This window comes from Acidimicrobiales bacterium (genome assembly GCA_035533595.1).
Classification (GTDB): domain Bacteria; phylum Actinomycetota; class Acidimicrobiia; order Acidimicrobiales; family Bog-793; genus DATLTN01.
This window is the reverse complement of sequence record DATLTN010000027.1, coordinates 53,914-110,564: the sequence shown is the minus strand read 5'-3', so window position 1 is coordinate 110,564 and position 56,651 is coordinate 53,914. Positions and strand designations below refer to the sequence as shown.

At 73.3% G+C, this 56,651-nt stretch carries 51 protein-coding genes and 1 tRNA gene (1 of these 52 running past the window's edge); 12 read left to right on the top strand and 40 right to left on the bottom strand.

The features are described from left to right. Nucleotides 1-191: 191 nt before the first annotated feature. The 4 genes from VNF07_05580 to VNF07_05565 form a co-directional block, all read right to left on the bottom strand. A tRNA-Met gene (locus VNF07_05580) sits at nucleotides 192-268 on the bottom strand. A gap of 53 nt (nucleotides 269-321) precedes the next feature. Continuing rightward, nucleotides 322-3,327: a UPF0182 family protein gene (locus VNF07_05575; protein ID HVB05701.1), complete on the bottom strand. Its 3,006-nt coding sequence runs from the start codon at nucleotides 3,325-3,327 to the stop codon at nucleotides 322-324. After that, nucleotides 3,328-5,301, bottom strand: coding sequence for a hypothetical protein (locus VNF07_05570; protein HVB05700.1), 1,974 nt, complete (start codon nucleotides 5,299-5,301; stop codon nucleotides 3,328-3,330). It abuts the gene before it with no gap. A gap of 22 nt (nucleotides 5,302-5,323) precedes the next feature. Further along, nucleotides 5,324-6,400 (bottom strand): S16 family serine protease, encoded by a 1,077-nt coding sequence (locus VNF07_05565; protein HVB05699.1) that lies wholly within the window; start codon nucleotides 6,398-6,400, stop codon nucleotides 5,324-5,326. A gap of 240 nt (nucleotides 6,401-6,640) precedes the next feature. Between VNF07_05565 and VNF07_05560 the strand changes: the two genes are divergently transcribed. Beyond that, nucleotides 6,641-7,237, top strand: coding sequence for a HEAT repeat domain-containing protein (locus VNF07_05560; GenBank protein HVB05698.1), 597 nt, complete (start codon nucleotides 6,641-6,643; stop codon nucleotides 7,235-7,237). On the opposite strand, the gene VNF07_05555 is transcribed toward VNF07_05560, so the two are convergent. Beyond that, nucleotides 7,215-8,222, bottom strand: coding sequence for a rod shape-determining protein (locus VNF07_05555; GenBank protein HVB05697.1), 1,008 nt, complete (start codon nucleotides 8,220-8,222; stop codon nucleotides 7,215-7,217). The two genes, VNF07_05560 and VNF07_05555, sit on opposite strands and share 23 nt — an antisense overlap. Nucleotides 8,223-8,362: 140 nt before the next feature. Here VNF07_05555 and VNF07_05550 point away from each other — a divergent pair, with 140 nt between their 5' ends. Further along, on the top strand, nucleotides 8,363-9,571 hold the full coding sequence (locus VNF07_05550; GenBank protein ID HVB05696.1) for a PDZ domain-containing protein: 1,209 nt from the start codon (nucleotides 8,363-8,365) through the stop codon (nucleotides 9,569-9,571). Between the two features lie 9 nt (nucleotides 9,572-9,580). On the opposite strand, the gene VNF07_05545 is transcribed toward VNF07_05550, so the two are convergent. Next, nucleotides 9,581-9,985, bottom strand: coding sequence for a globin (locus VNF07_05545; GenBank protein ID HVB05695.1), 405 nt, complete (start codon nucleotides 9,983-9,985; stop codon nucleotides 9,581-9,583). 77 nt (nucleotides 9,986-10,062) lie between these two features. On the opposite strand from VNF07_05545, the gene VNF07_05540 reads away from it, so the two are divergent. Continuing rightward, complete coding sequence (locus VNF07_05540) at nucleotides 10,063-11,352, top strand: zinc-dependent metalloprotease (GenBank protein HVB05694.1); 1,290 nt, start codon at nucleotides 10,063-10,065, stop codon at nucleotides 11,350-11,352. A gap of 9 nt (nucleotides 11,353-11,361) precedes the next feature. Here the strand turns inward: VNF07_05540 and VNF07_05535 are convergent, their stop codons facing one another. Next, complete coding sequence (locus VNF07_05535; protein HVB05693.1) at nucleotides 11,362-11,652, bottom strand: hypothetical protein; 291 nt, start codon at nucleotides 11,650-11,652, stop codon at nucleotides 11,362-11,364. 234 nt (nucleotides 11,653-11,886) lie between these two features. Between VNF07_05535 and VNF07_05530 the strand changes: the two genes are divergently transcribed. Beyond that, nucleotides 11,887-12,132, top strand: coding sequence for a WhiB family transcriptional regulator (locus tag VNF07_05530; protein ID HVB05692.1), 246 nt, complete (start codon nucleotides 11,887-11,889; stop codon nucleotides 12,130-12,132). A gap of 21 nt (nucleotides 12,133-12,153) precedes the next feature. Further along, the gene (locus VNF07_05525) at nucleotides 12,154-12,987 is read left to right on the top strand and encodes a hypothetical protein (protein ID HVB05691.1); all 834 of its coding nucleotides are present in this window, start codon (nucleotides 12,154-12,156) and stop codon (nucleotides 12,985-12,987) included. On the opposite strand, the gene VNF07_05520 is transcribed toward VNF07_05525, so the two are convergent. The 3 genes from VNF07_05520 to VNF07_05510 form a co-directional block, all read right to left on the bottom strand. Then, a complete protein-coding gene (locus tag VNF07_05520; GenBank protein ID HVB05690.1) occupies nucleotides 12,984-13,259 on the bottom strand; it encodes a WhiB family transcriptional regulator in 276 nt (91 codons plus the stop codon). The genes VNF07_05525 and VNF07_05520 overlap by 4 nt on opposite strands. A 142-nt stretch (nucleotides 13,260-13,401) precedes the next feature. Further along, the gene (locus VNF07_05515) at nucleotides 13,402-15,450 is read right to left on the bottom strand and encodes a VWA domain-containing protein (protein ID HVB05689.1); all 2,049 of its coding nucleotides are present in this window, start codon (nucleotides 15,448-15,450) and stop codon (nucleotides 13,402-13,404) included. A gap of 1 nt (nucleotide 15,451) precedes the next feature. After that, entirely contained in the window at nucleotides 15,452-16,876 is a 1,425-nt protein-coding gene (locus VNF07_05510; GenBank protein ID HVB05688.1) for a magnesium chelatase, read from the bottom strand. A 163-nt stretch (nucleotides 16,877-17,039) separates the two neighbouring features. Between VNF07_05510 and VNF07_05505 the strand changes: the two genes are divergently transcribed. From VNF07_05505 to VNF07_05480, 6 genes are read left to right on the top strand one after another with little or no spacing between them, the layout of a single operon-like run. After that, entirely contained in the window at nucleotides 17,040-17,921 is an 882-nt protein-coding gene (locus VNF07_05505) for a hypothetical protein (GenBank protein HVB05687.1), read from the top strand. 10 nt (nucleotides 17,922-17,931) lie between these two features. Then, nucleotides 17,932-19,731, top strand: coding sequence for a fumarate reductase/succinate dehydrogenase flavoprotein subunit (locus VNF07_05500; GenBank protein HVB05686.1), 1,800 nt, complete (start codon nucleotides 17,932-17,934; stop codon nucleotides 19,729-19,731). Next, nucleotides 19,731-20,594: a succinate dehydrogenase/fumarate reductase iron-sulfur subunit gene (locus tag VNF07_05495; GenBank protein ID HVB05685.1), complete on the top strand. Its 864-nt coding sequence runs from the start codon at nucleotides 19,731-19,733 to the stop codon at nucleotides 20,592-20,594. Before VNF07_05500 ends, VNF07_05495 begins: the two co-directional genes overlap by 1 nt. Further along, nucleotides 20,591-20,959: a hypothetical protein gene (locus VNF07_05490; GenBank protein HVB05684.1), complete on the top strand. Its 369-nt coding sequence runs from the start codon at nucleotides 20,591-20,593 to the stop codon at nucleotides 20,957-20,959. Before VNF07_05495 ends, VNF07_05490 begins: the two co-directional genes overlap by 4 nt. A 35-nt stretch (nucleotides 20,960-20,994) precedes the next feature. Further along, nucleotides 20,995-21,249 (top strand): DUF2277 domain-containing protein, encoded by a 255-nt coding sequence (locus tag VNF07_05485; GenBank protein HVB05683.1) that lies wholly within the window; start codon nucleotides 20,995-20,997, stop codon nucleotides 21,247-21,249. Between the two features lie 46 nt (nucleotides 21,250-21,295). Continuing rightward, nucleotides 21,296-22,291, top strand: coding sequence for a hypothetical protein (locus tag VNF07_05480; GenBank protein HVB05682.1), 996 nt, complete (start codon nucleotides 21,296-21,298; stop codon nucleotides 22,289-22,291). Between the two features lie 6 nt (nucleotides 22,292-22,297). On the opposite strand, the gene VNF07_05475 is transcribed toward VNF07_05480, so the two are convergent. The 12 genes from VNF07_05475 to sucC form a co-directional block, all read right to left on the bottom strand. Beyond that, on the bottom strand, nucleotides 22,298-23,002 hold the full coding sequence (locus VNF07_05475; protein HVB05681.1) for an isochorismatase family protein: 705 nt from the start codon (nucleotides 23,000-23,002) through the stop codon (nucleotides 22,298-22,300). A gap of 34 nt (nucleotides 23,003-23,036) precedes the next feature. Next, nucleotides 23,037-23,822 (bottom strand): enoyl-CoA hydratase/isomerase family protein, encoded by a 786-nt coding sequence (locus tag VNF07_05470; GenBank protein ID HVB05680.1) that lies wholly within the window; start codon nucleotides 23,820-23,822, stop codon nucleotides 23,037-23,039. Further along, entirely contained in the window at nucleotides 23,819-25,012 is a 1,194-nt protein-coding gene (locus VNF07_05465; protein HVB05679.1) for a CoA transferase, read from the bottom strand. Before VNF07_05465 ends, VNF07_05470 begins: the two co-directional genes overlap by 4 nt. 55 nt (nucleotides 25,013-25,067) lie before the next feature. Next, complete coding sequence (locus VNF07_05460) at nucleotides 25,068-26,060, bottom strand: malate dehydrogenase (protein HVB05678.1); 993 nt, start codon at nucleotides 26,058-26,060, stop codon at nucleotides 25,068-25,070. Nucleotides 26,061-26,129: 69 nt separating this feature from the next. Continuing rightward, nucleotides 26,130-27,002: a methylenetetrahydrofolate reductase gene (locus VNF07_05455; protein HVB05677.1), complete on the bottom strand. Its 873-nt coding sequence runs from the start codon at nucleotides 27,000-27,002 to the stop codon at nucleotides 26,130-26,132. Between the two features lie 56 nt (nucleotides 27,003-27,058). After that, nucleotides 27,059-27,751, bottom strand: a complete 693-nt coding sequence (locus VNF07_05450) for a hypothetical protein (GenBank protein HVB05676.1) — start codon at nucleotides 27,749-27,751, stop codon at nucleotides 27,059-27,061. Nucleotides 27,752-27,916: 165 nt separating this feature from the next. Next, nucleotides 27,917-28,774, bottom strand: a complete 858-nt coding sequence (locus VNF07_05445; GenBank protein ID HVB05675.1) for a tetrahydrofolate dehydrogenase/cyclohydrolase catalytic domain-containing protein — start codon at nucleotides 28,772-28,774, stop codon at nucleotides 27,917-27,919. After that, nucleotides 28,771-30,306, bottom strand: a complete 1,536-nt coding sequence (locus tag VNF07_05440) for a glycosyltransferase family 39 protein (protein HVB05674.1) — start codon at nucleotides 30,304-30,306, stop codon at nucleotides 28,771-28,773. The genes VNF07_05445 and VNF07_05440 overlap by 4 nt, the downstream gene beginning before the upstream one ends. 73 nt (nucleotides 30,307-30,379) lie before the next feature. Further along, nucleotides 30,380-31,900: a bifunctional phosphoribosylaminoimidazolecarboxamide formyltransferase/IMP cyclohydrolase gene (gene purH / locus VNF07_05435; protein ID HVB05673.1), complete on the bottom strand. Its 1,521-nt coding sequence runs from the start codon at nucleotides 31,898-31,900 to the stop codon at nucleotides 30,380-30,382. Further along, nucleotides 31,897-32,472, bottom strand: coding sequence for a phosphoribosylglycinamide formyltransferase (purN, locus tag VNF07_05430; protein HVB05672.1), 576 nt, complete (start codon nucleotides 32,470-32,472; stop codon nucleotides 31,897-31,899). Before purN ends, purH begins: the two co-directional genes overlap by 4 nt. 40 nt (nucleotides 32,473-32,512) lie before the next feature. Next, complete coding sequence (gene sucD / locus VNF07_05425) at nucleotides 32,513-33,400, bottom strand: succinate--CoA ligase subunit alpha (protein ID HVB05671.1); 888 nt, start codon at nucleotides 33,398-33,400, stop codon at nucleotides 32,513-32,515. Next, nucleotides 33,400-34,545, bottom strand: a complete 1,146-nt coding sequence (sucC, locus tag VNF07_05420) for an ADP-forming succinate--CoA ligase subunit beta (GenBank protein ID HVB05670.1) — start codon at nucleotides 34,543-34,545, stop codon at nucleotides 33,400-33,402. Before sucC ends, sucD begins: the two co-directional genes overlap by 1 nt. A 112-nt stretch (nucleotides 34,546-34,657) precedes the next feature. Between sucC and VNF07_05415 the strand changes: the two genes are divergently transcribed. Continuing rightward, nucleotides 34,658-36,352 carry a hypothetical protein gene (locus VNF07_05415; protein HVB05669.1) on the top strand — a complete coding sequence of 565 codons (1,695 nt, stop codon included), beginning with the start codon at nucleotides 34,658-34,660 and terminating at the stop codon, nucleotides 36,350-36,352. 31 nt (nucleotides 36,353-36,383) lie between these two features. On the opposite strand, the gene VNF07_05410 is transcribed toward VNF07_05415, so the two are convergent. The 18 genes from VNF07_05410 to rpsI form a co-directional block, all read right to left on the bottom strand. Beyond that, on the bottom strand, nucleotides 36,384-38,843 hold the full coding sequence (locus VNF07_05410) for a UvrD-helicase domain-containing protein (GenBank protein ID HVB05668.1): 2,460 nt from the start codon (nucleotides 38,841-38,843) through the stop codon (nucleotides 36,384-36,386). Continuing rightward, nucleotides 38,840-40,378 (bottom strand): glutamine-hydrolyzing GMP synthase, encoded by a 1,539-nt coding sequence (gene guaA / locus VNF07_05405; GenBank protein ID HVB05667.1) that lies wholly within the window; start codon nucleotides 40,376-40,378, stop codon nucleotides 38,840-38,842. The genes VNF07_05410 and guaA overlap by 4 nt, the downstream gene beginning before the upstream one ends. A 115-nt stretch (nucleotides 40,379-40,493) precedes the next feature. Beyond that, nucleotides 40,494-42,869 carry a hypothetical protein gene (locus VNF07_05400; protein HVB05666.1) on the bottom strand — a complete coding sequence of 792 codons (2,376 nt, stop codon included), beginning with the start codon at nucleotides 42,867-42,869 and terminating at the stop codon, nucleotides 40,494-40,496. Between the two features lie 2 nt (nucleotides 42,870-42,871). After that, nucleotides 42,872-44,017 carry a GuaB3 family IMP dehydrogenase-related protein gene (locus tag VNF07_05395; GenBank protein HVB05665.1) on the bottom strand — a complete coding sequence of 382 codons (1,146 nt, stop codon included), beginning with the start codon at nucleotides 44,015-44,017 and terminating at the stop codon, nucleotides 42,872-42,874. A gap of 77 nt (nucleotides 44,018-44,094) precedes the next feature. Then, the gene (locus VNF07_05390; protein ID HVB05664.1) at nucleotides 44,095-44,868 is read right to left on the bottom strand and encodes a CoA pyrophosphatase; all 774 of its coding nucleotides are present in this window, start codon (nucleotides 44,866-44,868) and stop codon (nucleotides 44,095-44,097) included. 61 nt (nucleotides 44,869-44,929) lie between these two features. Further along, nucleotides 44,930-46,558: a chaperonin GroEL gene (gene groL, locus VNF07_05385; protein ID HVB05663.1), complete on the bottom strand. Its 1,629-nt coding sequence runs from the start codon at nucleotides 46,556-46,558 to the stop codon at nucleotides 44,930-44,932. Then, entirely contained in the window at nucleotides 46,558-46,851 is a 294-nt protein-coding gene (gene groES, locus VNF07_05380) for a co-chaperone GroES (protein HVB05662.1), read from the bottom strand. Before groES ends, groL begins: the two co-directional genes overlap by 1 nt. Before the next feature lie 90 nt (nucleotides 46,852-46,941). Then, complete coding sequence (tsaD, locus tag VNF07_05375; GenBank protein HVB05661.1) at nucleotides 46,942-48,000, bottom strand: tRNA (adenosine(37)-N6)-threonylcarbamoyltransferase complex transferase subunit TsaD; 1,059 nt, start codon at nucleotides 47,998-48,000, stop codon at nucleotides 46,942-46,944. After that, a complete protein-coding gene (rimI, locus tag VNF07_05370) occupies nucleotides 47,997-48,566 on the bottom strand; it encodes a ribosomal protein S18-alanine N-acetyltransferase (GenBank protein ID HVB05660.1) in 570 nt (189 codons plus the stop codon). Before rimI ends, tsaD begins: the two co-directional genes overlap by 4 nt. Continuing rightward, entirely contained in the window at nucleotides 48,563-49,264 is a 702-nt protein-coding gene (tsaB, locus tag VNF07_05365; GenBank protein HVB05659.1) for a tRNA (adenosine(37)-N6)-threonylcarbamoyltransferase complex dimerization subunit type 1 TsaB, read from the bottom strand. The genes rimI and tsaB overlap by 4 nt, the downstream gene beginning before the upstream one ends. 31 nt (nucleotides 49,265-49,295) lie before the next feature. Next, the gene (gene tsaE / locus VNF07_05360) at nucleotides 49,296-49,853 is read right to left on the bottom strand and encodes a tRNA (adenosine(37)-N6)-threonylcarbamoyltransferase complex ATPase subunit type 1 TsaE (GenBank protein HVB05658.1); all 558 of its coding nucleotides are present in this window, start codon (nucleotides 49,851-49,853) and stop codon (nucleotides 49,296-49,298) included. Then, nucleotides 49,850-50,449, bottom strand: coding sequence for a uracil-DNA glycosylase (locus VNF07_05355; protein HVB05657.1), 600 nt, complete (start codon nucleotides 50,447-50,449; stop codon nucleotides 49,850-49,852). The genes tsaE and VNF07_05355 overlap by 4 nt, the downstream gene beginning before the upstream one ends. After that, entirely contained in the window at nucleotides 50,439-51,662 is a 1,224-nt protein-coding gene (gene alr, locus VNF07_05350) for an alanine racemase (GenBank protein HVB05656.1), read from the bottom strand. Before alr ends, VNF07_05355 begins: the two co-directional genes overlap by 11 nt. Then, complete coding sequence (locus VNF07_05345; GenBank protein ID HVB05655.1) at nucleotides 51,662-53,002, bottom strand: NAD(P)H-hydrate dehydratase; 1,341 nt, start codon at nucleotides 53,000-53,002, stop codon at nucleotides 51,662-51,664. The genes alr and VNF07_05345 overlap by 1 nt, the downstream gene beginning before the upstream one ends. Before the next feature lie 5 nt (nucleotides 53,003-53,007). Then, a complete protein-coding gene (locus tag VNF07_05340; GenBank protein ID HVB05654.1) occupies nucleotides 53,008-53,373 on the bottom strand; it encodes a holo-ACP synthase in 366 nt (121 codons plus the stop codon). A gap of 19 nt (nucleotides 53,374-53,392) precedes the next feature. Then, complete coding sequence (gene glmS / locus VNF07_05335; GenBank protein ID HVB05653.1) at nucleotides 53,393-55,234, bottom strand: glutamine--fructose-6-phosphate transaminase (isomerizing); 1,842 nt, start codon at nucleotides 55,232-55,234, stop codon at nucleotides 53,393-53,395. A gap of 45 nt (nucleotides 55,235-55,279) precedes the next feature. Further along, nucleotides 55,280-56,629 (bottom strand): phosphoglucosamine mutase, encoded by a 1,350-nt coding sequence (glmM, locus tag VNF07_05330; GenBank protein ID HVB05652.1) that lies wholly within the window; start codon nucleotides 56,627-56,629, stop codon nucleotides 55,280-55,282. A gap of 8 nt (nucleotides 56,630-56,637) precedes the next feature. Next, nucleotides 56,638-56,651, bottom strand: the 3' portion of a protein-coding gene (rpsI, locus tag VNF07_05325; protein HVB05651.1) for a 30S ribosomal protein S9. 379 nt of this gene lie beyond the right edge of the window; only the last 14 of its 393 coding nucleotides appear in the window; its start codon lies off the right edge, out of view; it ends in the stop codon at nucleotides 56,638-56,640.

Sequence of the window (56,651 nt, the reverse complement as noted above, 5' to 3'; positions counted from 1 at the left end):
TTCCTCACCAGCGAGCCCGCTCCGCACCCCCATCCAGGCGCTGTCCAGCGCGCCCGTCCCTTCGCCGAAAGTGCCGGTCTCGCACAGTCGCTGTCGAAGCCTGCCGGACGATCCGGTAGAAGAACCGGTAGAAATCCGGAGATGAAGAAGGGACCTCGGCGAACCGAGACCCCTTCTGACCTGCTTTTTTCTGGTGGCGGGGAGGGGATTTGAACCCCTGACCTTCGGGTTATGAGCCCGACGAGCTACCAGACTGCTCCACCCCGCGGTGGGTCCTGACACCTTAGCGGTGCTTCTGCGAGGCCGGCCACTCGCCTACGCCTACGCGTGTGCGGCGTGGCTGGCGCCGCCGCTCGCGCCGAGCGTGGCGCCGCTCGCGCCCGAGGCCTTCTTCGTCGACGGCGTCGAGCTCTTGGTGGCGGCGTTGCTCTGCGCGAGGAGGGAGTTCGCCTGCTGCAGGAACTGTCCGGCTTTCGTGACATCGGACTGGTACGTGCCGAGGTCACCTGAGGTGAGCGCGGACTGCGCCTGCTGATAGGCCTGCAGCCCCGAGGCGATGTCGTTGCGCACGTCGCTCGGGATTGCGGTCACGGCAGTCGAGCCAGAGCCGGAGCTGTTACCGGCGGTGATCCCCGGGGGCGCCGAGCCGAAGACCCCGGCGAGCGCCCCGGCGAGGGTCGGGGCGAGGCTCACCTGCTTGCCGTAGACGACCACCACGTCCTGGAGCTTGGGGTACAGCGTCTGGGTCGAGGAGACGTACAGCGGACGGATGTAGAGCAACGAGTCGGCGAGCGGGAGCACCTGCACCGCGCCGAGGATGACCTGCGAGCCGCTCTGGTCGAGGAGGGTGATCTTCTGGGACACGTCCGGGTCGGAGTGGATGTCGGCGTTCGCGAGTCCTGGGCCGTCGATCCCCCCGCCCGAGCTGCCGGAGTTCCCAGTGCTCGAGCTCGACCCCGTCGGGGTGACGAGCGACTCGAGCTTGCCGTAGCCGTTGTAGGCCGAGTTCACCACCATCAGCGCGGCGAGGTTCTGGAGCTGGTCCCCCTGGGAGTAGGGGACGAGCGGTTCGATGGCGTCGAAGGAGAGGCTGGACTGCCCCGGCAGCTGGAGGAGCTCGTAGATCGGCTGGTAGCGGAGCACGTTGCCGTTCGCCCCGATCGGGAGGGTCAGCGAGGCGCCGCCGCCGGCGGCGGTGGAGGTCTGGGAGAGGTCCCAGGCGTTGCCGAGGCCGTAGAAGGCGCTCGGGTTGGTGATGTGGTAGCGGCCGTACATCGCCGACTGCACGGCCAGCAGGTCCTGTGGGTAGCGGAGGTGCTGGAGGAGCACCGGGTCCGTCTTCGTCAGCGAGGAGAGGGGGTGGAACATCCCGGGGAAGGCGGCCTCGTAGGACTGCATCACCGGGTCGCCCGAGGCGTTGATCGTGTAGAAGGACATCTTGCCGGTGTAGGCGTTGACCACGACTTTCACGGCGTCGCGCACGTAGTTGTAGCTGCCCTGCAACGCCGACCCGCCGGGCAGCTCGTCGGTGCGCGCGGTCTCTGAGTAGGGGTAGTAGGGCGAGGTCGTGTAGGCGTCGAGGACCCACTCGATCTCGCCGTTGTCGATCACCGCGTAGGGGTTGGCGTCCACCTTCAGGAAGGGCAGCGCCTTCTGCACCTCGGTGAGCACGTCGGGGATGTAGATGAGGTGCGACTTCCCGGTGATCTCGCTCGAGATCAGCATGTTGAAGTCGTGCAGCTTCACCGCGAAGGCGAGGCGCGCCCCGAGCCCACCGATCGGGATGCCGCCCTCCCCGCCGTAGTGGCCCTCCTTGCTCTTCCCGTCGGCCAGCTGGTAGTCGACCTCCTGCTGCTTGGTGTCGGCGATCACGTACTGGTCGTCGCCGGGCGCGAAGTAGACCGACGGCTGGTTGATCGCGAGGTCCGGGATCTTCGCGGTCACCGGGACCGAGCCGACGAGGAAGTTCGGGCTCCCGTTGGAGTTCGGTGAGGTCGTGTTCGCGGGCGCCACCACTCCCGCGTAGCCGTGGGTGAACTGCAGGTGGGTGTTCACCCACGTCGGCGAGGGCACACCGCCGGTGTTCAGCGCGCGCACGCCGACGACGACCGGCGTGAGCTGGCCGTTCACGTAGTAACGGTCGATGGTGAGATTCGTGAGCTGGTAGAAGCTGAGCTGCTTCTGCAGCTTGGCGAAGGTCGCGTAGCTGTAGACGGGGTCCCAAATCTGGGTCGCGTCGAGGGTCTGTGCGTAGCGCGAGAGGACCCCGGGCGTCAGGTCCTGGTTTGCCGGGAAGGCCTCGCGGGTCACGCCGCCGATGTCGAAGGCCGCGGTCGTGGCGGAGATGTTGCGCGAGATGTAGGGCGTCTCGAGGGTGCTCTGTGCCGGCGTGACATGCAGCGCCTGGTAGAGCTTGGGGTAGATGACGCCGACGACGATCGCGAGGAAGGCCCACAGGCCGACGGAGACGACCGGGAGCACCCAGGTCCGCTGGTAGACGTTGAAGGCGAGCATCACGAACGCCACGAGGCAGACCACAGCGAGGAGGACCATCGCCGGCAGCCGAACGTGGACATCGGTGTACCCCGCCCCCTGCACGTAGCCGTTCGCCGAGACGTCGAGGCCGAAGCGGTCGACGTAGAAGTAGGCCCACGCCCGCTCGAGCGCCAGCAGGCTGAGCAGCAAGGAGAGGTGCGCGATCGCGCGGGGTTCGATGGTGAGGGTGCGCTGCACCCGGATCGCGCCGTTCAGGAAGTAGGCGACCGCCGTCGCGATGGCGGCCACGACGAGCAGGCCGAAGAGCCAGTCGACGAGGAAGGAGAGGAACGGCAGGCGGAAGACGAAGAAGGAGATGTCCCGGTGGAACAGCGGGTCCTTCATGTTGAAGGGCACCGCGTGGGTGAACAGGAGCCAGTTCTGCCACTGCGACGAGGCGCTCGAGCCGAGGGCGAGGCCGAGCAGCGCAGCCACCCCGGTGCGCAGCCAGAAGGCGTGCGGGGCGGTGACCTGCTGGAAGCGGCGCACGAACTCGGTGTCCGGCGCGAGGAAGAGGGTTCGTGAGACGACGAGGTCGACGAGGAAGAGGCAGCCCCAGACGACGGCGAAGGCGATCGCGATGAACGAGAGCGCGAGCGCGAGCTTGGAGACGGTGACGGCCGTCCACACCTCGCCGACGCCGCTCCAGTGGAACCAGAGGAAGTTCGCGTAGAAGCCGCCGACCCCCTGCGCGAGGACGAGCAGCACGACGAGGGCGATGACGGTGACGAGCAGCGCCACTGTCCGCCGGCGGGAGTGCGGGCGGGGCGGAAGGTCCGTCGGGATGCGCATCTACGCGGGGCTGAGGACGAGAAGGCAGCGGCACCCTGGGTGGATCGGCGGATGCGCGTGGCCGGTCGGGAACGGCTCGCCGGGGGGCTGCGCCCCGGCGATCGCGTTGTCGTCGCAGTCGGGGCAGCGCTGGTCACCGTCGTCGACGATCCACGTCACCGCGCTCCCCGAGGCGCGGGCCTGGTCGAGCACGCCCGCCGAGAAGGCCCGCACGGTGAAGTCCGCGGCGGTCTGCTCCGCCCCCGCGCCCTTCCACTCGCGAAAGGCGGCCCCGATTGCCACCGCGGGCTCCTCGCCCTCGCTCGTCAGCCCCTGTTCGACCCGACGGCGGATCGGGTCGAGGACCGCCGCGCCGAGCTCGGTGGCGACGCGCTTCACCGCCGCGACCGGCTGGCGGAGCGGGCCGGGATCCCGCGAGATCGAGCTCGCCGCGAAGCCCCGGCCGGCGGCGAAGGCGGCGACGAGTGCGTCTCTCACGTCCTGCTCGAGACGGCCGGACATCTCCGCCCCGGGGAGCAGCGAGAGCGGATCGCCTCCCTTTTTCATGTTGCGGAAGGCGTCGAGGAGCTGGTTCTGCTCCAGCCGGAGCTGGCGCTTCAGCACCCGCGTGAGCTCTGCGGTACTCGATGCGAGGAGCTTGTTGCGCGCCGCGAGGGACTCGTCCGCGGGCTCCGGCTCCTCCTCGGCCTCGGCGCGTCCGGAAGCATCGTCCTCCGACGGTGCCCGATCCTGTGCTGCGGGGTCCGCGACCGCGCCCTCCCCCGACGCCAGCGGTTCCGCCGGAGCATCCGCCGCCGTAGCCTCCGCCGAGCCGGCGCCCGCCGCCGTCTCGTCTGAGCCCGTCGCCGCCGGCCGCTGACCGCCTGCCGCGCCCTCGGGGGGAGCTGCGGGGGTCGCGGCCGGGGGCGCCTCCTCCGCGGCGGGCGGCTCTCCGGTGATGCTGTCCTCGAGGACGGTGCGCGCCCGCTCGACCTGCTCCGCACGGCTCTGGCGGATCTTCGCGAAGAGCTCGTCGATCGCGTTGGACGACTCTTCCTCGTCGGCCTCGGACCTCGCCCCCTCCGGCGGCTCGGACTGAGCGGCGCCCTCGCTCTCGACGACCACCGGGGGTTCCGCGACTCCGTCGGCGGCCTCCACCTCTTCGTCGGCGACCGGCACCTCGAGGAGCGCCTCGGTGAGCTCGACGGTGAGTGCCGGCACCGCTCCGACAGCGGCAGCCTCGAGCGCAGCCAGCTCGGCGGCCTCGGCGAGGAGCCCCTCCTCGGAGAGCTCCTCGACGAAGGCGCTCGGCGCGGCCGCGACCGCCTCCGCAGCGAGACGGGCACCCTCCTCGGCCCCGGCGAGCTGTCCTTTCAGCTCCTCGACCGAGTGCACCACGTAGGAGGCGACGGCGTCCACGACGTCCGCGAGGGCGTCCTTGCCGGCCCGCAGCTGCTCGAGTTGGATGTGCAGCTCACGCCGCCGCTCGCCGAGGTCGACGAGGATGCGGTGGCGGGCGGCGCGGGCGACCTCCACCATCTGCCGGCACTCCTCGCGGGCGGCGTTCGTGAGCCGCTCGGCCTCCGCGCTCGCCGCCGCCGTGATCGCCGCGGCAGCCGCCGAGGCCCGGCGTTGCTCGTCCTCGAGCAGGTTCGTCGCCGAGGCGCGCAGCGCCTCGGCTTCGGTGTTCGCCCTCGTCAGCACGTCCTCGGCCGCTTCGTGGGCGGCCTGCAGGACCCGTGCCGTCTCCTGTCCCACCGCCGCGGAGAGCGCCGCCGCGTCGAGCGGCTGCGGCGTCGCGGGGCGCTCCGCGAGGGTGAGCCGCTCGCTGAGCTCGGCCTCACGGGCCTGCAAACGGCGCAGCACCTCGGCGACCCCGACGAGGTACCCGTGCACCGCCTCAGGGTCCAGGCCCCTGCGGGCGCTCGGGAAGACGTGGGCGAGCAGCTCGTCGGGGGTAGGTCCGGAAGGCGAGGAAGAGGGCAGCTCAGGCATCTCGGCGCATGAGCCTACGGCGTCACGACCTCGTGGACGGGGCGATCGCGCCACCGAGGTGCTCGAGATCGGCGACGGCCTGATCGAGCGAGGCCACCGCGTAGACCTTCAGCCCGCCGCTCGCGTGCGCGCGGGCCGTGGCGAGCTCGGGCGTGGGGACGAAGAAGACCTTCGCGCCGGCCCGCTCGACGGCCACGGTCTTCTGGGCCACCCCGCCGACATCGCCCACGCTGCCGTCGATGGAGATCGTCCCCGTCGCGGCCACCTTCATCCCGGCGGTGAGGTCCTTCGTGTCCAGCTTCTCGACGATCCCGAGCGCGAAGGCGAGGCCGGCGGAGGGACCGATGATCCCTTCGGAGTTGATGTTCAACGAGAACGGCAGCGCCGTCGTCGCGAAGAGCTGCTCGGGGTAGATGCCGAGGCAGGCGAGCGGCTTGCTGCCCGCCGCGACGTGCCCTGCCCTGCCCGCGCGGAGACAGCTCGACGTCGCCGCGCTGCCGCTCCCGACGAGGTGGTACGCGCCCGTCACGAGGCGCACCGTGCGGGTGCGGGTGACGCCGATGCGGTGCGCGACGATCGTGACGGGGTCACCGGGGTGCAAGGCGGACTCCAGCTTGGAGAGCGAGGCGAGGGTCGTCACCGGGTGTCGGTCGAGTGCGGTGATGACGTCGCCGACCGAGAGGATGCCGGCCGCCGCGGAGGTCTGCTCGAGCTGGTAGACGATGACCCCGGCCGGCACGGCGTGCACCGGGTAGCCGAGCGAGCGCAGCGCCGCGAAGGTCGCCGCCTGCCGGGCGGTGTCCATGTCGATCACGCCCTGCTCATCGTAGGTGGCGACGCTCGCCTGCCCGGTGAGCACGGCCGTCGGGACGAGGTCGGCGTTGTGGTCGAGGCGGTAGAAGAGGTAGTCGACCGCCCGCACCTGCACGAGGTCGACGTCGGTGAGCAGGATCGCCCCCTGGTGGTGGTGGGTGAGCTTGGCCGGGGCACCGATCAGCGGAGCCACGTTCTGCGCCTGGCCGGGGACGATCGCGTACTCGTTGAGGTTGACGAACGTCGCTGCCACGACCGCGACGACGAGCGCCACGCCACCGCTCATCAAATGCCGCCACCAGCGGGGATGGCGGCGCCAGCGGGCCCGCGTGCCGACGCGGCCGGAGGCGGGGACGGCGGGGCCCTCCCCCGGGCCTCCGGAGCCGGATCTGCCCACTACCGTCTCGCGGCGGTGCCCGACGACACGCGACCACCGCGGGTGGGAAGCGACGACCGCCGGACCCGCACGGCGCGAAGCCTCCCACGACCGGCGGCCGGGACGGCCTCACCTCCTCCGACGGACCTCGTGACCGAGCGCCGCCGGGCCGCGGCGGCGGCCTGCGGCTTCACCGGTGACCAAGCCGGCGCCCGCGCCCTTCTCGCCGACGACGCACCGGTCGTGCGCGCCGCCGCGCTCGGAGCGCTCTGCCGTCTCGGCGAGCTCTCCGGCCGCGACGCGACAGCCGCGGCGGCCGACCCCGCCGCCGTCGTCCGCCGCACCTTGGCCGAACTCGCCGATCCGGCGGCTGCCGCGAGCTACGCCGCGCTGCTCGACGATCCCGACGCGGGCGTCGTCGAGGCCGCCTGCTTCGCCTGCGGAGAGCTCGCGCAGATCGGGGCGCTCGGCCGCCTCGCCGAGATCGCGCAGCACCACGAGGATCCGCTCTGCCGGGAGTCGGCGGTCGCCGCGCTCGGCGCGATCGGTGCGCCGGAGGGGCTGGACGCCGTCCTCGGCGCACTCGCCGACCGCCCCGAGATCCGCCGGCGGGCGGTCGTCGCGCTCGCCGCCTACGAGGGCCCCGAGGTGACCGCGGCCCTCCGGGAGCGGTTGCAGGACCGCGACTGGCAGGTGCGCCAGGCGGCCGAGGACGTGCTCCGGCTCAGCGAGCGCGAGCCGAGCTGAGCGAGAGGGCCGGCTCGCGACCCTCCTCCAGGCACTGCGCGGCACCGAGCACCGCGAGCAGCTCGGAGTCGTGCGGCACGTGCACCGGCACCCCGGTCGCCTGCGCGAGGCGACGGTCGAAGCCCTCGATGCGCGAGCCGCCGCCGGCGAGGATGAGGCCGTTCGAGATGAGATCGTTGGCGAGGTCCGGAGGTGCCGAGGTGATGCAGCGCGCGGCGGTGTCGAAGATCGGCTGCGCGACGCGGTCGATCACCGCGCAGAGCGCGGCGCGGGCGACGGTCGCCGTCCGCAGTGCCCCACTGCGGGTGTCGCGCCCCGGCACCTCGATCTCGCCCACTCCCCCGCCCGGGCTCATCGTGGCGTGCGCGCGGCGCAGCTGCGCGGCGGCGGCCCTGTCGATGAGCAGGCCGTGACGGCGGGCGAGATGCTCGCGGACGGCCTCGTCGAAGTTGTCGCCGCCGACTTCCACCGAGGCGCTCGAGACGAGGCCCCCGAGGGCGATCACGGCGACGTCGCAGACCCCCGCGCCGAGGTCGACGACCATCGTGCCGACGGGCTCGGAGATCTCGAGGCCGGCGCCGATCGCACAGGCGACCGGCTGCTCGACGAACGAGACGGTGCGCGCCCCGGCGCGCTTCAGCGCCCGGCCGACCGCTCTGCGCTGCACCCCCGTGGAGCTCAGGTGCGAGCAGACGAGCATCCGCGGACCGCCGAGGCGGGAGACCCCCGGTCGCCGCAGCAGCGCGGCGAGGAAGCTCTCGGCGAGGTCGATGTCGAGCAGCTTGCCGGCGCGCACCGGCCGCCGGAGCTGCACCCGCCCACCGCTGCGGGCGCCGAGGCCGAGGGCCTCGTCGCCGAAGGCGACGAGGCGGCGGGAGTCGGTCTCCACCGCCGCGACCGTCGGCCCCTCGTAGATCAGCTCGCCGGAGCCGTTCGCGAGCCGGGTCGTCGCGGTTCCGAGGTCGAGCGCAAGCGCGAGGCTCACCGTCGCGCGCGCTCGCGTCGGGCGGGAGGTGCCATCGCCTCATCGTAGGGAGGCGGGCGCCCCCTCGCGGGGACTTCCGGCGGCGGCGGCGCTCCCGGCCGACCTCCGGTCGGAGCCGTCCGCAACTAGCCTCAACGGCCGTGGCGGCACTCCCAGGCGAGTACGACGATGGGGGCGAGGAGGAGTTCACCCTCCCGCTCCCACGCGAGGACCGTCTCTGGCGCCATCCCTCCGAGCTCACCGACGGCGACTTCACCCTCCGCCTCGACCCGACGATGGTCCGCAACCGTTGGCTGTCGAGCCAGCCGAGCCGGGCCAGCGCCTGGACCGCCGGCCTCGTCGGGGCGCTGCTCGCGAGCGGCCTCGTCGTGCTCGGGACCCACCTCGCGACCGCGCTCACCGGCGCCCCGGCGCACCCCGCCGCGATCACGCTCACCTCGACGGCCGACGCGCCGAGCGCCACCACCGCCTCCTCCGGGCCGGAACTCGCCGGCCTCGGCCCCTCCCTTGTCGCCGGCGTCGAGCGCGTCGGTGCCGCGGTCGTGACCATCGACGTCGCGAGCGGCGGCAGCGATCTCCGCCTGCTCGGCCTGATCCTCAACAAGAACGGCACGGTGCTCACCGCTGCCGCGCCGCTCGACGGCGCGACGAGCGTCCTCGTCACGCTTCCGGGCAACGAGGTCGTCCCGGCGGTCGCCATCTACCCCGACGCGGCGAGCGGCCTCGCGGTGCTGCAGGTGAACGGGGTCGACAACCTGCCGACCGCGATCCTCGCTCCCCAGCCGGTCGCCACCGCGAACTTCACCGTGGCCGTGACCGCGGCGGGCGGCACCCGCTACGCGGTGGGCATGGTCCGCCAGCTCGACACCGCGCCGCAGTTCCCGACGGGGCCGCTCGTCGACGCGCTGATGACCGACCTGCCGACGGCCTCGACCCCGCCGGGGAGCCCGGTGCTCGACGCCGGCGGGCGGGTGATCGGCCTCGTCGCCGGGGAGAGCGGGGGCTCCACCGCGGTCGTCCCCTCCTGGCTCGCGCTCCCCGTCTCCGAGCAACTGATGCTCAGCGGCGAGGTGCAGCACGGCTGGCTCGGCATCAGCGGCGAGAACGCGAAGGCCTCCTCCGCCGGCGCCCTCGTCACCACGGTCACGAAGCGCGGCGCCGGCGCGGAGGCGGGGATCAAGAGCGGGGACGTGATCACCGCGCTGGACGGCACCCCGGTCCGCTCCTTCGCCGCCCTGCAGGGGCGCCTCTACACGCTGCCCCCGGGCACGACGGTGACCCTCGGCATCTCCCGCGGCGCCACGCACCTCACCCGCCACCTGCACCTCGACGACCGCACCGCCGCCTGAGCCCGGGTCTCAACCGCCGGTGATCGCGAGGCCGCCGCGGTTCACGAGGAAGGTGGCGGTGGCGGCGAAGTAGCCCATCAGCTCGCCCGCGACCTCGGGCGCGAAGCCGACCTCGGCGACCGCGTCCGCCATCGCCGCGACCCACGCGTCACGCGCCGGGGTGTCGATCGAGAACTCGACGTGGCGGAGGCGCAGCCGCGGCTCGCCGCGCAGCAGCGCGTAGTCCGGTGGGCCGCCGAAGTACTGGACGAGGAAGGCCGCGAGGCGGGCGCGGGGCCCAGAGAGGTCCTCGGGGTACAGGGCGCGCAGGAGCGGCTCCTCCTCGACGCGCCGGTAGAAGGCGTCGACGAGGGCGTGGAAGGCGGGGCGGCCGCCGACCGCCTCGTAGAGGGTCGGGCCCTCGCCGGTGGTCATCGCGCCGATGCTAGGGAGGCGCGGCGGCGGGCTGCGGCGCGCGGGCGCGGCGCATCTCGCGCCCTAGCATCGAGTGGATGGACCCTGACCTGCCGCCAGGGCTCGGAGGCTTCCTCCCCGGCCTGCTCGGGGACCTCCTCAAGCTGCTGAAGACGGACTCCCCGCTGCAGTGGGACCTCGCCCTGCAGCTCGCGCAGAGCGTCGCCTCGGACAACGCCCCCGAGGCGAACCCGGAGCCGCTCGACCGTATCCGCCTCGAGGAGCTCGTCCGCCTCGCCGACCTGCACATCGCCGACGTGACAGGCATGGCGAGCAGCGGGGAGCCCCCGACGGTGGTGGTCGCGAACCGCGGTGAGTGGGCGCGGCGGCGCCTCGAGGGCTCCCGGCAGCTGTTCGAGGAGATCGCCGGCTCGCTCGCCCCGCCGCGCAGCGCCGACACGCCGGCTCCCGAGCTCCCCGTCGAGGACGAGAACGAGGCGCGCGCCCTGCAGGGGCTCTTCAGCCAGTGGGCGAGCGCGGTCGCGCCGGCGATGATCGGGATGCAGTTCGGCTCGCTCGTCGGCCACCTCGCGCGCCGCACCCTCGGCCAGTACGACCTGCCCGTCCCCGGCGACACCGTCGCCCGCGAGCTCGTGATCATCCCCGAGAACCTCGCCGCCTTCGCCGCCGACTGGAGCCTGCCGCGCGAGGACGTCGACCTCTTCTTCCTCGTGCGCGACGTCGTGAGCCACGCGGTGCTCTCCCGCCCGCACGTCGCCGGGCGGCTGCGCGAGCTCCTCGTCGCCCACGCGAAGGGCTTCCGCCCCGATCCCGGTGCCCTGCAGGGACGCCTCGGCGATCTGAGCGAGCTCGGCGGCATGGGCGACCTCTCGGACCTCACCCGCATGCTCGGTGACCCGGCGGCCCTCGGCGAGCTCGTCGACACCCCCGAGCAACGGCGGGTGAACGCCGAGCTCGAAGCGCTCTCCGCCGCCATCCTCGGCTACGTCGAGTGGGCGAGCGACGCCGTCGCGAGCCGCCTCGTCGGCACCCGCGCCGCGATCCGCGAGGCGCTGCGCCGCCGCCGTGTCGAGCGCAGCGACGAGGAGCGGGCGGGCGACGAGCTCCTCGGGGTGAGCCTCGACCAGGAGGCGGTCGACCGCGGCGAGGCCTTCGTGCGCGGCGTGATCGAGCGCGGCGGCGAGCGCGAGCTGGCGGCGATGTTCGTCCACGAGCACGACCTCCCGACCCCCGCGGAGGTCGACGCACCGGGGCTGTGGATCGCCCGCGTCAACCTGCCCGTCGAGGAGGCAACGCCCGAGGAGGGGGACGCATCCCCGCCGGGGGGCGACGGGGGCGGGGGCGGCTCGGAGACGCCGTCACCCTGAGCCGCGGGCTCAGCTGACCTGGGCCTCTTCCTCGGGGATGCCGAGGTCCCACTGCAAGATGAGGTTCTCCCGCTCCGCGTCGCGCACGACGCGTTCACGGTTGCGGCGGAACTGCGGATCGTGCGGCGGCAGGAGCACGAGGCGAGCGAGCGCGCGCTCGCGGAAGGCCTCGATCAGCTGGCGGTCGCCGAACTCGGACTCGACCTCCCAGTGAGGCGCGACCGGGCCGAGGTAGACGACGCGCACGTGCCCGCGGGGCGGCTCGGGCGGCTGGTCGGTCGGCGGCGGGATCAACGTCAATGGGGGCTCCTTTGTTGCCCGCAGTGTACCGAGGGCGGCATCGTCCTCCGGGCCGGCCCCGCCGTCGTTTTCTCGGGAAACTCCCAGACTCGTGGGTAAGGGTTCGGCGAGGACGAATCCGGGTAGGCGCCAGTGCGGGCCGTACCCGGGTGTGTAGCGTTCTCCTGGGGAGGATGTGGGACCGGGCGCCGGCTGGTGTTCCCGGGGCTTCAGCACACAGAAATGGCGGGTGCGATGGACACGGAGTGGATGGCGGCGGGCCGGTGCCGGGAGCTGCCGCCGGAGACCTTCTTCCCCAGTGACGGTGTCGGCGTCGACGCCGCGCGCCGCATCTGCGCCGACTGCGCAGTGAAGGCGGCCTGCCTCGACTACGCGATGGAGAACCACATCGACCATGGCGTGTGGGGCGGCACCTCCGAGCGCGAGCGGCGGCGTCTCGCCCGCCAGCGTCGCCACCTCACCCTGCACAACGGCCGCTGAGCAACCGGCGCGACGGGCGCCGTGACGCTCGAGTGCGTCGTCAACGTCTCCGAGGGCCGCGACAGTGACACGATCAGCCTGATCGCCACCGCCGCGGGCCCCTGCCTGATCGACCTGCACAGCGACGGCTTCCACAACCGCAGCGTGTGCACGCTCGCGGACGTCGACCACGAGGCGCTCCTCGCGGCCACCCTCGAGCTGGCCGGCGCCGCTCTCGATCTCATCGACCTGCGGCGCCACCTCGGCGTCCATCCCCGCCTGGGCGCCGTCGACGTGGTGCCCTTCGTCCCCGTCGGCGACCCGCCCTTCGAGCTCGGCGAGGCGCTCGCGCTGCGCGACGCCTTCGCGGCGCGGGCCGCTTCGGAGCTCGGACTCCCCTGCTTCCTCTACGGCCCGGAGCGCTCGCTCCCCGAGGTCCGCCGGGGCGCCTTCACAGCCCTCGCGCCCGACCTCGGCCCACGAACGCCCGACCCGCGCCACGGCGCCTGCTGTGTCGGGGCTCGGCCGCCGCTCGTCGCCTACAACATCGTCCTCGCCGAGGCGGACCTCGCCCTCGCCCGGCGCGTCGCCGCGGCGCTGCGCGGACCACGGCTGCGGACCCTCGCCTTCGCGGTCGGTGAGGAGGTGCAGGTCTCCTGCAACCTCGTCGCGCCCTTCGAGCTCGGCCCCGCCGAGGCGGTCGACGCCTGCGCGGCGCACGCGGTCGTGGCGCGCAGCGAGCTCGTCGGTCTCGTGCCGGCGGGTGTCCTCGCCGCCGTGCCGCGCCACCGTTGGGCCGAACTCGACCTCGACGAGGCGCGGACCATCGAGTCCCGCCTCGCGCACCGCCCTCGCGCGGGCAGCGGCCCCGCTTAGGAGGCGGCGACCTGCCGCTGGGCGAGCACCCGCGCCCGCCGCACCCGCCGGCGCTCGCGCTCGCTCATCCCGCCCCAGATCCCGAACTTCTCGCCGTTCGCGATCGCGAACTCGAGACAGTCCTCGCGCACCACACAGCCGCGGCAGACCTCCTTCGCCTCGCGCGTCGAGGAACCGCGCTCGGGGAAGAACAGATCGGGGTCGACCCCCATGCAGTTCGCCCGCGTCTGCCAGTCCTGCTGCGGCCCATCAATGAGTGCCTGGAAGTCCACCAGCACCTCCCTCCAACGGCCCCCACGTCCCCGCGAGTGGCAACGGTGGAATTACACCGATGTCATATCGTGCACCCGATCGATGCCGCATGCAAGTGGAAATTTGCGCTGAGCTGGGTGCGCCCGCCCGCCCGGGTGCCGCTCAGGCGCCGCGCGGCACCCGCTTGCGGCGGCCGCCGCGCTGCTCGACGAAGTCGACGAGGAGGTAGTCGCCGAGGGCGTCGGGGGTCGTGTAGAAGGCGCGGCCGCGGTTGAGGTGCGTCATCTTGTCGACGAAGCTCCGCAGCCCCCCGGTCTGGTCGAGGACGAAGGTGTTGATCACGATCCGCTCCTTGGTGCAGCGGGCGACCTCTCGGAGCGTGACGTCGAGGGTCTCGCGCACCGGCGGGTAGTTGAAGAAGATCTCGCCGTCCTCCATCACGTGCGCAGTGGGCTCGCCGTCGGTGACGACGATCACCTGCTTGGAGCCGGAGCGGTGCGCGAGCAGCCGCCGCGAGAGCGCGAGCGCGTGCTGCAGGTTCGTGCCGTAGGCGAAGTCCCAGCTCACCTCGGGGAGCTCCTCGGGGCGGATCTCGCGCGCCGTGGCGGAGAAGCCGATCAGGCCGAGGTAGTCCCGGGGGTAACGCGAGGCGATCAGCGCCTGCAGTGCCATCGCCACCTTCTTCGCGGCGAGGAAGTTGTCGCGCATCGGCATCGAGAGCGAGAGGTCGATGCAGAGCACCGTCGAGGAGGTGGTGACCTGCTCGGTGCGCTCGATCTCGAAGTCGTCGGGCGAGAGGCGCACCGGCAGCTCGACGGCGCGCGGCCCGCCAGCGGCCTCCGAGACCGAGCGGAGCATCGCGTTGCGGAGGGTCCTCCCCACCTCGAGCTGGAAGGGGTCGCCGAACTCGTAGGCCTTGGTCTCGACGTCGCGGTCGTGGCCGAGGCCCGGCGTCGGGCGGGCGTGGTCGCCGAAGCGGTCCTTGCGCAGGTTGGCGAAGAGCTCGGCGAGGGCGTTCTGCCCGAGACGTCGCAGCCCATTCGGCGTGAGGACGAGGCGGCCGTCGCGCCGGCCGACGAGGCCCGCGGCCTCGAGGCGCCGGGTCAGCTGGGCGAGGGCCTCGAGGCTCTTGGTCGCGTCCGGGCCGAGGAGGCGCCGGGCCTCGTCGAGGTCGGCCTCACCGAGGGCCCCTGGCTCGGTCGCGCCGGCGAGCAGCTCCTCCAGGCGGCCGAGCTCGGCGAGGTCCGAGAGGGCGTCGTTCGCGCCGAGGAAGGAGAGGGGGTCGCCCGGCGGCGCGCCGAGCGGCTGGTCCCAGGGGAGGTCGCGCAGCGCCTCGCGGAGGTTCTGGCCGAGGCGGTCCAGCTGCCAGGAGAGGTCCATGTCCCCCATCAGCTGCGCCGCGAGCTGGTCGAGCTGGGCCCGCTGGCCGGGCGTCATCGCGGCGATCATCGCCGAGGCGGCAGCCATGCGGCGGCCGAGGTTGGCGAGCAGCTCGTCGAGGCTCTGCGGATCGCCGGGGAAGAGGTCACCGAACTCGGACATGAACTCCGCGAAGCTCGGGTCGAGCTCCTCCCCCGCCTGGCGTTGCTCGACCATCCGGTTGAGCGCGTCGAGGCCGGCGCGCAGGTGCTCGCGGTCCTCGGGGGTGGAGCTCGCCATCTGGCCCGCGGCGGCGTCGAGCTGGCTCTGGGTGAATTGGCGACGGAGCTCGTCGAGGAGCTCCTCGAAGTGCTGGCGGGCCGCCTCGGAGGTGAAGTCGTACTGCATCAGCCCCTGCACCTGGCCGGAGAGGTCGGGGGGCAGCAGGTCGAGCTCGGTCTCGTGCGCCGCGAGCCGCTCCCGCTCGGCCCGCCCCTGTTCGGGAGTGGCCGCCTGCTCGGAGGCCTGGCGGCGCGCCGCCAGCTCGGCGCGCTCCTCGCCGAGCAGCTCGTTGAGGGCCGCGGCGACCTGCTCGGCGAGCTCGTTGCGGGAGGCGGCGAGCTCCTCGCGGCGGCGCTGCAGCCGCTCCATCAGCTCCCGCAGCCCCTCGACGTGCTCGCCGTCGCGGGTGTCGAAGCCCTCGCGCAGCAGCTGACGCAGCGCCGCCGCGAGGTCGCCGTGGTAGAGGAGGTCGTCGGCGAGCGAGGAGAGGATGTCATCGCCGTCGACGACGAACGGCTCCTGGGTGCCGTCGAAGCGCGAGTACCGCCAGGAGCGCCGCGACACGGTCACGTCAGCGCGCCCGGTAGCTGACCCGGCCGCCGACCACGTCCTTGTTCAGGCGGCGGGAGAGGTGCAGGCCGTCGAGGACGAGCTCGACGGCGCTCGCGAGCAGCTCCGGCGCCGCCTCAGCGCCGACGAGATCACCGGCGATCTCGCCGAGGGCCGGGAGGGAGGCGGCGAGCTCGACGTGCACTATCGCCGGGACGTCGGCGCCGACCTCGACGACGCGGCCGTCCTCGAAGGCCTCGACGATCTCGGCGCCGCGCTCGCTCGCGGCGTGCTCGCGGAAGGTCGCGAGGACCGCGGCGCGCAGCAGCTGCTCGACCACCTCGACGTCCTCGTCGGCCTCCACCACCTCGACCTCGATCTTGCCGATCGTCGAGGCGACGAGGGCCTCGAGGTCGCTCGGCCGCGGGACGGCGCGCTCCTCGCCGAGGCGCACCGCCCGGCGGAGCGCGGCGGCGACGAGCGTCTCGTAGTTGGCGATGCTCGTGCGCACCGAGACCCCCGAGCGCTGGTTGATGCGGGACGAGGCGCGCGCCCCCTGGGAGATGCGCGAGACGATCTCGGCCATGAAGGGTGGGACCTCGACGGTCACCCCCTCGACCTCGACGGCCGTCGCCTCCTGGGCGACGATGGCGTTCTCGATCTCGATCTCGGTCGGGTAGTGCGTGCGGATCTGCGCGCCGAAGCGGTCCTTCAGCGGCGTGATGATCCGGCCGCGGCTCGTGTAGTCCTCCGGGTTCGCCGAGGCGACGAGGAAGAGGTCGAGCGGCAGCCGCACGCGGTGGCCGCGGATCTGGATGTCCCGCTCCTCGAGGACGTTCAGCAGCCCCACCTGGATCCGCTCGGCGAGGTCGGGGAGCTCGTTGATCGCGAAGATGCCACGGTTGGTGCGCGGCACGAGGCCGTAGTGGATGGTGAGCTCGTCGGAGAGGTAGCGCCCCTCGGCGACCTTGATCGGGTCGACCTCGCCAATCAGGTCGGCGATCGAGGTGTCAGGGGTGGCGAGCTTCTCGCCGTAGCGGTCGCTGCGGTGCACCCAGGCGACGGGCGCCGCATCGCCGAGCGACTCGACGAGCTCGCGGGCGTAGCGCGAGACGGGGTGGTACGGGTTGTCGTTGATCTCGCTGCCGGCGAGGATCGGCATCCACTCATCGAGGAGCTCTACGAGCGAGCGGATGAGGCGCGACTTCGCCTGCCCCCGCTCACCGAGCAGGATCACGTCGTGCCCGGCGACGAGGGCGTTCTCCAGCTGCGGGAGGATCGTGTCGTCGAAGCCGAGGATCCCCTCGACGATCGGCCGGCCGCTCGCGATGCGGGTGAGGGCGTTGGAGCGCAGCTCCTCGCGGACGTTGCGGCTCACCCAGCCCGAGCGGCGGAGGTCGGCAACCGTCGTCGGGGCGTCGGCGGGCGAGGTCGGGATCGTCGTCATACCGCGGCGAGCCTAACGACGGGTCCCGTCACCTCGCGGTCGCATTCGCCCGTTCGGGCGAGCCGCGCGAGTATTTTCGCCGGTTCGAGCCACGAGCACTCGACGCCGCTGTGACGTGGGCGGCGGGCGGGCGGCTCGCATCGACCGAGGACGGAGGATCGAGTTGACCATCGCTGAGCCGACCCAGGCACCACGGCCCACCCCGGTCGTGATCGGGGGCACGCGGGGGGGACCACCGCTGTCGACGGTGCTGCGCAGGGACAACTGGCGGCTGCAGCCCTCCATCCAGGCCATCGGGCTGACGCTGTTCGGCATCTACGCCGTGTGGGCGGCCTTCAGGAACGGCAACTTCTACGCCGGCAACATCGCCCGGCTCGGGACGAACGCCCGCGACTACCTGTCGCCCTTCTACTCCCCCTGCCTCACCCACGGCTGCGAGACCGCGGGCTACGTCTGGGGGCCGCTCTTCGGCGGCTGGTGGCGGATCTCGCCGGCGATTCTCATCCTCGTCTTCCCGCTCGGCTTCCGGATGACCTGCTACTACTACCGGAAGACCTACTACCGGGCCTTCTGGTTCTCCCCGCCGGCCTGCGCCGTCGCCGACGCCGGCTCCAGCAAGCCCGGCGGCCTGCGCTCGAGGTACACCGGCGAGACCCGCTTCCCCCTCCTCGCCCAGAACCTCCACCGCTACATGTGGTACTTCGCGGTCGCCTTCGCCTCGATCCTCACCTGGGACGCGATCGCCGCTTTCCGCTCCCCGCAGGGCCTCGGCATCGGGGTCGGCACGGCGATCCTCATCCTCAACGCGATCTTCATCTGGGCCTACACCCTCGGCTGTCACTCCTGCCGTCACCTCTGCGGCGGCGGCCTCAAATCCTTCGCCAAGGCCAAGGGGCGCTACTGGTTCTGGAAGAACATCGCCTCCGAGCTGAACGCCCGCCACCAGCTGTGGGCCTGGGTCTCGCTCGTGTGGATCGCCTTCGCCGACTTCTACGTCTGGCTGGTGGCCGCCGGCCACATCACCGACCCGTTCGTCCACTTCTGAGGACCCTGCCATGGCTGAGTACGAGACCCACACCATCGATGTCCTGATCATCGGCGCCGGTGGCGCCGGTCTGCGCGCCGCGGTGGAGGCGAGCGCGGCGGGCTGTCGCACGGCCGTCGTCTGCAAGTCGCTCCTCGGCAAGGCGCACACGGTGATGGCCGAGGGCGGCGTCGCCGCCGCGCTCGGCAACGTCTGGCCGGAGGACAACTGGGAGGTCCACTTCCGCGACACGATGCGCGGCGGCAAGATGCTGAACAACTGGCGGATGGCGCAGATCCACGCGCAGGAGGCACCCGACCGGGTCCTCGAGCTCGAGGAGTGGGGGGCGCTGTTCGACCGCACCCCCGACGGCCGCATCCTGCAGCGCGACTTCGGCGGTCACCGCTACGCGCGCCTCGCGCACGTCGGCGACCGCACCGGCCTCGAGCTCCTGCGCACGGTGCAGCACCGCGCCGTCGCGAAGGGCATCGAGGTCTTCATGGAGTGCAAGATCATCCGCCTCCTGAAGAACGCCGACGGCGCGATCAGCGGTGCCGTCGGGCTGTGGCGCGAGACCGGGAAGTTCGTCGTCTTCAATGCGAAGGCGATCGTGCTCGCGGCGGGCGGCGTCGGCAAGATCTGGAAGTTCACCTCCAACTCGTGGGAGTCGACGGCCGACGGCCACGCGCTCGCCCTCTGGGCGGGGGCGGACCTCATCGACATGGAGTGCGTGCAGTTCCACCCGACCGGGATGATCTGGCCCCCCTCGGCGCGCGGACTGCTCGTCACCGAGGGCGTGCGCGGTGATGGCGGCGTGCTGAAGAACATCGACGACGAGCGCTTCATGTTCCGCTACATCACGGACTACTTCAAGGCCGAGACCTCGGACTCCATCGAGGAGGCCGACCAGTGGTACGACAACAAGCGGGACTTCCGCCGCCCACCGGAGCTCCTCCCCCGCGATGAGGTCGCTCGCGCCATCAACTCCGAGGTGAAGGCGGGGCGGGGCAGCCCGCACGGCGGCATCTACCTCGACATCGCCTCGCGGCGCACCCCCGAGTACATCCAGCGCCGGCTGCCCTCGATGTACCACCAGTTCAAGGAGCTCGCCGACGTGGACATCACCACCGACGCGATGGAGATCGGGCCGACGCTGCACTACATCATGGGCGGCGTGAAGGTCGAGGCCGACACCGCGCAGACGACGGTGCCCGGCCTGTTCGCCGCCGGCGAGGTCGCCGGCGGGATGCACGGCGCCAACCGCCTCGGTGGCAACTCGCTCTCGGACCTGCTCGTCTTCGGCCGGCGCGCCGGCCTGTACGCCGCGGAGCACGCGAAGTCGGTCTCCGGTGACGCCGTCGCCTCCGAGGCCGAGGTGGACGAGATCTGCCGCAACGCGCTCAGCTACTTCGAGCACGAGTCCGAGCAGAACCCCTACTCGCTCCACCACGAGCTGCAGGACACGATGCAGGACCTCGTCGGAATCATCCGCACCGAGTCCGAGCTCGTCGCGGCACGCGAAAAGCTCGGCGAGTACGACGAGAAGCTGCCGGGCATCGGCGTCGACGGCCACCGCCAGTTCAACCCCGGCTGGCACCTCGCCCTCGACCTCGAGTCGATGCTTTCGATCGCCCGCTGCACGACGCTCTCCGCGATCGAGCGAACCGAGAGCCGCGGCGGCCACACCCGCGAGGACTTCCCCCTCCCCGACGAGCACCTCGGCACGGTGAACATGACGACCTCGTTCCGCGACGGCACCGTCACCCTTCGCCGGGAGCCGATCGCCCCCATGCCCGACGAGCTCAAGCACCTCTTCGAGGAGGCCCACTGATGACCACCGAGGCCGCGGCACCGCCCGCGAGTATCACCATGCGCATCTGGCACGGTGACGCGGAGGGCGGCGAGTTCAAGGACCACGTCCTCCCGGCGCTGGAGGGCGAGGTCGTCCTCGACGTCATCCACCGCGTGCAGGCCGAGCAGGCACCGGACCTCGCCGTGCGCTGGAACTGCAAGGCCGGCAAGTGCGGCTCCTGCTCGGCCGAGATCAACGGCCAGCCCCGCCTCATGTGCATGACCCGGATGAGCACGCTGCCGGTCGCCAAGCCGATCACGGTCTCGCCGCTGCGCGGCTTCCCGGTGATGAAGGACCTCGTCACCGACGTCTCCTTCAACTACGCAGTGGCGCGGCGCATCCCCCCCTTCCAGCCCGGCCCGCGCGAGGCCGACGGCACCTACCGGATGGCGCAGATCGACGTCGACCGCGGCCAGGAGTTCCGCAAGTGCATCGAGTGCTTCCTCTGCCAGAACGTCTGCCACGTGATCCGTGACCACGAGGAGAACAAGGCGAACTTCGCCGGGCCGCGTTTCTTCGCCCGCCTCGCCGAGCTCGAGATGCACCCCCTCGACACGATCGACCGCCGGCTGATGGTCTCGGAGGACTTCGGCATCGGCCTCTGCAACATCACCAAGTGCTGCACCGAGGTCTGCCCCGAGCACATCCACATCACCGACAACGCGATCATCCCGCTGAAGGAGCGGGTCGTCGACGCGAAGTACGACCCCGTCGCGTGGCTCGGCCGCAAGCTGCGAAAGCGCCCCGAGCCGATGCCCGCCGCGACGGCGGCGGCGTTCGCCTCCGAGCAGGCCTCCGGCGAGGTGATCGACCGGGCCGCGGCGGCGCCCGGCGGCAGTTGAGCGAGCCGCTCAGCGAGGCCTGGCGGAGCGAGCTCGCGGAGCGGCTCGCCGGCCAGCGCGTCGGCGAGGCCGGCACGCCCGCACTCCGCCTCGGGCTGCGCGTCACCGACGAGGACGGCGGGACGCTGCTCCGCTTCACCGTCGTCCTCGGCGCCGGCGCGCCCGGGGCGCTCGTCGAGGGCGAGGAGGGACGACCCGAGGTGGTGCTGGTCGAGTCCGCCGAGACCGCCCGCCGCCTCGCCGGGGGGGCACCGATCGCCGAGGAGCTCTCCGCGGGGTCGGTGAAGATCGAAGGCGACGTGCAGCGCCTCGTCGCCGCCGACAAGGAGCTCGCCGCCCTCGCCGCCGCCCTCGCCGGGGGCTGAGACACCAGCGGGCCGCCGGGCGTAGCCTCGCGGCCATGTGCCGGAACATCACCACCCTGCGTGGCCTCGAGCCGAGCGCGACCCCACAAGAGATCGAAGCCGCGGCGCGCCAGTACTGCCGCAAGGTGAGCGGGGTCCAGTCGACCTCCAAGGCGAGCGAGGAGGCCTTCGAGGTCGCCGTCGCCGCGGTCACCCGGGCGACGGCGCTGCTGCTCGAAGCGCTGCCGCCCCGTCAGCGGCCCCCGAGCACGGTGCCGCCGCTCCGGCGGCGAGCGGTCGCCGCGAGCTGACCGCTCCGGCCGGCGCGCACTGGCGCGCGGGGTCACAATTGCCACGGTGCGCGCCTTTCTCCCCGTCGTCGCCGCGGCGCTGGTCGCGATCGGGGCGGGTGTCGGCGCGAACGAGCTCCTCGCCCCGCCGAGTGGCGGCCCCGCCGCCGCGCCGATGCGCTGCTCGGGGCCGGGCGGCGCGGCGAAGGTCGAGGATTCCGCAGCGTTCGGCTTCGTCAGCGGACGGGTCCGCGCCAGCGTCGGGAACGCCGGCTGGAAGGCGGGGCTCTCGGCGTCGGCTCCCGCGCGGACACTGCAGGCGCCGCGCGCGACCTTCACCGTGTCGGACGCCGACGGACACTCCGTCCGCCTCACCCTCCTCCCCGACGGCCGATTCGGCGCCACCTACGGCGAGGAGCTCACCACATTGCACGCCCCCGGCACGAGCGGCGTCGTCTGCATCGGCGCGCTCGCGGGGAGCGCGGGCCCCGTCGCCCTCGCCGGCTGGTGGTCCGGCGGGGCGCACTGCTGCGAGGAGGCCACGGTCGTCTTCCGCGGCGCGAAGGGGCGACTCGCGAGCTCGGTGGTGAGCTTCGGGAACCCGGGCTTCCGCCTGGAGTGGGTGGGGGGCGCCCTCTACCTCGTCGGCGGCGACGACCGCTTCTCCTACTTCGAAGCCGATTTCGCCGACAGCATCTGGCCGGTCACGGTGCAGGCGCTGGTCGACGGCAGGCTCGTCGACCGCTCGCGGGGAGCGCCGGCGGTGCTGCGGGCCGACGCCGACAAGCTGTGGAGCTACTACCTGCTCGCGACGGACGAGAAGCACAACCTCGGGCGCCGCACCGCGCTCGACGCCTGGCTCGCCGACGAGTGCCGCCTCGGAAGTGGCCGCACGGCGTGGCAGCGCTACCTCGCCCTCTACCGGGAGGGCGCCTTCACCGACGCGACGTGGCCTTACAGCCCCTTCCGGAGCGTCGCCGCCTTCGGCGGCACCGCGCCCGGGCTGCGCGAAACGCTCGAGGGCTGGGGCTACTGCGGCGCCGCGCAGCTGGCGGGCGGCTAGCTGACCTCAGACGGTCGCCGGGGCGGGGGTGCGCGCCGAGATCCAGTCGAGGACCTCGGCGACGGGGAGGACGTCCGCGAACTTCTGGTGCAGGTCGAAGAGGTTGATGGCGTGCGTCGCCTCGTGGCGGTCAAAGACGCACTCCTCGGCGACGACCACGTTCAGCTGGTACTGGGCGGCGTCGACGACCGAGGCCCGCACGCAGCCGCTCGTCGACTCGCCGACGACGATCAGGGTGTCGATACGGTTGGCGATCAGGTGGCCGAGCAGCGGGGTCTGGGAGAAGGCGCTCGAGGTGACCTTCTTCACCACCCACTCGCCGGGCGCGGGCGCGAGCTCGGGGATGATCGCGTAACGGACCTCGGCCGAGTCGTTCGGCCCCTCGGCGGCGCGCACGTGCTGGCCGGCGAGGCCCTCGACGTCGGTCGCCCCCGCCGAGTAGACGACGAGCACCCCCGCGGCGCGCGCCGCCGCGAGCAGGCGCTGCGTCGGCGCGATCGACTCCCAGGCGACGAGGCCGCAGGCCCCCGGCCACTCCTCGATCGCCTCCAGGATCGGCAGCGGCCGGTCGCCGTAGACGGCGCGGTAGTTGTCGATCAACAGCAGGCAGACCCGCTCGGCGCGCTCGAGGACGTGCCGGTCGCGGCGCGGGCGGAGGGCGATCGCCTGCTTGTCCTGCTCGGTGAGGAACGCTTCCCAGACTCGCGGCACGGCCGCTCCTTTCAGGTGCCGGCGGGAGGAGGGGCTAACGCCCCTTCCAGGCCGCCGGACGCTTCTCGAGGAAGGCGTTGACACCCTCCTTGAAGTCCTCGGAGAGGTAGGCGGCGAGGACGAGGTCCTTGCCGTCGCCGGGGTCGACGGCGTCGCGGATCCGCTTCATCGCCGTCTTGGAGACCCGCAGCGTGATCGGCGCGTAGCCGGCGATGCGCGCGGCGAGCTCGGTGGCGCGCGGCAAGAGCTCCTCCTCGGTGGCGACGAGCTCGTGCAGCCAGCCGATGGCGAGCGACTCCTCGGCGCCGACGAGGCGCGCCGTGAAGAGGATCTCCTTGAGGCGCGACATGCCGAGCAGGTTCATCATGCGCGCGTAGTTGTCGGGGGAGAGGCAGTTGCCGAGGGTGCGGGCGATCGGCACCCCGAAGCGCTGCGAGGGCGCGCCGATGCGCAGGTCGCAGGAGGCGGCGATCGCGGCTCCCCCGCCGGTGCAGGCGCCGCGCAGCGCGGCGATCGTCGGCAGCGGGCAGTCCTCGACGGCGTTCAGCACCGCCGACATCTTGTGCTCGTAGCCGAGGACGTCCTCCTCGGTGTGGAAGTTGAGGAACTGCGAGATGTCGGTCCCCGAGGCGAAGGCCTGGTCGCCGGCGCCGGTGAGGATGATCACCTTCGCGCCCGCCTCCTCGGCGCCCCCCGCGCAGAGCGTCGCGAGGCGCTCGTACATCTCGAAGGTGAGGGCATTGCGGGCCTCGGGGCGGTTGAAGGTCAGGTAGCCGACGCCCTCGCGCACCTCGAAGAGGAGGTCCTCCTCGGCGCTCACGGGAGGGCGACGACCTTCTCGGCGAGCAGCCGGTCGATCTCGGCCGGCGCGAGGCCGAGCTCGCCGAGGACCTCGGCGGTGTGCTCGCCGAGGCGCGGCCCGGAGCGCTCCATCACCGTCTTGGTCTCGGAGAAGTGCAGCGGCGAGACCATCTGGCGGGTCGGCCCGAGGGTCGCGTGCGGGGCGTCCTGGAAGAACTCGCGGAACTCGAGGTGCTCGTCGTTGAAGACCTCGGGGAAGCTCTTGATCGGCCCGCTCGGGACCCCCGCCTCGGTGAGCAGCGGCACCCAGTGGCTGCGCGGCTTGGTCGTCGTCACCTTCTCGAGCTCCTCGATGAGCGCCGGGCGGTTGGCGAAGCGGTGCGGGTTGTCGATGAAGCGCTCGTCCTCGACGAGCTCGGGACGGCCGAGCACCCGGCACAGCGCGGCGAAGGTCGGCGCCGAGGGCGCCCCGATGCAGAACTCGCCGTCCGAGGCGCGGATCGCCTGGTAGGGGGTGGAGGCCTGGTGCGCGGTGCCGAGGCGGCCGTGCACCTTGCCGGTGGCGAAGTACTCCCCTGCCTCCCAGATCGCGAGCGAGACGCCCGACTCGAGCAGACTGACGTCGATGAACTGGCCGCGCCCTGTCGCGTTGCGGACGTGCAGCGCGGTCACTGCGGCGAGCGCGGCGTAGAGGGCGCAGGTGAGGTCGGTAATCGGCACGCCGACCTTCACCGGCGGGCCGTCGGCCTCGCCGGTGATGCTCATGATCCCCGACATCCCCTGCACGATGATGTCGAGTCCGGACATCTGCGAGTAGGGGCCGTCCTGCCCCCAACCGGAGGCGGCGACGTAGATGAGCTCGGGGTGCTCGGCCGAGAGCGTCTCGTAGGTGAGGCCGAGGCCGGCCATCGAGCCGGGCGAGAGGTTCTCCACGATGATGTCGGCGGCGGCCGCGAGCTTGAGGAAGAGCTCCCGGCCCTCGGGGGCCTTTAGGTCCAGGGCGAGCGAGCGCTTGTTGCGGTTGATGCGGATGAACGGCGAGGACTCGCCGTCGAGGAAGGGCCCGGTCGAGCGCACGAGGTCGCCCGAACCGGGGCGCTCGATCTTCACGACGTCTGCGCCGAGGTCGGCGAGCTGCATCGTGGCGTAGGGTGCGGCGAGGAAGTTCCCGACCTCGACGACGCGGATGCCCTCAAGCGGTGCGGTCATCGCCCCTCCTTCTCAAATGAGTGGCGACCACCGCGCGGCGGCCGCCGGCCGGTGCTCAGCCGAGCAGTTCCTCGACGTCGGCGCGCTCGGCCAGCAGCTCCTCGGTCGTGATGCGGATGCGCTCGGTCGCGAAGTCGTCGTGGCTGAGGCCCTCGACGATCTCCACGCCCTTCCCGTCCGAGCGGACCGGGAAACCGAACTGCAGCCCCTCGGGGATGCCGTACTCGCCGTGCGAGACGACGGCGAGCGAGCTCCAGTCGCCCTCGGCAGTGGGGAAGACAACCGAGCGCAGCGAGTCGACGGCGGCGTTCGCCGCCGAGGCCGCCGAGGAGAGGCCGCGCGCCTCGATGATCGCCGCCCCCCGCTTTTGCACCGTCTCGATGAACTCGCCGGTGAGCCACGCCTCGTCGCCGATCACCTCGCGGGCGGGCTTGCCGCCGATCTTCGCGTTGGTGAAGTCGGGGAACTGCGTCGCCGAGTGGTTGCCGAAGATCGCGAGGTTGGTGACCTCCGCGACCGGCACGCCGGCTCGCTTCGCGAGCTGGGTCTTGGCCCGGTTCTCGTCGAGGCGGGTCATCGCGAACCAGCGCTCCTCGGGGACCTCCGGGGCGTTGCTGCGGGCGATCAGGCAGTTGGTGTTGCAGGGGTTGCCGACGACGAGGACGCGCACGTCGTCGGCGGCGTTGGCGGCGATGGCTCGGCCCTGCGGCTTGAAGATGCCGCCATTCACGCCGAGCAGGTCCTTGCGCTCCATCCCGGCCTTGCGCGGGATCGAGCCGACGAGCAGCGCGTAGTTCGTCCCCGAGAAGGCGGTCGCGAGGTCCGTCGTCGGCTCGATGTCGCTGAGCAGCGGGAAGGCGCAGTCGTCGAGCTCCATGATCACGCCCTCGAGCGCCTTCATCGCCGGCTCGATCTCCAACAACCGGAGCACGATGGGCTGGTCGGGGCCGAGCAGCTGCCCGGAGGCGATGCGGAACAGGAGCGAGTAGCCGATCTGACCGGCAGCGCCGGTGACGGTTACCTGGGCGGGGCTCTTGGTGTTCGTCACAGGGGAGCAGGCTACCGGCTCGCCCGCCGGCCAGTCAGATCGACGCGGCCCCGGCGGGCGCCACGCCGCTCAGCGCCCCGTCCCCGGCAGGCCGAGGTTGGCGCATACCTCGAGGGTCGCCGCGGCCTCGTTCATCGTGTAGAAGTGCAGCCCCGGCACCCCCTCACCGAGGAGCTTCCCGCAGAGCTCGGTCGCCACCTCGACGCCGATCTTGCGGACCTCGTCCGGTCGGTCGGCGGCCGCCGCGATCTGCTCGGCGAGGTGTGCCGGGATGGCGCAGCCCGAGAGCTCGGCCATGCGCGAGAGGGTGCGGACGTTGGTGATCGGCATCACACCCGGTAGCACGGGCTTGTCAACGCCGAGCGCCGAGAGCTCCGAGACGAGGCCGAGGTAGTCGCCGAGCTCGAAGAAGAACTGCGTGATCGCGAGGTCGGCGACGGCGAGCTTCGCGGCGAGGTGGCGACGGTCGCTCGCGAGGTCCGGCGAGTCGGGGTGGCCCTCGGGGTGGGCGGCGACGGCGACGCAGAAGTCGCCCGTCTCCTTGGCGAGCTCGACGAGCTCGACGGCGTGTGCGAGCTCGCCCTCGGCGAGCGTGCCGGTCGCGTCGAGCGGGGGGTCGCCGCGCAGCGCGAGCACGTTCTCGACGCCCGCCGCGGCGTAGGTGCCGAGCGCCGCGGCGAGCTCGGCGCGGGTGTGCGCGGCGCAGGTGAGGTGCGCCATCGGGACGAGCCTCCCCGAGCGCTGCAGGTCGAGGACGAGCTCGTGGGTGCGGGCGCGCGTCGAGCCGGCGGCGCCGTAGGTGATCGAGGCGAAGGTGGGCTGCAGCACCGCGAGCCCCTCGAGGGCCGCCGCGAGGCGCGCCGCCGCCGTCTCGGTGCGCGGCGGCCAGAGCTCGAACGAGAGCGAGAAGCCCCGCCCGACGAGCGCGTCGATGCGGGCCATCGCCCAAGTCTGTCACCGGCGGCCCCGCCCCGGGCCGACCGTGGAGCCGCTCGCGGCTAGCCCGCGTCGGCGACCGTGGTGGCGACGGTGGCGGGGGCTGCCGGCGGCAGCGCCGGGGCGGCGATCTTCAGGTGGCTGGCGAGGATCACCCCGGCGGCGAACAGCAACCAGCCGGCGTCGATGATCGTCCGCAGCGCGGGGATCCTCCCCCGCCCCTGGAAGACGCCGGGGGCGACGAGCTGGAAGAGGGCGTAGAGGCCGACGACGAGGGCGATCAGCGCGACGAAGAGGCTCACGAAGCAGACCGCCGCACCGTAGCCCTTGGCGACGCGCACCGCCGGGGCCGCCGCCGCCTCCTCCTCCCCGACGAGGCGCCGGCCACGCCCCTCGTGGACCGCGAGCGCGCCCAGGCTGAGCAGCAGGATCAGCCCGCCCAGGACGACGCCGCGCGCCACGGCGTCGCCGACGGGGTGGCGCGCGCCGAGGGAGAGGGCCGTCGACTTCCCGATCAGCTGCACGAGCGAGGAGACCACCGCCGCCGAGCCGAGGAGCGCCGACCAGACGAGGATGAAGGAGGCACCGAAGAGGTAGGTGGCGTAGGGGCGCCGGCCGCTCGGGTCGGGGTCGGCACGGTTGGCGATGACGATCACCACGAAGGCGCCGACGATGCCGAGCAGCGCCACGAGGAGGAGCGCACCGACGGCGAGGCCGATGAACGAGGTGGGGGTGACGAGGCCGAGCGGACTCATGGTGCTCCAATCGGTTGCACAGGGCGCGCCGAGTGCGACCGCGACCCCCGCGCCGACCGCGGCAGGGCGCGGCCGCCCCCATTGTCGGTGGCCGAGATTGCGGCGCGATTTCAGATGGGTGGCAATGTGCACCAACTTCACGGCGCAGAGGCCGCTCCCGAGGTGCTATCCCGCCCGGCGCCTCGCAGCGCGCAGCGCGTTCCGCAGGAGCATCGCCCGCGTCATCGGCCCGACCCCGCCGATCCGGGGGGTGAGGTAGCCCGCCACCTCGGCGACGGACTCGTCCACGTCGGAGAGGATGCGGCGCCCCTCCCAGGAGACCCCGGCGCCGACGACGGCGGCCCCGGGGCGCACCATCTCGGGCCGCACGAGGCCCGCCGACCCCGCGGCGGCGACGATCACGTCGGCGTCGAGGGTGTAGCGGGCGAGGTCGGGGACGCCGGTGTGCACAACGGTCACCGCCGCGTTGCAGTGCGGGCGGCGCAGCGCGAGCAGCAGCGCGAGCGGCCGGCCGATGGTGAGGCCGCGGCCGATGACGACGACGTGGCGCCCTTCGACGGGGACGTCGTTCGCCGCCAGCAGCTCGACGATGCCCTGCGGCGTGCACGGCAGCGGCCCCGGCGCGCCCATCACGAGGCGGCCGAGGTTCACCGGGTGGAGGCCGTCGACGTCCTTGTCGGGGTCGACGGCGAGCAGCACCTTCTCCTCGTCGAGGTGCTTGGGGAGGGGGAGCTGCACGAGGTAGGCGTCGACGGCGGGATCGGCGTTGAAGGCTGCGATGACCGCGAGCAGGCGCTCCTCACTCACGTCCGCGGGGAGGTGCTCGTGCACCGAGGCGATGCCCACCTCGGCACAGTCCTCGTGCTTCATCTGCACGTAGCGCGCCGAGGGCACGTCGTCACCGACGAGGATCGTGCCGAGGCCGGGCACCACCCCCTGTTCGGCGAGGAGCGCTGTCTCGGTGGCCACCTCGGCACGCACCTGCTTCGCGAGGGCCTCGCCGTCGAGCAGCCGCGCGGTCACGGTGTCGGCGCCGCGCTCGGGGCTGCGGCGACCCGGTGGTGGGGGGCGGGGTGATGGGGAGACGAGTAGAGGAAGAAGGTGACTCCTTGGTAGCGGCGGACGATGTGCGCAGCGTATTCGCGGGCCACCTCGTGCTGCAGCTTCCCGAAGGTGCTGCGCAGCACCCGCGCCGCGGGCGTCCCGTGCGGGTTGCCGTCGTGCTGTTCGATGAGGAAGAGCCTCCCGCAACGCTCCGGTAGCGCGGCCCGCGCGGCGCGGTCGAGGGTCACATAGCGCTCGACGATCACCGGGTCGCTCCCCATCGGGCGCGCCGGGAGCAGCGACACGAAGCGGGGTGCCTCTCCCATCCCGGGAGGGGGATGGGAGAGGTAGTAGTTGAAATCGACGAAGCCGTCGTTCGCGTAGAAGGCGATGCAGTCGCCGGGCGCGGCGAGCGAGACGACGCCGACCACGGTCGCCTGCTCGTCGTCGATGTCGACGCCGTAGGTGGGGGTGAGCTGCCCGACGCGCAGCGCCGCGAGCGCCACCACCGCGAGCAGCCCGAGCGCCGCCGGGCGCAGGCGCGCGAGGGGGAGGGCGAGGGCGACGGCCGCGGCGGGGAGGCAGGGCGAGAGGTAGCGGTCCGTGAAGACGGGTTGGCCAAGGCGCGAGACGACGTAGGAGACGAGCGGCAGCAGCGCCGTACCGAGGACGGCGAAGACCGCCGCGAAGAGCGCCTCGGGGTGGCGGCGCGGCGTCCGCAGGGCGAGCAGGAGGCCGAGGGCCATGAGCGCCGCGGCGCAGAACACGAGCGCGAGCGAGAGGTCCCCCCAGCGAGCGCCGTAGCGCGCGCCGGCGAGGTAGTCGAGCACCGAGCGCACCGTGTTGGCCGTCGGCCGCGGCAGCCAGAAGAGCTGCCCGTCCCCGCGGTGCGCGGCGATGAGCACGAGGGGGAAGCCCCCCGCCGCGACGAGCACCGCGGCGGCGGCGAGGCGGCGGCGCGCCGCGGGGGCAGCGCCGGGGAGGCAGAGGGTCGCCAGCCCGGCGACGACGACGAGGGCGCCGAGGAGGAGCGTCCAGCAGAGTGCGAGCGCGGCGAGCGCCCACAACAGGCAGTCCCGTCGACGCCCGCTGCGGCGGGCGACGACGAAACAGAGCCCCGTGAGCGCGGCGAGGGCACTGCCGAGGGTGTAACCCCGCGCCATCTGCCCCCAGTAGACGAGTGGCAGGCTGAGGCCGATGAGGAGTGCGGCGTAGAGCCCGGCGCGGCGGCCTGCGAGCTCGCGCCCGAGGAGGAAGGTGAGGAGCACCGTCGCCACCGCGGCGAGCGCCGAGGGCAGCCGGAGGACCACCTCCCCGCTCCCGAACAGCGACGTCCAGCCGTGCAGCAGCAGGTAGTAGAGGGCGAGGTTGCCGCCGTCGTGACCCACCGCCCACAGCAGGTGGAGGCCGTGCTGGGTGGCGATCGCGTAGGTCGCCCCCTCGTCGAGCCAGATGCTGCGGGCGCCGAGGTGGTAGAGGCAGAGGCCGAAGGTGGCGGCGGCGATCGCCACCAGCGCCCCGAACGTCGGGGTGGGGTGCCAGCGCGGCGCCCCCTCGCTTACCTCGACTCTTTCCTCGAGGGTCTCAGTGGCGGAAATGCCGCTCCCCCGTCATCACCATCGCGATGCCACGCTCGTTGGCCGCGGCGATGATGTCGTCGTCGCGCAGCGACCCGCCGGGCTGGATCACCACGGTGGCGCCGGCGTCGACGACGGCGTCGAGGCCGTCCCGGAAGGGGAAGAAGGCGTCGCTCGCCGCCACGCCCCCCTCGGCGCGGCCGTCCGCCTTGGTCGCCGCGAGGCCGGCGGCGTCGACGCGGTTCTGCTGGCCGCAGCCCACCCCGACCACCTGGTTGTCCTTCACGAGGACGATGGCGTTGGAGGAGGTGCGCCCGCAGACGAGCCAGGCGAGCTCGAGGTCGGACCACTGCTGCTCGTCGGGCTGGCGCTCGGTGACCACCTTCCAGCTCTCGCGGCGGGCGAGGAAGCGGTCCTGTTCCTGGACGAGGAAGCCGCCCGAGATCTGGCGGAGGCCCAGGTACTCGGCGCTCGGGAGGGGAGCGCCGAGGGGGCGCATGTTCTTGCGCTTGGCGTTGAAGAGCTCGATCGCCTCTTCGCTCATCCCCGGCGCGAGCAGCACGTCGGCGAGGGCGTTCTTCACGATCGCCTCCGCGAGCGGGAGGTCGATCGGCTCGGAGAGGGCGACGATGCCCCCGAAGGCCGAGATCGGGTCCGAGGCGAAGGCGCGCTGGTAGGCCTCGGTGATGTCGCCGTCGATCGCCGCGCCGCAGGGGTTCGCGTGCTTCACGATCACCGCCGCCGCGCCCCGCCCGAGCGCCTTCAGCTCGTGGCAGAGGCGCCACGCCGCCTCACCGTCGAAGAGATTGAGGTAGGAGAGCTCGCGCCCGCCGTGCTGCACGACGCCTTCCCAGAAGCCGGCCGGCGCGCCGAGGGTCCGGTAGCGGGCGCCGTGCTGGTGGGGGTTCTCGCCGTAGCGGAGCTCGCCGACGCGCTCGAGGGCGAGGTGCAGGGTCGGGGGGAGGGCGTCCTCGGCGTCGGAGTTGGCGTCGAACCAGGAGACGATCGCCGCGTCGTAGGCGGCGGTGTGCGCGAAGGCGGCGCGCGCCAGACGGCGGCGCGTCGCAGCCGAGACGGCGCCCGCCGAGGACAGCTCGTCGAGGACGACGTCGTAGTCGGCGGGGTCGACGACCACCGCGACGTGGTCGTGGTTCTTCGCCGCGGCACGCACCATCGTCGGGCCGCCGACGTCGATCATCTCGATCGAGGGCTCGCGCCCGAAGGGGTAGAGGTTGCAGACGACGAGGTCGATCGGCTCGATCTCCTGGCGGGCGAGGTCGGCGAGGTGCTCGGCCTTGGAGCGGTCGGCGAGGATGCCGCCGTGGATCTTCGGGTGCAGGGTCTTCACCCGGCCGCCGAGCATCTCCGGCGCGCCGGTGACCGAGGCAACCTCGGCGTGCGCGATGCCCTCGGCGGCGAGCGCCGCGGAGGTCCCCCCCGACGAGACGAGCTCCACGCCGAGCCCGGCGAGGCCGCGCGCGAGGGGGATCAGTCCCTCCTTGTCGTAGACCGAGATCAGGGCCCTCAAGACAGCTCCTCTCCGTTGTCGAGTCTCGCCAGCACCGCCCGCACCGCCTCGGGATAGAGGCGCCGCTCCACCTGCTTGATCCGTTCGTGCAGCGACTCCTCGGTGTCACCCGCGAGCACGGGCACCGCCTCCTGGGCGAGGATCAGCCCCTCGTCGACCGCCTCGGTCGCGAGGTGCACCGTGCAGCCGGTGACCTTCACCCCCATCGCGAGCGCCTCGCTGACGGCATGCCAGCCCTTGAAGGCCGGGAGCAGCGCGGGGTGGGTGTTCATCACCCGCGCCGGGAAGCGGCGGTGCACCGCCGCCGAGAGCACCGTCCCGTAGCCCGCCATCACCACGAGCTCGACGGCGTGGGCCTCGAGCACCCCGACGACCGCGGCGGTGTAGCCCTCCCGGTCGAAGGACTTGCTGAAGTCGCTGCGCAGCACGACCTCGCACGTGACGCCGGCGTCCGCCGCCACCTTCTCCGCAGGGCAGTGGCGGTCGACCACGACCACCGCGATCGGCAGCTCGGCGCCGAGCAGGGCGCTGAGGATCGTGCCGCTCCCCGAGGCGAGCACTCCGATCCGCATTGGCCGAAACTACTCGGCTGCTCCCGCCGCCGGGGTCGCCTCAGGCGAGGCCCCGCACGACCTCGACCATCAGCTCGCCGGCGCGCGTCGGGTTCTCGGCGACGCGCACCCCCGCGGCCTCGAGCGCCGCGATCTTCGCCGAGGCGGTGCCCTGCGAGCCGGAGACGATTGCCCCGGCGTGGCCCATCTTGCGCCCCGCCGGCGCGGTGACTCCCGCGATGTAGGCGACCACCGGCTTGTCCATCGACTCGGCGATGAACTGCGCGGCCCGCTCCTCCCCGTCGCCACCGATCTCGCCGATCATCATCACCGCGCGGGTCTCGGGGTCCCCCTGGAAGGCGGCGAGGACGTCGATGAAGGTCGTGCCCGGCACCGGGTCGCCGCCGATCCCGACGCAGGTCGTCTGACCGACACCCTGCTGGGAGAGCTCGTGGAGAGCCTGGTAGGTGAGGGTCCCCGAGCGCGAGACGATGCCCACCGGGCCGCCGGGGAGGGCGATCTCACCGGCGGTGATGCCGATGTTGCACTTGCCGGGCGAGATCACCCCGGGGCAGTTCGGCCCGAGGAGGCGGACCTCGGGGAAGTCGCGAACGAGGCGGTTGTAGACGACGGCCTCGTCCTTCGCGGGGATGTGCTCGGTGATGCAGACGATGAAGCGCACCCCCGCCTCGGCTGCCTCGAGGATCGCCGGCCCCGCGCCGCGGGGCGGCACGACGACGAAGCTCGCGTCGGCGCCGGTCGCGGCGACCGCCTCGGCGACGGTGTCGTAGACCGGGATGCCCTCGACGGACTCCCCGCCCTTGCCGGGGGTGACCCCGGCGACGACCTGGGTCCCGTAGGCCTTGTTGCGCAGGCCGTGGAAGCGGCCCTGGCTCCCGGTGAGGCCCTGCACGACGACCTTGGTGTGCTCGTCGACGAAGATGCTCATCAGTTGCCTCCAGCGACGTTGACGGCATGGCGGGCGGCGTCGAGCATCGTGGGCTCGACGATGATCATCTCGGAGAGGTGCGGGGCGAGGATCTCGCGCGCCAGCTCGGCGTTGGTGCCGTCGAGGCGCATCACGATCGGCGAGTTCAGCTTCACCCTGCCGAGAGCGGTGAGGATGCCGTTCGCCACGTCGTCGGTGCGGACGATGCCGCCGAAGATGTTGATGAGGATCGCCGCCACCTTCGGGTCGGCGTTGATCACCTCGAGGGCGTCGGCCATCACGTCCGCGTTCGCGCCGCCGCCGATGTCGAGGAAGTTGGCCGCGGAGCCGCCGACCTGGTTCACGACGTCGAGGGTCGACATCGCGAGGCCGGCGCCGTTGGCGATGATCCCGACGGTGCCGTCGAGGCCGATGTAGTTCAGCCCCTTCTCGCGCGCCGCGCGCTCGCGCTCGTCGACCTCCTGGAAGGCGGCGAACTCCTCCCATTCGGGGTGGCGGAAGGCGGCGTCCTCGTCGAGGGAGACCTTGGCGTCGAGGGCGTGGATCTTGCCCTCGGGGGTGAGGATCAGCGGGTTGATCTCGACGAGGTCGGCGTCGCCCTCGATGTAGCAGCGGTAGAGCTGCACGAGCACCTTCGCCATCGGCTGCTGGGCCTCCTCGTCGATCCCCGCCGCCCGCACGACGGCGAGCGCCTGCTCGACGGAGATGCCGTCGAGGGGGTTCACGTGCAGGCGCTCGATCGCCTCCGGCGACTCGTCGGCGACCTGCTCGATGTCGACGCCGCCGCGCGCCGAGACCATCAGCAGGTGCAGCTTGGCGCTGCGGTCGAGGGTGAAGCTCGCGTAGTACTCCTTCGCGATGTCCGACGAGGGCTCGATCCAGAGGCGGTGGACGACGTGCCCGTGGATGTCGAGGCCGAGGATGTTCCTCGCGTGGGTCTCGGCCTCGTCCTTGGAGAACGCGAGCTTCACGCCCCCGGCCTTACCCCGCCCGCCCACCTGCACCTGGGCCTTCACCGTCACCGGGTAGCCGAGGCGCTCGGCGGCGGCCACCGCCTCCTCGACGGTGTCGGCGGTCTCGCCGACCGAGGTCGGGATGCCGTAGCGGGCGAAGTACTGCTTGCCCTGGTACTCGTAGAGATCCACCCGGTGCGGCCTCCTGTTGCCTCGCGGTCGTGCCGACACTAGAGGGCGACGCTCGGCGAATCGAAATCGGCCCCGCCGGGGGCACAACCGGGCCCCTCGGTACCATCGACTGATGCTGACCACCGGCGGCCCCGTCGCCGTGGACGGCGCGACGGCTGCAGACGAGGGCGCTAGAGCGCGCTCGCGGTGGGGCGACGCGGCGCTGCTGGGCGTGGTCTTCGCCGTCGGCGTCGTCCCGGTCGTGCTCGTCCTGGCGCTGCGCGGCGGCCTCTACGGGATCACCGAGTACGACGACGGCGTCTACTTCGCCGCCGCCCTCCGCCTCGTCGCCGGCCTCCTCCCCTACCGCCACTTCGTCTTCGTCGAGCCGCCGGGGATCACCGTGCTGCTCGCCCCCTTCGCGTTGCTCGCGCACCTCACCGGCGGGCGCGACGCGCTCGCCGCGGCGCGCCTTTTCACTGCGCTCGTGGCCGGCGCGAACGCCCTCCTCGTGGCGACCCTGCTGCGCCGCCACGGGCGGCTCGCGATGGCGGTCGGCGGCCTCGCGCTCGCCGTCTTCCCCACCGGCTACGCCGCCGACCACACCTTCCTCCTGGAGCCCTTCTGCGTGCTGTTCTGCCTCATCGGGGTGCGCCTCGTCTTCACCGACGAGGGGCGGTTCGCCTCGTCCCGGCGCTGCGCGCTCGGGGGCGCGTCGGTCGCCTTCGCCTGCGACGTGAAGACGTTCGCGGTCGTCGTGCTCGTCGTGCTCGCCGTCGTGCTCGTCTGCTCGGCGCCGCGGCGCGCCGCCGCTTTCGCCCTCGGTGCCGCCCTCGCGGTCGCGGTCACGGTCCTCCCCTTCTTCCTCGCCGCGCCGCACGCCTTCCTGCACGAGGTGGTCGTCTCCCAGCTGACGCGCGGCACGGCGCGCCCCACTCCCCTCCTCAACCGCCTGTTCGCCCTCGTCGGCCTCGCCTACGCCGCCCCCTCGCTCGCCGTCGCGCCGAACCTCCCCTCGCTGCCGCGCGGCCTCGCCCCGACCCTGGCCGCCGCGCTCGTGCTCGGCGCCGTGCTCCTCCTCCTCGTGCTGCGCCTCCTCGGGCGCCGGGACCGCAGCCCGTGGTCGTGGTTCGTCGTCCTCAGCGCGCTCGCGACGGCGGCCACGGCCCTCGGCCCCCCCGCGTACTACGCGCACTACGCCGCCTTCCCTGCCCCCTTCCTCGCGATCGCCCTCGGCACGGGAGTCGCGCTCCTCCCCCGCCCCGCCGGGCGCCGCCGGCTGCTGGCGGGCGGCCTCGCCGGCCTCGTCGTCGGAGCCGGCAGCCTCGTCGTGCTCGTCATCTCCGGCGGCTACCACGACACGATCGCCTCCAAGTTCGGCGACTGGGGGCCGGTGGTCGCGGCGCGCGTTCCGGCGGGGGCCTGTGTGGTCGCCGACTCCGAGAGCGTCCTCGTCTCGGCGGGGCGCGCCTTCCCCGCAGGCGACGGCTGCCCGCAGCTCCTCGACGCCACCGGCATCTGGCTCGCGGCGGACCCCGCGAACCCACCGCACCGCCTCTTCCAGCCCTTCGCCAGCCACCTGCAGGGGGGCAAGGACCCGGCGCTCGTCGCGCTCTGGGCGGAGGCCTTCCGGCGCGCCGACTACGTCGTCGTCTCGGGCTGCACCGCCTTCCGCATCCCCTGGACCACTGCGCTGCTCAGCGAGTTCGAGGAACGCTACGAGCGCCTCCCGACCCCGATCGGCGCCATCTACGGCCGGCGGCCGAAGCCGCTCAGGAGCCTCCCGGCAGGGGGGCTGCCGACGCCCGCGGGCTGCCTGCTGCCCTGAGTGACCGGGCGCCCGTGGCGGGCCGAGGAGCTCAGGCGCGCTTCAAGGGGGTGAGGGCGAGGAGGAACTGCTTCTTCCCCTGGCGGGGGAAGGCGATCGTCGCCTCGGCGCGCTCGCCCTCACCGCGCACCGCGACGACCTTGCCCTCCCCCCAGCGGGCGTGCACGACGGCGTCGCCGGGGGCGAGGCCGAGCCCCTCGGCGCCGGTCGAGGGGACCGGGCCGTGGCGCGGGCGCAGCGCCGACTCCGCGAAGGCGGGGCGGTCGGCGCCCGAGCGGAGGTTGCTGCGCAGCGCGTAGGGGTCGGAGAGGTCCCGGACGAGCTCGGCGGGGATCTCCTTCACGAAGCGGCTCTGCAGGCTGTCGCGGGTCTGGCCGAAGAGCGTCCGTACCCAGGTGTGGGTGAGGTAGAGGCGCTCGCGGGCGCGGGTGATGCCGACGTAGCACAGCCGCCGCTCCTCCTCGAGGTCGTCCGGCTCGGCGAGCGCCCGGTCGTGGGGGAAGATCCCCTCCTCCATCCCGGTGAGGAACACGGCGCGGAACTCGAGGCCCTTCGCGGCGTGCAGCGTCATCAGCGAGACCCGCCCGTCGCCCTCCTCGAGGTCGTCGGTCGCGGCGACGAGGGCCGTCGCGGCGAGGAAGGACTCGAGGTCCTCGTGGCCCTGCGCCATCGTGACGAGCTCGGCGAGGTTCTCGAGGCGCCCCTCGGCCTCGATCCCGCCGGCGCCCGGCAGGTTCGTCTGCGCCTCGAGCTCGGCGAGGTAGCCGGAACGCTCGAGGGCGAGGCGCAGGACCTCCGCGGGGCTCATCGTCGCCAGCCCGACGAGGCTGCCGAGCAGGACGCGGAACTCCTCGATCGCGCGTGCGATCTTCGGGCCGACCCCCGCAGCGGGCGCCTGCGCGAGCACCTCGGCGAAGCTCGCGCCGATCGCCGCGGCGTGCGCGGCGACGCGCGCGACGGTCGTCTGGCCGATGCCGCGGCGGGGGACGTTGATCACCCGCCTGAGCGAGACCTCGTCGGAGGGGTTCTCCACGAGGCGCAGGTAGCCGATCGCGTCACGGATCTCGCGGCGGTCGAAAAAGCGCGTCCCGCCGATCACCTTGTAGGGCAGGCCGCGATCCGCGAGCGCCTGCTCGATCGCCCGGCTCTGGGCATTGGTGCGGTAGAAGACGGCGACCTCCTCGGCGGGGATGCCCTCTTCGCGGCGGAGCGAGGCGATCTCGTTGGCGACGAAGGTCGCCTCGTCGCGCTCGTCGCCAGCGCGGTAGCGGACGATGGGCTCGCCGGGGCCGAGGGCGGACCAGAGGCGCTTCTCCTCGCGCACGAGGTTGTTGCCGATCACCGCGTTGGCGGCGTCGAGGATCGTCTGGGTGGAGCGGTAGTTCTGGTCGAGGACGACGGTCTTCGCGTCGGGGAAGTCGTGCTCGAAGTCCAAGAGGTTGCGGATCTCCGCGCCGCGGAAGCGGTAGATGCTCTGGTCGGAGTCGCCGACGACGCAGACGTTGCGGTGGCGGGCGGCGAGCGCGGCGACGATCTCGTTCTGCGCGCGGTTGGTGTCCTGGTACTCGTCGACGAGGACCTGCACGAAGCGCTCCTGGTAGCGGGCGAGGACCTCGTGGTCGCGGCGGAAGAGGCGCACCGTCTCGGAGAGCAGGTCGTCGAAGTCCATCGCGTTCGCCGCCACGAGGCGGCGCTCGTACTCGGCGAAGACCTCGGCGATGCGCTGCTCGTAGATCGTGTAGGCGCGCGCCGAGTAGTCGGCGGCGTCGAGCATCTCCGCCTTGGCCTGGCTGATCGCCCCGAGGACGGCGCGCGGCGGGAAGCGCTTGGTGTCGACGCCGCGCGCCTCCAGGCAGTGCTCGACCAGGCGCCGGCTGTCGTTGTCGTCGTAGATCGAGAAGCCGCTCCGGTAGCGGGTGTGTTCGGCCTCGCGGCGGAGGATCCGCACGCAGGCGGAGTGGAAGGTGGAGACCCACATCTGGCGGGCGCGGTCGCCGACGAGCTCGACGACGCGGCGGCGCATCTCGTCGGCCGCCTTGTTGGTGAAGGTGATCGCGAGGATCTGGCCCGGTGGGACGCCGCGGTGGACGAGCCAGGCGATGCGGCGGGTAAGGACGCGGGTCTTGCCCGAGCCGGCGCCGGCGACGACCACGAGCGGGCCGTGCTCGGTGATCACCGCCTCCCGCTGGCGGGGGTTCAGGTCGGCGAGGAGCTCGTCCTCCCAGTGCGGGTCCTCGTCCTCCTCGTCGAAGTCGAAGGCCTCGAGGAGGGGGGCGTCGAGGTCGAGGCCACCGAGCTTTGGGACGTGCGGCGGCGGGAGCGTGCCGAGCGGACTCGGGGCCAGCCCCTCGTGGTCGCCCTCGTCGTCGCCCTCGAACTCCCCGTAGGAGGCGTCGTCGAGGTCGGCGTCGTCGAGGGGCTCTTCGGCGATCGGCGCGCCGTCGGCGAAGGCCGGCGGCGGCTCGGGGGCGAACAGGCGCTGTTCGCTCACTCCCACTCGATCGTGCCCGGAGGCTTCGAGGTGATGTCGTAGGCGACCCGGTTCACACCCTGCACCTCGTTGATGATGCGCGAGGCGAAGCGCTCGAGGAGCTCGTAGGGAAGGCGCGCCCAATCGGCGGTCATCGCGTCCTCGCTCGTCACGGCGCGCACGACGATCGGGTAGGCGTAGGTGCGCTCGTCGCCCATCACCCCCACCGAGCGGATCGCCGGCAGCACCGCGAAGGCCTGCCAGAGCTCGCGGTCGAGGCCCGCGCGCCGCACCTCCTCGAGGACGATCGCGTCCGCCTCGCGCAGGATCCCGGCGCGCTCGGGGGTCACCTCGCCGATGATCCGCACCGCGAGCCCGGGGCCGGGGAAGGGCTGGCGCCAGACCATCTCCTCGGGGAGGCCGAGCTCCTCGCCGATCGCCCGCACCTCGTCCTTGAACAGCAGGCGGAGCGGCTCGACGAGGTCGAGGTCCATCTCCTCGGGGAGGCCGCCGACGTTGTGGTGGGACTTGATCACCGCCGCGTCCGCCGTCCCGGACTCGATGACGTCGGGGTAGAGGGTCCCCTGCGCGAGGAAGCGGATGCCCTCGAGCTCGCGGGAGATCTCCTCGAAGATGCGGATGAACAGCTCGCCGATGATCTTGCGCTTCTGCTCGGGGTCCTCGACGCCGGAGAGCGCGGCGAAGAAGCGGTCGGCCGCCTTCACGTGGATGAGGTCGACCGCGAACTGCCGGCGGAAGGTCTCCTCGACCTGCTCGGACTCGTTGACGCGCATCAGCCCGGTGTCGACGTAAACGCACGTCAGCTGGTCGCCGACCGCCTTGTGGACGAGCGCCGCGGTGACCGAGGAGTCGACCCCGCCCGAGAGCGCGCAGAGCACCCGCCCCTCGCCGACCTGCTCGCGCACCGCCGCGGTCGCGGCCTCGATCACCGAGGTGTGCGTCCAGGTGGGCCGGCAGCCGGCGAGGTCGAGGAGGAAGCGCTTCAGCAGCTCCTGGCCGCGCGGGGTGTGCACCACCTCGGGGTGGAACTGCACGCCGTAGAGGGCGCGCGCCGGGTCCTCGAGCGCGGCGACGGGAGCGTTCGGCGTCGAGGCGGTGACCGAGAAGCCCTCCGGCGGGCGCACCATCGAGTCACCGTGGCTCATCCACACCTCGCCTTCGGCCTCGAACTCGCCGAGGAGCGCGGCGCTGCCGGTGCGGGTGAGCGTGGTGCGGCCGTACTCGCCGCTGCCGGTGCGCGCCACCTCCCCGCCGAGCTGCAGGGCGAGGAGCTGCGCGCCGTAGCAGATGCCGAGGATCGGGATCCCGAGCGCGTAGATCGCCTCGTCGATGCGTGGCGCCCACTCGGCGTAGACCGACTTCGGCCCCCCCGAGAGGATGATCGCCTGCGGCTCGCGGCGCGCGATCTCGGCGGCGGTGATCGAGTGCGGGACGATCTCGGAGTAGACGTGCGCCTCGCGTACGCGCCGCGCGATCAGCTGCGCGTACTGGGCGCCGAAGTCGACCACGAGGACCGTGTCGAAGGTGGAGGGCACCCCCGACAGGCTACCGGCCGGGGAGGCGGGGGGCGGACCCCCGCGGCTGTCGCGAGACCGCCGGGCGGCGTCCGGGCCGCACGTGCACGGGCGCCGCGGTGGCACGCCCGCGCCCTCACGCGACCGCGACCGGCACCCTCCCGATGGGGCCGCGCCGGCGCACGGCAGCGAGCGCGAGGGCGGCGAGCACGAGCAGGGCGAGGAGCACGAGCACGAGCGCCGCCACGAGGTGCGGCGGCCGGTAGGTGAAGGACACGGTGTGGCGGCCGGCGGGGAGGCGCACCGTGTAGAAGTTGCCGACCCCTCGACCGAGCGTGAGCGGCCGCCCCCCGCTCGTCGCCTGCCAGCCGGGGCTCGGGGTGATGCGCGCCGTCACCGTGGTCGGGCGCGCGCCGTCGACGGTGAGGGTGTAGCGGGCGTCGAAGGGATGGCTCGTCGCGCCAACGGTCGCCCCCGCCGAGGCGCTGAAGCGGCCGGAGGCGCTGACGGCGTAGAGGGTGTCGGCGCCGACGGGGCCGACGCGACGCGCGCCGCTCGGGGCGGTGGGTGCGTCGGAGAGGATGAAGGCCGCGCCGTAGCGGCGCGCCAGCGCGGCGCTGGTGATCGGCGGTGCGAAGAGGTTCACCCCCGCTCCGGGGGACTTCGCGCAGGCACCGCCCGAGGTCTGGCCGGCACCGGCCACGGGCCAGGAGTCGAAGTAGGCCTTCGGGGCGGTCGGGTCGTGGACTGCCAGCTCATCGATGTCGTAGCCGACGTTCATCGCCGGGTAGAGGCCCGTCGGGAAGAGGCGGTAGCAGGCGCTGTCGTTCACCGAGTCGAGGCCGACGAGGGCTCCGCCGGTGAGGCGCGAGAGGGTCGCCGTCGCCACCGTCCCGGGGAAGGCCACGCGGGAGTAGGAGTTGACCCCCACCCCGGCGAAGAGCAGGAAGGCGCTCTGGCCGACGAGCGCCAGCGCGACGAGGGCCTCGCCGGGGCGCGCCGAGAGGCGGGCGAGGGTGCCGCCGCGTGCTCGTTCCCGCCGCCCCGCCCTGCCACCGAGGAGGAGGAGCGCGGCGACAGCGACGAGCGCGAGCGAGGCGACCGGCCAGTAGAGGCTCGCCTGGCGGAGCGCGAGGTAGGGGGCGGCGAGGCCGCCGAGGGCCTTCACGCCGAGCAGCCCGACGACGCCGCCGACGACGAGGAGCGCCGCCGCGAGGCTGCGCCGCACGGCGCGCTCCCGGGCGCGCGCCGCCAGCGCCTCGGCGCCGAGCGCCGCGAGCACGGCGACCGCGAGGGCCACGAGCGAGAGGATGCGGTCGATGTCGACCGCGCCGAGGCCGAGGTCGATCACCAGCCGCTGCACCGGGCTCACCGTGTCGAGGCGGTAGGCGACGAGCACGCCGGCGACGCCCGCCGCGGCGAAGGCGACGACCGCCGGTCGGCGGCGACCGAGGACGAGCGCGAGGAGCGCGAGGACGAGCGCGAGCACGCCCACGTAGCTCGCCGACTCGTAGTAGTTCGGGAGCCCCACCCCGAAAAACGAGCTCCCCGCAGTCGGCAGGCCGTCGTAGCCCTGCGCGAAGAAGAGCGCCACGCCGCGCACGAGGATCCCGTGCGCCGTCACCTCCCCCGAGCGCACCGAGGCGCGCAGCACCGGGAGGCCGCAGAGCCACAGCGGCGCCGCGAGCGCGACGCCGAGCGCCGCGCCGCCAAGGGCGCGCGCCGCGCCCGCGAGCTGCGGCCGCTCGCGGCGGGCGAGCAGCGCCAGCCCGCCGGCGACGAGGAGCACGCCGAAGAAGCCGGTGAGCAGCACGTAGGCCTCGACGAAGCCGCCGTAGACGGCGAAGGCGACCGCGCCGGCGAGCGCCGCGAGCGGGAGCGCCCCCCGCCGGCGGTAGCACCACAGCGCCGTCGCGCCGAGCGCTCCCGCCCAGCACATCGTCCCCGAGATCGACCAGCCGAGCCAGCCGGAAAAGGCCCCCGAGAGCATGTAGGTCGTGCCGCCGAGCGCGGCGGCGAGCGGGCGACAGCCGAGCAGCCGGCAGAGCGCGTAGGTGCCGAGGCCGGCGATGAGCAGCTTCACGAGCACCGTCACCAAGAAGGCGAGCGAGAGCGGGAAGAGGTAGCTGACGAGGCTCGGGAGGGCGAGCGTCGCCGACTCGAAGTTGAGGAACTGCGGGAGGCCGTTGCCCTCGAGGTCGTCCCAGAGGGGGAAGTGGCCGGCGTGCACGAGCCGCCAGTTCTCGGTGCTCCACGGGATGGCCTGGGTGATCTGGTCGCCGTTCAGCGAGTTGTGGGGGCAGCTCGCGAGCACCGGTGGCGGCACGCAGTCGTGCGAGAGCGGCAGCGCCCCCCTGAGGAGGGCCGGGGAGTCCGTCGTGCCGAGGTCGGCGGGGGCGAACTGCGGCCCGTCGGTGAGCGCCGGGGAGAGGAAGAGGAGGGCGAGGAGGAGGACCCAGGCGACGCCGCACACGTCCCCGCGGCGCGCCCGCAGCGCGGCGAGCGCCGCCACGCTCAGGCGAGCGACGCCGCGGGAGCGCCCCCGCCGCCGCTCGGCGGCCCGACGAGGAGCTCGGCCTTGTGGAACTCACGGATGCTCGCGTAGCCGCACATCGCCATCGCCCGCCGCAGCGCGCCGCAGAGGTTCGTCCGCCCCGCGCCCTCGTGCGCCGGGCCGAGGAGGATCGTCTCGAGGTCGCCCACCTCCTCGGCCGCGAGGGTGGTGCCCCGCGGCAGGGTCGCGTGCGCCGCGCCGATCCCCCAGTAACGGCCGCGGCCGGGAGCGCCCGTCGCGGCGGCGAGCGCGCCGCCGAGCATCACGGCATCGGCGCCGCAGGCCGTCGCCTTCACCACGTCGGCGGCGGTCCCCGGCCCCACGTCGGCGATGACCTGCACGTAGACGCCGCTCTCCTCGAGGTGTCGGCTGCGCGCCCCGACGACATCGGCGATCGCCGTCGCCGTCGCGACGTCGATGCCGAGCACGTCGCGCGTCGTCGAGGCGCCGCCTGGCGAGAGGCCGACGAGGATTGCGACGGCCCCGGTGCGCATCAGGTGCAGCGCCGCCTGGTACGAGGCGCAGCCGCCGACGACGACGGGGATGTCGAGCTCGCGGATGAACTGTTTCAGGTTGAGCGGCTCGACGCGCTTCGCGACGTGCTCCGCGGAGACGACGGTGCCGTGGATGAGGAGCACGTCGAGCTCCGCGTCGAGGATCACCGGCCCGAGGTCGGCGACGAGCTGCGGGGTGAGGGCGCCGCAGGTGACCGCCCCGGAGGCCGAGATCTCGCGGATCCGCTGCTTCAACAGGTCCGGGTCGATCGGCCGCGCGTAGAGCTCCTGCAGGCGCGGCGTCGCCTTCTCGGGGTCGAGGGAGGCGATCTCGGCGAGCACCGGCTCGGGGTCCTCGTAGCGGGTCCACAGCCCCTCGAGGTTGAGGGCGCCGAGCGCGCCGAGCTCGCCGATCGCGATCGCGACCTGGGGCGAGACGACGCCGTCGAGCGGCGCGGCGACGACCGGCAGGGCGAAGCGGTAGGCGTCGAGCTCGAAGCTGATGTCGACGTCCTCGGGGTCGCGGGTGCGACGGCTCGGGACGACCGAGAGCTCGTCGAGGCCGTAGGCGCGGCGGGCGTTCTTGCCCGCCCCGATCTCGAACTCCGCCACCGCGACCTCCCGCCCTTTGCGCCGTGCGCACGCTAATGGCTGGCGGCGGGGGCCTCCGGCACGGCACCTTCGGAACCTCAGTCGCCCGTGGCGGCGCCGCCGGCGCTCTCCTCCAGCCGCTCGAGCAGATCCCACAAGATGCGGGCGGTGAGCCCCCACACGAGGTCCTCGCCGAGGACGACGGGGTGGGAGAAGAAACGGATCGCCCGCCGCGCCGTCCCCCAGTGCTCGGTCCACGCGGCGCCCTCGGCGAAGAGCGCGCCGAGCGGGACGAGGAGCGCCGCCTCCACCTCCGCGGGATTGGGAGCAAGCTCCGGCCCGCCGTGCACGAGGCCGACGACCGAGGTGACGCGCTGTCCGTCGCGCACCCGTTCCACCAGGTCGAGGCAGCCGAGGACCTCGACCGCAGCCCGCTCGAGACCGACCTCCTCCTCCGCCTCGCGCAGCGCCGCGTCGAGGGGGTTCTCCCCGGCCTCGACCCTTCCGCCGGGGAAGGAGATGTTGCCGGGGTCGAGGCTGAGCGAGCTCGAGCGCCGCGTGAGGAGCACGGCGAGCTCGCCCTCGAAGTCGTAGATCGGGACGAGCACCGAGGAGACGGGCGCGAGCGCCTGCAGCGCCGCCCGGTCGGCGGGGAGGAGCGCCCGCCGCAGCGTCGCGACGTCGAGTGGTGCCGGCGGCTGCCAGCGGCGCCGCTCGCCGAGCGCGAAGTCCTCGGGACGGGTGACGACCTGGCGGTGCGACACCGTCCAGGGGTCGTCGAGGTCACCGGGAAAGACGAGCCGCCCCCCTTCGGGGGCGGCTGCGGGCGACTTCTCCCCCTCGCGGGGGTCGTCGGGCGGGCCTTCCGTCACGGACGGCCTCGCGGGTGGTGCATCGGGGCGGCCGGCAGCACCGGCCGCCCCGAGAGGCACCTCACATCATCGCCATCTCGTCGCCGTGGCCGTGGCCACCGTGGTCGCCGGCGGGCTCCGGCTTGTCGGCGATCAGCGCCTCTGTCGTGAGCAGCAGGCTCGCGATCGAAGAGGCGTTCTGCAGGGCCGAGCGGGTGACCTTGGCGGGGTCGATGACGCCCGCCTTCACGAGGTCCTCCACCTCACCGGTGACGGCGTTGAGGCCGAAGTTCGTCTTCGCCCCCTCGACCTGCCTCACGAGCACCGCCCCCTCGAGGCCGGCGTTGATCGCGATCCACTTCAGGGGCTCCTCGAGCGCCTTGGCGATGATCGCGGCCCCGGTCGCCTCGTCGCCCGTGAGCGCCTCGGCGGCCTTGCGGACGGCCGCACGGCTCTGCAGGAGGGCGGTGCCGCCACCGGCGACGATGCCCTCCTCGATCGCGGCGCGGGTCGCGGAGAGCGCGTCCTCGATGCGGTGCTTCTTCTCCTTGAGCTCGACCTCGGTCGCGGCTCCGACACGCACGACGGCGACGCCGCCGGCGAGCTTCGCGAGGCGCTCCTGGAGCTTCTCGCGGTCCCAGTCGGAGTCGGTGTCCTCGATCTCGCGGCGGATCTGCGCGATCCGCCCCTTCACCTCGTCGGAGTCGCCGGCGCCGTCGATGATCGTCGTCTCGTCCTTGGTCACGACGACGCGACGGGCGCGGCCGAGCAGGTCGAGCGAGACGTTGTCGAGCTTCAGGCCGACCTCCTCGGAGATCACCTGGCCACCAGCGAGCACGGCGATGTCGCCGAGCATCGCCTTGCGGCGGTCCCCGAAGCCGGGGGCCTTCACCGCGACCGAGTGGAAGGTGCCGCGGATCTTGTTCACGACGAGCGTGGCGAGCGCCTCACCGTCGACGTCCTCGGCGATCACGAGCAGCGGCCGGGCCGACTGCATGACCTTCTCGAGCACCGGCACGAGGTCGTGCACGGCCGAGACCTTCGAGTTCACGATGAGGATGTAGGGGTCCTCGAGGATCGCCTCCTGCCGGTCGGCGTCGGTGACGAAGTAGGGCGAGAGGTAGCCCTTGTCGAACTGCATGCCCTCGGTGAACTCGAGCTCGAGGCCGAAGGTGTTCGACTCCTCGACGGTCACGGTGCCGTCCTTGCCGACCTTGTCGATCGCCTCGGCGAGCACGTCGCCGATCGAGGTGTCGGCGGCCGAGATCGCCGCGACCTGGGCGATCTCCTGGCGGCCCTCGACGTCGCGGGACTGCTTGCGGATCGACTCGACCGCGGCGCGCACCGCGGCGTCCATCCCCCGCTTGAGCGACATCGGGTTCGCTCCGGCGGCGACGTTGCGCAGCCCCTCGCGCACGAGGGCCTGGGCGAGGACGGTGGCCGTCGTCGTGCCGTCACCGGCGACGTCGTTGGTCTTGGTCGCCACCTCGCGCACGAGCTGCGCGCCCATGTTCTCGAAGGGGTCCTCGAGGTCGATCTCCTTGGCGATGGTCACGCCGTCGTTGGTGATCGTCGGGGGCCCGAACTTCTTGTCGAGGACGACGTTGCGGCCGCGCGGGCCGAGCGTCACCTTCACGGTGTCGGCGAGCTTGTTCACGCCCGCCTCGAGGCCGCGTCGTGCGGCCTCGTCGAATCGGAGGATCTTGGCCATCAGCCGACCACCTTGGCGAGCACGTCGCGGCTCGTGAGGATGAGCAGCTCCTCGCCGTCGACGGTGAACTCGGTGCCGCCGTACTTTGAGTAGACGACCTTGTCGCCGACCGCGATGTCGAGCGGAACGATCTCGCCGGTGTTCTCGGCGCGTCGGCCGGGGCCGACCGCGAGCACCTCGCCCTGCTGGGGCTTCTCCTTGGCGGTGTCGGGGATCACAAGTCCCGATGCCGTCGTCTCCTCCGCCTCGCTCGGGCGGACGACGATCCGGTCCTCCAGCGGCTGAAGCGTCATGCCGAGGCCTCCCTTGGTCTCATTAGCACTCTTACCTGTTGAGTGCTAACGATACTGATGAAGCGCCCGGCAGGCAACCCCGGGCCTGCGCTAGCCGGCGAGGCGCTCCTCGGGGAAGGCGAGGTTCGGTTCCGCGCCCTGGGAGAGCGGGCTCGGGCCGTCGCTCGCGAGGCGGATGTGGGCCGCGGCCGCGATCATCGCCGCGTTGTCGGTGCACATCGCCCGCGAGGGGACGAAGCAGCCGAGGCCGCGCGCCGCCGCGGCGGCGGCCATCTGCTCGCGCAGCGGCGTGTTCGCCGCCACCCCGCCGGCGAGGCAGAGCGAGCGGGCGCCGCAGGCGGCCGCGGCGGCGAGGCTCTTGTGGACGAGCACGTCGACGACCGCCTGCTGGAACGAGGCGGCGACGTCGGGGGTCGCGATCTCGGGGTGGTGACGGACGTGGTGCACGACCGCCGTCTTCAACCCGGAGAACGAGAGGGTGAGGCCGTCGTCGAGCATCGGCCGCGGGAAGGCGATCGCGCGCGGGTCGCCGGCGGAGGCCGAGCGCTCGATCTCCGGGCCGCCGGGGTAGCCGAGGCCGAGGAAGCGGGCCACCTTGTCGAAGGCCTCCCCAGCGGCGTCGTCGACGGTCCCCCCGAGGATGCGGTAGATGCCCGGTGCCTGCATCGCGACGAGCAGCGTGTGTCCCCCGGAGACGAGGCAGACGAGCGCCGGGAGCGCGAGGTTGGGATCCTCGAGCAGCGAGGCGTAGAGGTGGCCCTCGAGGTGGTTGACGCCGACGTAGGGCAGGCCGAAGGAGAGCGCGAGGGACTTCGCGAAGGAGACACCGACGAGGAGCGAGCCGACGAGGCCGGGGCCGCAGGTCGCGGCCACGGCGACGAGCTCGGGCGCGCCGTCGTGGAGGGGCAGGCCGCGGTGGGAGAGCCCCGCGCCCTCGAGCGCCTCGTGCAGGACGGGCACGACCCGCTCCACGTGCGCCCGCCCGGCGAGCTCGGGGACGACCCCGCCGTAGCGGGCGTGCAGGTCGATCTGGCTCGACACCACCGAGGACAGGACCACCCGCTCCTCGGTGACGACGGCCATCGCCGTCTCGTCACAGGAGCTCTCGACGGCGAGGATCGCGCGCCCTCGGGCGCCGAGATCGCTCACTCCCCGCGCTCCGCGGCCGCGAGGCGGACACCGATCTCCTCGAGGCGGATCGTGTAGTCGTCGCTGTCGACGCCGTGCGCCCACATCACGAGGCCGTCCTCGTTCACCTCTGCGTAGTAGTTCTTGCGGATCCCCGCCGGCACGAAGCCGAAGGTGCGGTAGAGCTCCTGCGCGCCGTGGTTGGAGACGCGCACCTCCAAGGTGAGCGCGCCCGCCCCGTGCTCGCGGGCGGCCGACGCGAGGCGGTGCAGGAGGCGCATGCCGATCTTGTGGCGCTGGAACTCCGGCGCGACGCCGATCGTCGTGATGTGCCCCTCGCCGGCGACGAGCATCAGGCCTGCGTAGCCGACCACCGTGTCCCCCGAGAGGGCGACGAGGTAGACCCGCGTCGCCGGCATCGCGAGCTCGGAGTAGTACAGCGCCGGCGACCAGGGACGGGGGAAGATGCGCTCCTCGATCGCCGCCACCTGGCGGACGTGGCGGCGGCGCATCGGCACGATCTCGACCGCCCGCGCGGGCGAGGGCGGCGCCGCGGTGCGTGCGCGGCCGGGCAGGCGGAAGGTCACCTCGCGCCGCCCGGGGGGTCGTCACGGGTCGCCCAGCTGATGCGCACGTCGGCCTGGCGGTGGTAGCGGGGGGCGAGGGCGAAGGCGTCGCAGACCTCGCCGCGGTGCAGCCGCTCGATGCCGAGGTGGGCGAGCACCGTGGCGTCGGGGGCGGCGTGCGCGTCGTCGGCGATCTCCACCCCGGCGGGGCCGGCGGAAAGGATCGCCTCTGCGTGGCGGAGCGCCCCGTCGCCGACGAGCAGCGCCCGTTCGAGGGCCATCTCCTTGTTGAGCTCGGCGATGAGCTCGTCCGGGCTCGTGACGCGGATCTCGGCATCGCCGGGGAGCTCGAAGGCGACCTCGCCGCGGCGCATATCGACGACGGGCACCACCGGCCGCCCCGCGACGGGGGCGCCTCGCCGCAGCAGCTCGGTGCTCGTCGCCTCCACCGCCGGCACCCCGAGGGCGAAGGTGAGCGCCTTCGCGGCGGAAACGCCGACCCGCAGCCCGGTGAACAGCCCCGGCCCGACGTCGACGGCGACCGCGTCGAGGTCGCCGACCGAGGCCCCGACCGAGGAGAGGACGGAGGCGATCGCCGGGTGCAGGGTCTCCGCGTGGCGGCGCCCCGGGCGCGCCGAGAAGGTGGCGAGCACCACCGCCTCTTCGATGAGGGTGACGCCGACGCCGATCGTCGCGGTCTCGATGGCGAGCAGGATCACCGCCGGCCGCCGTTCGGCATCGCCGGGTCGCTCACCACTGCGCGACGGCGTCGTCGGGGGCGCCGTCGAGCAGCTCGACGGTGAGCCCCGCGGCCCGACAGGCGCTCTGCAGGTGGCCGCGGCGGCGCGCCCAGTCGGCGCCGACGGTCGACAGCCGGGCGACGCGGGTGGAGCCCCCGTCCTCGGTGCCCCCCTCGTCCTCGACGAGCTCGAGCGAGAGGGTGAGCGCGGCCTGGCCGAGGAACGGCGCGGCGAGCTCACCCCACTCGATCACGGCCACTCCGCCGTCGTCGAGCACCTCCTCGAGGCCGAGGTCGGCCACCTCGGAGAGCTCGGAGAGCCGCCAGCAGTCCACGTGGGCGACCGGGGGGTTGCTCGGATAGCAGTGCAGCAGCGTGAAGGTCGGGCTCGTCACCTCGTCGGCGCAGCCGAGGGCGGCGACGAGGCCCTTGGTGAAGGTCGTCTTCCCCGCGCCGAGCTCGCCGACGAGCAGCAGGACGTCGCCGCGCTCGACGACCTCCGCGACGGCGCCCCCGAGCGCGTGCGTCGCGGCCGCGTCGGAAAGGGCGATGTGCAGGGTCGGGTTCACGGTTTCACCGTTCCGCCTGGTACCCCGCCACCGGCAAGTGCATGCTTCGCGCGCACGAGGTCAGCGCGCATCTGGGCGAGCACCACCCCGCCGCCGCGCAACGCCGCGGCCGGGTGGAAGGTGGGCACGAGGAGCGCCTCGCCGTACGCGAAGCTCCGCCCGCGAAGGCGCGTCACCCCCTCGGTGGTGTGCAGGAGGGCGCGCGCCGCGAAGTTCCCGAGGGTGACGACGACCTTCGGGGCGATCGCGCCGAGCTGGTCGGCGAGGAAGTGGTGGCAGGCCGCGACCTCGTCGGGGAGGGGGTCGCGGTTGTTCGGGGGGCGGCACTTCACGACGTTCGCGATGTAGCAGTCCTCGCGCCGCATCGCCAGCTCCTCGGCGATCAGCTGGTCGAGGAGACGGCCGGAACGGCCGACGAAGGGCTCTCCGGCGAGGTCCTCGTCGCGCCCCGGACCCTCGCCGACGAAGACGAGCGGGGCCATCGGGTTGCCCACCCCGAAGACGACCTTGGTCCGCCCCTCGGCGAGGCGGCAGTCGACGCAGCCGAGCGCTTCGGCCTCGAGGAGGGCGAGCATCGCAGTGGCGCTAGTCGTCATACTCATCGGCTCCGGGCGCGCGCCCGTGCCCGTCCCGGTGCACGGGCAGAGCGTAGACCGGCGCCCCGGCCACGCCCACCGGGCGGCGGGGGACGCGCGGGCCGATGCCGAGGAGGACCTCGTAGGCGATCGTGTGCAGCTTGCAGGCCCACTCGGCGGCGTCGATCACCTCGTCGCCCTGGCGGCCGATGAGCACCACTTCGTCGCCCGGGTGCACGCCACGGTCGTCACCGACGTCGACGAGCAGCTGGTCCATCGTCACCGTGCCGGCGAGGCGCCGCCGCCGGCCGCCGATCAGCACCTCCCCCCCGCCGTCGAAATAGGCGCGGGGGACCCCGTCGGCGTAGCCGAGGGGCACCGTGGCGACGACGGTGTCGGCGGGGAGCGCGTAGCGCCGGCCGTAGCTCGGCCGCTCCCCCGCCGCGAGCCGCCGCACCGCGTGCACCTCGGCGCGCAGCGAGAGCACCGGCGCGAGGGCCCCGCCACCGCTCGCCTCACCGACGAGGGGGGCGAGCGCCTCGCTCGGCGGGTAGCCGTAGAGCGCGATCCCGCAGCGGACGAGATCGAAGCGACTGGCCGGGTGGGCGAGGGCGCCGGCCGAGTTCGCGGCGTGCAGCAGGCGCGGCTGGATGCCGACCGCGGCGAGGTCGGCGCGCGCCTCCTCGAAGCGCGCCAGCTGCAGGGCGGTGAAGGGGTCGGCGGGGTCGTCCGCGACCGCGAAGTGGGTCCACAGGCCCTCGAGGAGGAGGTCCGGCTCGCGGGCCAGCTCCTTTGCAAGGGCGACGAGCTCGGAGGGGGCAACGCCGACCCGGTGCATCCCGGTGTCGACCTTCACCTGCACCGGGACCACCCGCCCCGCCGCGCCGGCCGCCGCAGCGGCGGCCCGTAGCCCGGTGGTGCTGTAGAGCGTCGGGGTGAGGCCGGCGGCGACCGCCGCGGCGATGGCGGCGGGCGGCGGCTCGGAGAGGAGGAGGACGGGCGCGGTGATCCCCGCGGCCCGCAGCGCGAGGCCCTCCTCGACGAGCGCGACGGCGAGCACGCTCGCCCCGCCGGCGACGGCGGCCTCGGCGATCGCGACGGCGCCGTGGCTGTAGCCGTCAGCCTTCACCACCGCGCACAGCGCCGCCGGTGCGACCACGGCGCGCAACAGGGCGGCGTTGTGGGCCACGGCGGCGAGGTCGATCTCCGCCCAGGCGCGCCGGTACTGCACCATCAGTGGCGCTGCGAGAGGACGCGCGAGACGAGCGCCGGCAGGTCGCCGGCGACGAGGCCCTCGGCGTGCCCGAGCGAGGCGGCGCGGCCGTGCGCGTGCGCGCCGAGCGCGGCGGCGTCGAGGGGGTCGACGCCGCGAGCGAGGAGGGCGCCGATCACCCCCGAGAGGACGTCGCCCGTCCCCGCGGTGGCGAGGCGGGCGCTGCCGGCGTTCACCAGGCGGACCTCGCCCACGGGGTCGGCGACCACCGTCGTCGAGCCCTTCAGCAGGACGACCGCCCCGGCGCGCGCCGCGAGGGCACGCGCCGCGGCGACGCGGTCCGGGCCCGGCGGGGCGCCGACCAGGCGGGCGAACTCCCCGTCGTGGGGGGTGAGCACGAGCGGCGCGGCGGCGTCCACCGCCCCGGCGAGCCGACCAAGGGCGTTCAGCCCGTCGGCGTCGAGGACGACCGGCACCGGCGAGGAGGCGAGCAGGCGTGCGACCGCGGCCGCGACCCCGGAGGCGGCCCCGAGGCCCGGCCCGAGCACGAGCGCCTGGCAACGGCCGAGCTCCTCGAGGACCGCCTCGGCGAAGCCGTCGGCGGGGAGCGGCCGGGCGACCGCCTCGGTGACCCCGAGGGCGTCGGGGGCGTTGCCCGGCGAGCCGAGGCGCACCATCCCCGCCCCCGCCCGCAGCGCGGCGCGCGCCGCGAGCTCGGCGGCGCCGTGCATCCCCGGCGAGCCGGCGACGACGTAGAGGGCGCGTTGCCATTTGTGCGCCTCGCGCGGCCGCGGCGGGAGCAGGGCGAGGTCCCCGTCCTCGACGAGCTGCATCGTGACGCGCCCGAGGTCGAGGCCGATCGGCGCGACCTCGACCTCGCCCGAGCGCGCCGGGCCCTCCCCGAGGAGGAGGCCCGCCTTCAGGGCACCGAAGGTCACCGTCGCGCTGGCGAGCACCGACTCCTCGGCGGCGCCGGTGTCGGCGTCGAGGCCCGAGGGCACGTCGACGGCGAGGACCCCCGTCCCGGCCGGGGGGCGGGGCGGGCGGTAGCCGCCGCGCAGCCCCGTGCCGTACGCGGCGTCGATCACGAGGTCACACGCGGGGAGGGACTGGGGGGCGCTGGCCGCGTCGAGGAGGCGCACCCGCACGCCCCGTCGCTCGAGGAGGTGCGCGGCGACCCGCCCGTCGTCGCCGTTGTGGCCCTTGCCGGCGACGACGACGACGCGCCGCCCGTAGCCGCCACCTAGCAGGGCGAGCGCGCGCTGGGCGACCGCCGCCCCGGCGCGGGCGATGAGCTGCTCGAGGGGCGTGTGCGCCGTCGCCGCGGCGTCGACCGCCGCCATCTCGGCGACGCTCAGCACCGGCCTCACAGGACGAGCACCACGGCGGCGGCGACGCCTTTGGAGTGGGTGAGGCTGAGCGTGAACTCCTGCACCCCTCGCTCGGCGGCGAGCGCGGCGGCCCGCCCGTGAGTGCGCAGCTGCGGCGCCCCCGAGGGGCTGCGGAGGACCTCGATCTCGGCGAAGTCCACCGCTCCGAGGCCGACGCCGAGCGCCTTCATCGTCGCCTCCTTGGCGGCGAAGCGCGCCGCCAGACCGGGGACGGGGTCCGAGCGACCGGCGAGGTCGCCGAGCTCGCCCGCCGTGAACAGGCGCGCCGCGAGGCGCGGCTGGCGCTCGAGGGCGCGCCGGAAGCGGGCGATCTCGAGAACGTCGAGACCGACCGCCGTCATCTCCAGGCCGATGCGGCGATCACTCGACGGTGACGACCTTCGCGAGGTTGCGCGGACGGTCGACGTCGTTGCCGCGGCGCGTCGCCACCTCGTGGGCGAAGAACTGCAGCGGCACGATGCCGAGGAGGGGCGCGATCATCTGCGGGGCGGCCGGCACCTCGAGCGCCGCGTCGAGGAGGCCCGCCGTCTCGTCGTCGCCCTCCTCGCAGACACCGACGATGGTCGCGCCACGCGCCCGCATCTCCTCGACGTTGAGCATCACCTTCTCCCACAGGTCGTCGCGGGTCGCGACGACGACCACGACGACGCCCGGCTCGATGAGGGAGATCGGCCCGTGCTTCATCTCGCCCGCGGGGTAGCCCTCGGCGCGCACGTAGGCGAGCTCCTTCAGCTTGAGCGCCCCCTCGAGGGCCACCGGCAGGCCGAGGCGGCGGCCGAGGAAGTAGAAGTCCTCGACCTCTGCGAAGCGCCCTGCGACGGCGCGCGCCGCCTCCTCGTGGGCGATCGTGGCGGCAACGAGCTCGGGCAGCGCCAACAGCGCCGCGGCGTGCTCGGCGAGCGCTCCCTCGGGCGCGCTGCCGCGCAGGCGCGCGAGGTGCAGCGCGAAGACCTGTAGGAGGGCGATCTGCGCGAGGTGGCACTTGGTTGAGGCGACGCCGATCTCCGGGCCGGCGCGGGTGTAGAGGACGCCGTCGGCCTCGCGCGACATGAGCGAGTCGACGACGTTGGTGAGCGCGATGGTGAGCGCCCCCTGGCGGCGCGCCTCGGCCATCGCCGCGAGGGTGTCGGCGGTCTCGCCCGACTGACTGACCGCGACGACGAGGGTGCCTGGCTCGAGCACGGCGCCGCGATAGCGGTACTCGCTCGCGATCTCGACCTCGGCCGACACCCTGGCGAGGCGCTCGATGAAGGAGCGGCCGAGCAGCGCGGCGTGGTAGCTCGAGCCGCAGGCGAGGAGGAGCACCCGCCGGAGCCCGCCGAGGGTCTCGTCCGCGATCGAGAGCTCCTCGAGCTCGGTGGCGCCCCCCGCTCCGATCCTCCCGAGGAGGGTCTCGGTGATCGCCTCGGGCTGTTCGTGGATCTCCTTCGACATGAAGTCGGCGAAGCCACCCTTCTGGGCAGCGGCGACGTCCCAGCTCACCTCGAGCGGGCGGGGCTCGACGGCGCTGCCGTCGGGGCGGGTGACGGTGAGCTCGCCGGGACGGATGCGGGCGATCTCGTCGTCGGAGAGGGCGAAGAGGCGCCGCGAGGTGCCGACGAGGGCGGCGATGTCGGAGGCGACCACGCCGAGCTCGTCGGTGACCCCGACGATGAGCGGCGCGCTGCGGCGGGTGGCGACGATCGTGTCCGGCTCGCTCGCGTGCACGAAGGCGAGGGCGAAGCCGCCGCGCAGGCGCGGGGTGACGGCCGAGACGGCCTCGGTGAGCGAACGGCCCGCGGCCATCTCCTCCTCGACGAGGTGGCAGACGACCTCGGTGTCGGTCACCGAGGTGAAGGTGTGGCCGGCGGCGCGCAGCGGCGCGGCGAGCTCGCGGTGGTTCTCGATGATCCCGTTGTGGACGATCGCCAGCCGGCCGCTGCAGTCGAGGTGCGGGTGGGCGTTCTCCTCGGTGGGGGCGCCGTGCGTCGCCCAGCGGGTGTGGCCGATGCCGGTCCCCGTCGGGAAGGGCAGCTCCGCGAGGCCGCGCGAGAGCGCCCCGATCGACTTCGCCCGCTCGGCGGCGCGGATCCGAGAGATGCCGTCCCGGCCGACGACGGCGATCCCCGCCGAGTCGTAGCCGCGGTACTCGAGGGCCTCGAGGCCGGAGAGGAGGAACTCCGCGGGCGCGGAGGAGCCGGTGACGCCGATGATGCCGCACATGGCCTAGAACGTTAAAGGAAGGCCGTTGCGATCGTGCGCCGCGGCCTACCCGCCGGCGCCGAGCTCACGGGCGACGACCGCGGCGAGGCGGGCTGCGCAGGCGTCGGCCTGCTCGAGCCCCTCCGCCTCGACCATCACCCGCACCGCCTCCTCGGTCCCCGAGGCGCGCACGAGGATCCTGCCGCTGCCACCGAGGCTCGCCTCCACCTCGGCGACCTCTCTCCAGATCGCGGACGCCTCGCCGAGGCGGCGCGGCTCGCGCACCGCGACGTTGCGCAGCACCTGGGGGAAGCGCGTCATCGCCTCTGCAGCGAGCGCGCCGAGCGGGCGCCCCTTGCGGGCGAGCAGCTCGAGGAGGCGGATGCCGGTGCGGATGCCGTCCCCCGTCGTCGCCTCCTTGAAGAAGACGATGTGCCCCGACTGCTCGCCGCCGAGCACGAGCGAGCCGGACTCGAGGGCGTCGGTCACCTGGCGGTCACCGACGGGGGTCTCGACAACACCGATCCCCCGCGCCTCGAGCGCGCGGCGCAGGCCGAGGTTGCTCATCACGGTGATCGCGACGGCGCGGTTGTCGAGCGCCCCCCGCTCGTCGAGGTCGAAGGCGAAGAGCGCGATCAGCTGGTCGCCGTCGACGACCTCGCCGTTGGCGTCGACGGCGATCAGCCGGTCGGCGTCGCCGTCGAAGCCGAGGCCGACGTCGGCGCCGCTCGCGAGCACCTCGGTGGCGAGCGCCGCGGGGTCCGTGGAGCCGCTCCCGGCGTTGATGTTCGTGCCGTCCGGCTCGGCGCCGAGGATCGTCAGCTCCTGGCCGAGGGCTCCGAAGACGACGGGGGCGACGGCGCTCGCCGCGCCGTTCGCGCAGTCGAGGACGACCGAGAAGCGCGCCCCGCCGAGGTGGGAGGAGTGGACGAGGGCCTCGATGTAGTCCCGCGCCGCGGCGGGCTCGGCGACGATCACGCCGACCCCCGCACCGACGGGGCCGGCGACGCCGGGGGCCTGACGGGAGAGGAGGATGTCGAGGTCGTTCTCGATCGACCGCTCGGTGGCGTCGTCGAGCTTCTGACCGCCGCGGGCGAGCAGCTTCACCCCGTTGTCGGGGAAGGGGTTGTGCGAGGCCGAGACGACGGCGGCGGGAAGGTTGCGCTGCTGCGCGAGGAAGGCGATCCCCGGTGTCGGCAGCACGCCGAGGTCGATGACGTCCACCCCCTCCGCGGCGACGCCGGCGGCGAAGGCGGCGAGGAGCAGTGTGCCCGAGCGGCGTGTGTCGCGGCCCACGAGGAAGCTCGATCCCCCGAGGTGCCGCGCCGCCACCCTTCCGAGGGCGAGCACGATCTCGGGGGTGAGGCCCTCGTTGGCGACCCCACGGATGCCGTCGGTGCCGAAGACGACCGACACCGGCGCGATCAGCGCTTGGAGT

What these genes read in the sequence shown, in the direction of transcription:
- VNF07_05570 (HVB05700.1), bottom strand. Translation starts at nt 5,301, where the DNA reads ATGCCTGAGCTGCCCTCTTCCTCGCCTTCCGGACCTACCCCCGACGAG.
- sucD (HVB05671.1), bottom strand. Translation starts at nt 33,400, where the DNA reads ATGAGCATCTTCGTCGACGAGCACACCAAGGTCGTCGTGCAGGGCCTC.
- groL (HVB05663.1), bottom strand. Translation starts at nt 46,558, where the DNA reads ATGGCCAAGATCCTCCGATTCGACGAGGCCGCACGACGCGGCCTCGAG.
- alr (HVB05656.1), bottom strand. Translation starts at nt 51,662, where the DNA reads ATGGTGCAGTACCGGCGCGCCTGGGCGGAGATCGACCTCGCCGCCGTG.
- VNF07_05485 (HVB05683.1), top strand. Translation starts at nt 20,995, where the DNA reads ATGTGCCGGAACATCACCACCCTGCGTGGCCTCGAGCCGAGCGCGACC.
- VNF07_05355 (HVB05657.1), bottom strand. Translation starts at nt 50,449, where the DNA reads ATGACGACTAGCGCCACTGCGATGCTCGCCCTCCTCGAGGCCGAAGCG.
- VNF07_05500 (HVB05686.1), top strand. Translation starts at nt 17,932, where the DNA reads ATGGCTGAGTACGAGACCCACACCATCGATGTCCTGATCATCGGCGCC.
- VNF07_05495 (HVB05685.1), top strand. Translation starts at nt 19,731, where the DNA reads ATGACCACCGAGGCCGCGGCACCGCCCGCGAGTATCACCATGCGCATC.
- VNF07_05575 (HVB05701.1), bottom strand. Translation starts at nt 3,327, where the DNA reads ATGCGCATCCCGACGGACCTTCCGCCCCGCCCGCACTCCCGCCGGCGG.
- VNF07_05545 (HVB05695.1), bottom strand. Translation starts at nt 9,985, where the DNA reads ATGACCACCGGCGAGGGCCCGACCCTCTACGAGGCGGTCGGCGGCCGC.
- VNF07_05510 (HVB05688.1), bottom strand. Translation starts at nt 16,876, where the DNA reads ATGACGACGATCCCGACCTCGCCCGCCGACGCCCCGACGACGGTTGCC.
- glmS (HVB05653.1), bottom strand. Translation starts at nt 55,234, where the DNA reads ATGTGCGGCATCATCGGCGTCACCGGCTCCTCCGCGCCCGCGGAGTTC.
- VNF07_05530 (HVB05692.1), top strand. Translation starts at nt 11,887, where the DNA reads ATGGACACGGAGTGGATGGCGGCGGGCCGGTGCCGGGAGCTGCCGCCG.
- VNF07_05340 (HVB05654.1), bottom strand. Translation starts at nt 53,373, where the DNA reads ATGACGGCGGTCGGTCTCGACGTTCTCGAGATCGCCCGCTTCCGGCGC.
- VNF07_05540 (HVB05694.1), top strand. Translation starts at nt 10,063, where the DNA reads ATGGACCCTGACCTGCCGCCAGGGCTCGGAGGCTTCCTCCCCGGCCTG.
- VNF07_05565 (HVB05699.1), bottom strand. Translation starts at nt 6,400, where the DNA reads ATGAGCGGTGGCGTGGCGCTCGTCGTCGCGGTCGTGGCAGCGACGTTC.
- VNF07_05465 (HVB05679.1), bottom strand. Translation starts at nt 25,012, where the DNA reads ATGACCGCACCGCTTGAGGGCATCCGCGTCGTCGAGGTCGGGAACTTC.
- VNF07_05450 (HVB05676.1), bottom strand. Translation starts at nt 27,751, where the DNA reads ATGAGTCCGCTCGGCCTCGTCACCCCCACCTCGTTCATCGGCCTCGCC.
- groES (HVB05662.1), bottom strand. Translation starts at nt 46,851, where the DNA reads ATGACGCTTCAGCCGCTGGAGGACCGGATCGTCGTCCGCCCGAGCGAG.
- VNF07_05455 (HVB05677.1), bottom strand. Translation starts at nt 27,002, where the DNA reads ATGGCCCGCATCGACGCGCTCGTCGGGCGGGGCTTCTCGCTCTCGTTC.
- VNF07_05415 (HVB05669.1), top strand. Translation starts at nt 34,658, where the DNA reads ATGCTGACCACCGGCGGCCCCGTCGCCGTGGACGGCGCGACGGCTGCA.
- purN (HVB05672.1), bottom strand. Translation starts at nt 32,472, where the DNA reads ATGCGGATCGGAGTGCTCGCCTCGGGGAGCGGCACGATCCTCAGCGCC.